The 57671-nt window shown below is 68.1% G+C and carries 45 protein-coding genes and 4 tRNA genes (1 of these 49 running past the window's edge); 39 read left to right on the plus strand and 10 right to left on the minus strand.

From position 1 onward, the window contains the following. The first annotated feature begins 5 nt into the window (after window positions 1-5). The 4 genes from AC07PR_RS13215 (at window position 6) to AC07PR_RS13230 (ending at window position 1715) form a co-directional block, all read left to right on the plus strand. Window positions 6-81, plus strand: a tRNA-Gly gene (locus AC07PR_RS13215). 49 nt (window positions 82-130) lie between these two features. Next, window positions 131-206: transfer RNA gene (locus AC07PR_RS13220), tRNA-Gly, on the plus strand. A 100-nt stretch (window positions 207-306) separates the two neighbouring features. Next, a tRNA-Leu gene (locus AC07PR_RS13225) sits at window positions 307-394 on the plus strand. Window positions 395-422: 28 nt separating this feature from the next. Further along, window positions 423-1715: an MFS transporter gene (locus tag AC07PR_RS13230; RefSeq protein WP_495135559.1), complete on the plus strand. Its 1293-nt coding sequence runs from the start codon at window positions 423-425 to the stop codon at window positions 1713-1715. A 36-nt stretch (window positions 1716-1751) separates the two neighbouring features. Here the strand turns inward: AC07PR_RS13230 and murI are convergent, their stop codons facing one another. After that, window positions 1752-2597, minus strand: coding sequence for a glutamate racemase (gene murI, locus AC07PR_RS13235; protein ID WP_483107316.1), 846 nt, complete (start codon window positions 2595-2597; stop codon window positions 1752-1754). 285 nt (window positions 2598-2882) lie between these two features. On the opposite strand from murI, the gene AC07PR_RS13240 reads away from it, so the two are divergent. The 6 genes from AC07PR_RS13240 to AC07PR_RS13265 all read left to right on the plus strand — a co-directional run bounded on the left by AC07PR_RS13240 (window position 2883) and on the right by AC07PR_RS13265 (window position 12477). Continuing rightward, window positions 2883-3638 (plus strand): electron transfer flavoprotein subunit beta/FixA family protein, encoded by a 756-nt coding sequence (locus AC07PR_RS13240; protein ID WP_377152590.1) that lies wholly within the window; start codon window positions 2883-2885, stop codon window positions 3636-3638. Between the two features lie 28 nt (window positions 3639-3666). Further along, on the plus strand, window positions 3667-4596 hold the full coding sequence (locus tag AC07PR_RS13245) for an electron transfer flavoprotein subunit alpha/FixB family protein (protein ID WP_495135560.1): 930 nt from the start codon (window positions 3667-3669) through the stop codon (window positions 4594-4596). A 102-nt stretch (window positions 4597-4698) separates the two neighbouring features. Continuing rightward, window positions 4699-6492 (plus strand): acyl-CoA dehydrogenase, encoded by a 1794-nt coding sequence (locus AC07PR_RS13250; RefSeq protein ID WP_495135561.1) that lies wholly within the window; start codon window positions 4699-4701, stop codon window positions 6490-6492. Between the two features lie 67 nt (window positions 6493-6559). Beyond that, window positions 6560-7513, plus strand: coding sequence for an NAD(P)H-dependent flavin oxidoreductase (locus tag AC07PR_RS13255; RefSeq protein ID WP_495135562.1), 954 nt, complete (start codon window positions 6560-6562; stop codon window positions 7511-7513). A gap of 370 nt (window positions 7514-7883) precedes the next feature. Beyond that, window positions 7884-9425, plus strand: a complete 1542-nt coding sequence (locus AC07PR_RS13260) for a methyl-accepting chemotaxis protein (protein ID WP_495135563.1) — start codon at window positions 7884-7886, stop codon at window positions 9423-9425. A gap of 277 nt (window positions 9426-9702) precedes the next feature. Further along, on the plus strand, window positions 9703-12477 hold the full coding sequence (locus tag AC07PR_RS13265) for a 2-oxoglutarate dehydrogenase E1 component (RefSeq protein WP_495135564.1): 2775 nt from the start codon (window positions 9703-9705) through the stop codon (window positions 12475-12477). 99 nt (window positions 12478-12576) lie between these two features. Here AC07PR_RS13265 and AC07PR_RS13270 read toward each other — a convergent pair whose 3' ends face one another. From AC07PR_RS13270 to AC07PR_RS13280, 3 genes are all read right to left on the minus strand, one after another. Then, window positions 12577-14175, minus strand: a complete 1599-nt coding sequence (locus tag AC07PR_RS13270) for an ABC transporter substrate-binding protein (RefSeq protein WP_495135565.1) — start codon at window positions 14173-14175, stop codon at window positions 12577-12579. Window positions 14176-14340: 165 nt separating this feature from the next. After that, window positions 14341-15906, minus strand: a complete 1566-nt coding sequence (locus AC07PR_RS13275; protein WP_483107308.1) for an ABC transporter substrate-binding protein — start codon at window positions 15904-15906, stop codon at window positions 14341-14343. Window positions 15907-16033: 127 nt separating this feature from the next. Next, on the minus strand, window positions 16034-16417 hold the full coding sequence (locus tag AC07PR_RS13280; RefSeq protein ID WP_495135566.1) for a hypothetical protein: 384 nt from the start codon (window positions 16415-16417) through the stop codon (window positions 16034-16036). 96 nt (window positions 16418-16513) lie between these two features. On the opposite strand from AC07PR_RS13280, the gene AC07PR_RS13285 reads away from it, so the two are divergent. Beyond that, complete coding sequence (locus tag AC07PR_RS13285; protein ID WP_483107306.1) at window positions 16514-17641, plus strand: branched-chain amino acid ABC transporter substrate-binding protein; 1128 nt, start codon at window positions 16514-16516, stop codon at window positions 17639-17641. A 60-nt stretch (window positions 17642-17701) separates the two neighbouring features. Here the strand turns inward: AC07PR_RS13285 and AC07PR_RS13290 are convergent, their stop codons facing one another. Continuing rightward, window positions 17702-18544, minus strand: a complete 843-nt coding sequence (locus tag AC07PR_RS13290; protein ID WP_495135567.1) for an isopenicillin N synthase family dioxygenase — start codon at window positions 18542-18544, stop codon at window positions 17702-17704. Between the two features lie 343 nt (window positions 18545-18887). Here AC07PR_RS13290 and AC07PR_RS13295 point away from each other — a divergent pair, with 343 nt between their 5' ends. The 5 genes from AC07PR_RS13295 (at window position 18888) to AC07PR_RS13315 (ending at window position 26586) form a co-directional block, all read left to right on the plus strand. Further along, window positions 18888-21740, plus strand: a complete 2853-nt coding sequence (locus AC07PR_RS13295) for a 2-oxoglutarate dehydrogenase E1 component (protein ID WP_431104735.1) — start codon at window positions 18888-18890, stop codon at window positions 21738-21740. 115 nt (window positions 21741-21855) lie between these two features. Further along, window positions 21856-23124 (plus strand): 2-oxoglutarate dehydrogenase complex dihydrolipoyllysine-residue succinyltransferase, encoded by a 1269-nt coding sequence (odhB, locus tag AC07PR_RS13300; protein WP_495135568.1) that lies wholly within the window; start codon window positions 21856-21858, stop codon window positions 23122-23124. Between the two features lie 18 nt (window positions 23125-23142). Beyond that, on the plus strand, window positions 23143-24570 hold the full coding sequence (gene lpdA, locus AC07PR_RS13305; protein ID WP_377152620.1) for a dihydrolipoyl dehydrogenase: 1428 nt from the start codon (window positions 23143-23145) through the stop codon (window positions 24568-24570). Window positions 24571-24697: 127 nt separating this feature from the next. Continuing rightward, window positions 24698-25798 (plus strand): cell division protein ZapE, encoded by a 1101-nt coding sequence (gene zapE, locus AC07PR_RS13310; RefSeq protein ID WP_483107303.1) that lies wholly within the window; start codon window positions 24698-24700, stop codon window positions 25796-25798. Between the two features lie 119 nt (window positions 25799-25917). Next, window positions 25918-26586, plus strand: coding sequence for a hypothetical protein (locus AC07PR_RS13315; RefSeq protein ID WP_377152625.1), 669 nt, complete (start codon window positions 25918-25920; stop codon window positions 26584-26586). 108 nt (window positions 26587-26694) lie between these two features. Here AC07PR_RS13315 and AC07PR_RS13320 read toward each other — a convergent pair whose 3' ends face one another. After that, window positions 26695-27462 (minus strand): PP2C family protein-serine/threonine phosphatase, encoded by a 768-nt coding sequence (locus AC07PR_RS13320; RefSeq protein WP_377152627.1) that lies wholly within the window; start codon window positions 27460-27462, stop codon window positions 26695-26697. A gap of 52 nt (window positions 27463-27514) precedes the next feature. Here AC07PR_RS13320 and AC07PR_RS13325 point away from each other — a divergent pair, with 52 nt between their 5' ends. Both AC07PR_RS13325 and yoaA read left to right on the plus strand, forming a co-directional pair. Continuing rightward, window positions 27515-27799, plus strand: a complete 285-nt coding sequence (locus AC07PR_RS13325; RefSeq protein ID WP_377152629.1) for a YdcH family protein — start codon at window positions 27515-27517, stop codon at window positions 27797-27799. Continuing rightward, window positions 27786-29918: a DNA repair helicase YoaA gene (gene yoaA, locus AC07PR_RS13330; RefSeq protein ID WP_483107302.1), complete on the plus strand. Its 2133-nt coding sequence runs from the start codon at window positions 27786-27788 to the stop codon at window positions 29916-29918. Before AC07PR_RS13325 ends, yoaA begins: the two co-directional genes overlap by 14 nt. 64 nt (window positions 29919-29982) lie before the next feature. Here the strand turns inward: yoaA and AC07PR_RS13335 are convergent, their stop codons facing one another. Next, the gene (locus AC07PR_RS13335; RefSeq protein WP_483109277.1) at window positions 29983-30765 is read right to left on the minus strand and encodes an outer membrane protein assembly factor BamD; all 783 of its coding nucleotides are present in this window, start codon (window positions 30763-30765) and stop codon (window positions 29983-29985) included. A 142-nt stretch (window positions 30766-30907) separates the two neighbouring features. On the opposite strand from AC07PR_RS13335, the gene AC07PR_RS13340 reads away from it, so the two are divergent. The 20 genes from AC07PR_RS13340 to AC07PR_RS13435 all read left to right on the plus strand — a co-directional run bounded on the left by AC07PR_RS13340 (window position 30908) and on the right by AC07PR_RS13435 (window position 52529). Beyond that, a complete protein-coding gene (locus tag AC07PR_RS13340) occupies window positions 30908-31978 on the plus strand; it encodes an RluA family pseudouridine synthase (RefSeq protein ID WP_495135569.1) in 1071 nt (356 codons plus the stop codon). 298 nt (window positions 31979-32276) lie between these two features. Next, entirely contained in the window at window positions 32277-33179 is a 903-nt protein-coding gene (gene scpB, locus AC07PR_RS13345) for an SMC-Scp complex subunit ScpB (protein WP_495135570.1), read from the plus strand. 50 nt (window positions 33180-33229) lie between these two features. Next, window positions 33230-35401 carry a pseudouridine synthase gene (locus tag AC07PR_RS13350; RefSeq protein ID WP_495135571.1) on the plus strand — a complete coding sequence of 724 codons (2172 nt, stop codon included), beginning with the start codon at window positions 33230-33232 and terminating at the stop codon, window positions 35399-35401. Window positions 35402-35579: 178 nt separating this feature from the next. Next, window positions 35580-36005, plus strand: a complete 426-nt coding sequence (gene ndk, locus AC07PR_RS13355) for a nucleoside-diphosphate kinase (protein ID WP_377152641.1) — start codon at window positions 35580-35582, stop codon at window positions 36003-36005. Window positions 36006-36063: 58 nt separating this feature from the next. Continuing rightward, window positions 36064-37251: a dual-specificity RNA methyltransferase RlmN gene (gene rlmN / locus AC07PR_RS13360; RefSeq protein ID WP_377152643.1), complete on the plus strand. Its 1188-nt coding sequence runs from the start codon at window positions 36064-36066 to the stop codon at window positions 37249-37251. Then, a complete protein-coding gene (gene pilW, locus AC07PR_RS13365; protein ID WP_483107298.1) occupies window positions 37248-38069 on the plus strand; it encodes a type IV pilus biogenesis/stability protein PilW in 822 nt (273 codons plus the stop codon). Before rlmN ends, pilW begins: the two co-directional genes overlap by 4 nt. 10 nt (window positions 38070-38079) lie before the next feature. Next, window positions 38080-39135 (plus strand): helix-turn-helix domain-containing protein, encoded by a 1056-nt coding sequence (locus AC07PR_RS13370; RefSeq protein WP_495135572.1) that lies wholly within the window; start codon window positions 38080-38082, stop codon window positions 39133-39135. 60 nt (window positions 39136-39195) lie between these two features. Then, a complete protein-coding gene (gene ispG, locus AC07PR_RS13375) occupies window positions 39196-40524 on the plus strand; it encodes a flavodoxin-dependent (E)-4-hydroxy-3-methylbut-2-enyl-diphosphate synthase (RefSeq protein ID WP_495135573.1) in 1329 nt (442 codons plus the stop codon). Next, a complete protein-coding gene (gene hisS, locus AC07PR_RS13380) occupies window positions 40521-41828 on the plus strand; it encodes a histidine--tRNA ligase (protein ID WP_495135574.1) in 1308 nt (435 codons plus the stop codon). Before ispG ends, hisS begins: the two co-directional genes overlap by 4 nt. 38 nt (window positions 41829-41866) lie before the next feature. Next, window positions 41867-42541: a YfgM family protein gene (locus tag AC07PR_RS13385; RefSeq protein WP_377152651.1), complete on the plus strand. Its 675-nt coding sequence runs from the start codon at window positions 41867-41869 to the stop codon at window positions 42539-42541. Beyond that, window positions 42538-43683, plus strand: coding sequence for an outer membrane protein assembly factor BamB (gene bamB / locus AC07PR_RS13390; protein ID WP_495135575.1), 1146 nt, complete (start codon window positions 42538-42540; stop codon window positions 43681-43683). Before AC07PR_RS13385 ends, bamB begins: the two co-directional genes overlap by 4 nt. A 1-nt stretch (window position 43684) precedes the next feature. Then, window positions 43685-45031, plus strand: coding sequence for a ribosome biogenesis GTPase Der (der, locus tag AC07PR_RS13395; RefSeq protein ID WP_377152656.1), 1347 nt, complete (start codon window positions 43685-43687; stop codon window positions 45029-45031). A gap of 82 nt (window positions 45032-45113) precedes the next feature. Then, a complete protein-coding gene (hfq, locus tag AC07PR_RS13400; RefSeq protein WP_067275532.1) occupies window positions 45114-45356 on the plus strand; it encodes an RNA chaperone Hfq in 243 nt (80 codons plus the stop codon). Window positions 45357-45362: 6 nt separating this feature from the next. Continuing rightward, window positions 45363-46694, plus strand: a complete 1332-nt coding sequence (gene hflX, locus AC07PR_RS13405; protein ID WP_495135576.1) for a GTPase HflX — start codon at window positions 45363-45365, stop codon at window positions 46692-46694. Window positions 46695-46747: 53 nt separating this feature from the next. Continuing rightward, window positions 46748-48013, plus strand: coding sequence for an FtsH protease activity modulator HflK (hflK, locus tag AC07PR_RS13410; protein ID WP_495135577.1), 1266 nt, complete (start codon window positions 46748-46750; stop codon window positions 48011-48013). A gap of 19 nt (window positions 48014-48032) precedes the next feature. After that, entirely contained in the window at window positions 48033-48932 is a 900-nt protein-coding gene (gene hflC, locus AC07PR_RS13415) for a protease modulator HflC (protein ID WP_495135578.1), read from the plus strand. An 89-nt stretch (window positions 48933-49021) separates the two neighbouring features. Next, window positions 49022-49207: a DUF2065 domain-containing protein gene (locus tag AC07PR_RS13420; RefSeq protein WP_377152664.1), complete on the plus strand. Its 186-nt coding sequence runs from the start codon at window positions 49022-49024 to the stop codon at window positions 49205-49207. A 174-nt stretch (window positions 49208-49381) separates the two neighbouring features. After that, window positions 49382-50545 (plus strand): ATP phosphoribosyltransferase regulatory subunit, encoded by a 1164-nt coding sequence (locus AC07PR_RS13425; protein WP_495135579.1) that lies wholly within the window; start codon window positions 49382-49384, stop codon window positions 50543-50545. Between the two features lie 52 nt (window positions 50546-50597). Then, window positions 50598-51935 carry an adenylosuccinate synthase gene (locus tag AC07PR_RS13430; RefSeq protein WP_377152668.1) on the plus strand — a complete coding sequence of 446 codons (1338 nt, stop codon included), beginning with the start codon at window positions 50598-50600 and terminating at the stop codon, window positions 51933-51935. Between the two features lie 72 nt (window positions 51936-52007). Next, on the plus strand, window positions 52008-52529 hold the full coding sequence (locus tag AC07PR_RS13435) for a phosphoribosyltransferase (RefSeq protein WP_067275520.1): 522 nt from the start codon (window positions 52008-52010) through the stop codon (window positions 52527-52529). Between the two features lie 199 nt (window positions 52530-52728). Here AC07PR_RS13435 and AC07PR_RS13440 read toward each other — a convergent pair. Further along, a tRNA-Leu gene (locus AC07PR_RS13440) sits at window positions 52729-52813 on the minus strand. Window positions 52814-52996: 183 nt separating this feature from the next. Between AC07PR_RS13440 and rnr the strand changes: the two genes are divergently transcribed. Beyond that, a complete protein-coding gene (rnr, locus tag AC07PR_RS13445) occupies window positions 52997-55405 on the plus strand; it encodes a ribonuclease R (protein ID WP_495135580.1) in 2409 nt (802 codons plus the stop codon). A gap of 125 nt (window positions 55406-55530) precedes the next feature. Here rnr and AC07PR_RS13450 read toward each other — a convergent pair whose 3' ends face one another. Continuing rightward, entirely contained in the window at window positions 55531-57045 is a 1515-nt protein-coding gene (locus AC07PR_RS13450) for an NAD(P)H-hydrate dehydratase (RefSeq protein ID WP_495135581.1), read from the minus strand. Between the two features lie 26 nt (window positions 57046-57071). Then, window positions 57072-57671: the end of an FAD-dependent oxidoreductase gene (locus AC07PR_RS13455; RefSeq protein ID WP_495135582.1), read on the minus strand. Its footprint extends 606 nt past the window's final position; the window shows 600 of its 1206 coding nt (coding positions 607-1206); its start codon lies off the right edge, out of view; the stop codon is at window positions 57072-57074.

Below are 57671 nucleotides of genomic sequence, written 5' to 3' on the forward strand. Positions count from 1 at the left end.
ACATTGCGGGAATAGCTCAGTTGGTAGAGCGCAACCTTGCCAAGGTTGAGGTCGCGAGTTCGAGCCTCGTTTCCCGCTCCAACGACACCAAAGGTCGGTGGGGTGATTGAACACTCCGCTGTCCTGCGATGCGGGAATAGCTCAGTTGGTAGAGCGCAACCTTGCCAAGGTTGAGGTCGCGAGTTCGAGCCTCGTTTCCCGCTCCAAATCCTGCAAAGGGAAGCCAGTTTGGCTTCCCTTTTTTCTTTGTCGGTCGCCGTGATAATGCGCGCTCACTCCGACATGGAATCGATGCGGAGTCGTCGCGCCTCGATGGTGAAATTGGTAGACACAGCGGACTTAAAATCCGCCGCCCTCAACCGGCGTACGGGTTCGAGTCCCGTTCGAGGCACCACGCGATCGGCTTCCAGAGACTGCAGCACATGGGCATGTTTGTGCAGGAACTGTTGAACCCGGGCGTTCGCAAGCGCGAAGTCTTCGGCTGGTCGATGTACGACTTCGCCAATTCGGGCTACACGACCGTCGTCCTGACGGCCGTCTACAACGCGTACTTCGTCGGCGTCATCGCCAAGGGCCAGCCGTCGGCGACGCTGCTCTGGACCGCGCTGATCGCCGTCTCCAGTTTCCTCGTGATGGTGACGATGCCGGGACTGGGCGCCTGGGCCGATGCCCATGGGGCGAAGAAGAAACTGCTGGGGCTCTGCACGATCGGCTGCGTGTTGTCGACCGCCGCGCTCGCGGTGTTCGGCGCGGACCAGCTGTGGTGGGCGGCCACGGCGGTCGTGCTCTCCAACGTGTTCTTCTCCTACGGCGAATCGCTGATCGCGGCGTTCCTGCCGGAACTCGCGCGGCGTGATGCGCTGGGCCGCGTGTCGGGCTGGGGCTGGGCTTTCGGTTATCTCGGCGGGATGCTCGCGCTCGGTCTGTGCCTGGGCTACGTGCTGAGCGCCCAGGCGCGCGGGGACACGGCCGACCATTTCGTTCCGATCACGATGCTGATCACCGCCGGTCTGTACCTGCTCGCCGCGCTGCCCACCTTCCTGCTGCTGCGCGAGCGCGCCGATCCCTGCGCCACGCGTCGCGCCGCTCGCATGGGGTCAGGTCTTTCCCAGCTATGGACATCCTGGCAGCGTGCACGTGCCTATCCCGATTTTCTGCGGCTGCTGGCCTGCGGCACGAGCTACCAGGCCGGGATCGCCGTCGTCATCGCGCTCGCCGCTGTCTATGCGGAGCAGGCGCTCGGTTTCACACAGGCGCAGACGATGACCTTGGTGTTCCTCGTGAACATCGCCTCCGCGGTCGGTGCGTTCCTGTTCGGCTATTACGAGGACCGCATCGGCCACCAGCCCGCGCTCGCGGTGACGCTGGTGGGTTGGATGGTCATGACGCTGCTGGCCTTCCTGGCGACGAGCGCCTGGCTGTTCTGGATCGCTGCGGTGATCGCGGGCCTGTGCATGGGTTCCAGCCAGTCCTGTGGCCGTGCGCTCGCCGGTGCCCTCGCGCCGCACGACCGCCTGGCCGAGTTCTTCGGCCTGTGGACCTTCGCCACCCGCCTCGCCGCGATCATCGGTCCGCTGACCTACGGCGCCGTCACGGTCTTGACGGCAGGCAATCACCGTCTCGCGATCCTCGCGACCGGCGTCTTCTTCGTTCTCGGCTACTGGTTGCTGAGACGCGTCGACATGACGCGCGGACTGGCGCGGGCGCTGGTCTGAACCTGATCTGAGGCCGGTCAGCTCGCTGGCCGTCGATCAGGCCGCGATGCGCGTGGCCGTCACGTCGCGCCAGCCGAGCGCCTCGCGCGCCAGGTGCTGCAGCGGCGCGGGATCGCCGGTGCTTTCGAGCACGATCGCCGCGGGGCCTGACGCGGCGAAACCGAGTCCCTCCCACACGCGCCTCGCCTGACGTGCGACGGCGTCCTCGATGTTGAGCAACTGAACGCCGTCGCCCAACGCCGCCTGGATGCGCGCCTGCACCAGCGGGTAGTGGGTGCAGCCGAGCAGCACCGTATCGACGCCGCCCCGCCGCAGTGGCTCGCAGAAGCGCTCGATCAGATCGCCGAGCTCGGCGCTGCGCAGATCGCCTTGCTCGATCAGCGTGACCAGGCCGGGGCAGGGCTGGCTGATCAACTCGACATCACTGGCATGTGCCGCGACGAGCTGCTCGAAACGCCGGCTCGCGATCGTCGCCGTCGTCGCCATCACGCCGATGCGGCCGTTGCGCGTCGCGGCCACGGCCGGCTTCACGCCCGGCTCGATGCCCACGACCGGCCAGTCCGGCCAGCGCTCGCGCATGGCCTGCACCGCGTGCGCCGTCGCCGTGTTGCACGCCACCACCGCCATGCGGGCGCCGACCTCGCGCAGGCGTTCGGCCACTCGCACGCTGCGTTCGACGATGTACTCGCTGCTGCGATCCCCATAAGGAGCGTGAGCGGTATCGGCGACGTAGTGCAACGGCACATCGGGCAGCTGCTCGCGCAGCGCCTTCAGCACGGTCAGACCGCCAACGCCGGAATCGAAGACCCCGATGCAGGGGACGCGCGCGTCGGTGTCAAGGGAACTCGCGGGAGCGATCGATGGAGAGGAGGGAGGAGGCACGGAGCTCGCGGTCGTGATCGTTGGGGGCGGTGGTGCTGGCGTATCGGGAGCGCAGTCTAGAGGAATCCCTCATTCCTGCCGTGAACCGCTTGGCAGCCGCGAAGCTATGGCTAGAATAGAACGATCGTTCGTTTTATTTTCGAGCCAGCGCCGAGGAGACGCTCGCGGTTTTCCGGGATGCCCGGGACGGGAGCAGGGGCGCATGACGGCTGGGAGACACGGGAGCGCCCCGGGGCTCCCATAGAATCTGATTAACGTTAACGTCAATCCGCTTGGAGTGCTTCGATGAAGGTATTGGTCCCCGTCAAACGAGTCGTCGATTACAACGTCAAGGTGCGCGTCAAGAGTGACGGAACCGGCGTGGACATCGCCAACGTGAAGATGTCCATGAACCCGTTCGACGAGATCGCCGTCGAAGAAGCCGTCCGCCTGAAGGAGAAGGGCGTGGTCACGGAAGTGATCGCCGTCTCCTGCGGCGTCACGCAGTGCCAGGAAACGCTGCGCACCGCGATGGCCATCGGCGCCGATCGCGCGATCCTGGTCGAGACCGCCGCCGACCTCGAGCTGCAGCCGCTGGCCGTGGCCAAGCTGCTGAAGGCGCTGGTCGACAAGGAACAGCCGCAGCTGGTGATCCTGGGCAAGCAGGCCATCGACGACGATTGCAACCAGACCGGCCAGATGCTGGCCGCGCTGACGGGCCTGCCGCAGGGCACGTTCGCGTCGAAGGTGGAAGTCGCCGACGGCAAGGTCAACGTCACGCGTGAAGTCGACGGCGGCCTGGAGACGGTCAGCCTGACGCTGCCCGCGGTCGTGACGACCGACCTGCGCCTGAACGAGCCGCGTTACGTGACGCTGCCCAACATCATGAAGGCGAAGAAGAAGCAGCTCGACGTGGTCAAGCCCGCCGACCTGGGCGTGGACGTGTCGCCGCGCATCAAGACGCTGTCGGTCGCCGAGCCGCCCAAGCGCAGCGCCGGCATCAAGGTGCCGGACGTCGCGACCCTCGTGACGAAGCTGAAGACCGAAGCGAAGGTCATCTGAGCCGCAGAACAAGATCCGGAGATAAGACATGACCATCCTCGTCATCGCTGAACACGACAACGCCTCGCTGAAGGGCGCCACGCACCACGTCGTCACCGCCGCCGCCGCCATCGGTGGTAACGTGCACGTGCTGGTCGTCGGCTCGAACGCCGGCGCCGCCGCGCAGGCCGCCGCGAAGATCTCGGGCGTCGCCAAGGTCCTGCACGCTGACGGCGCGCAGTTCGCCGACGGCCTGGCCGAGAACGTCGCCGCCCAGGTGATCGCCATCGCCAAGGACTATTCGCACCTGCTGTTCCCGGCCACCGCCTCCGGCAAGAACGTCGCACCGCGCGTCGCCGCGCTGCTGGACGTCGGCCAGATCAGCGACATCACCAAGGTCGTCAGCCCCGACACCTTCGAGCGCCCGATCTACGCCGGCAACGCGATCGCGACCGTGCAGTCGACCGACGCCGTCAAGGTGATCACCGTGCGCACGACCGGTTTCGACTCCGCGGCCGAAGGCGGCAGCGCCGCCGTGGAATCGCTGTCCGGCGTGGCCGACAGCGGCAAGAGCAGCTTCGTCGGCCGCGAGGTCACGAAGAGCGATCGTCCTGAACTGACCGCCGCGAAGATCATCGTGTCGGGCGGCCGCGCGCTGGGCAGCAGCGACAAGTTCAATGAAGTGCTGACCCCGCTGGCCGACAAGCTGAACGCCGCGCTGGGCGCTTCGCGCGCTGCGGTGGACGCGGGCTACGCGCCCAACGACTGGCAGGTCGGCCAGACCGGCAAGATCGTCGCGCCGCAGCTCTACATCGCCGCCGGTATCTCCGGCGCGATCCAGCATCTGGCCGGCATGAAGGACTCCAAGGTGATCGTCGCGATCAACAAGGATCCGGAAGCGCCGATCTTCTCGGTGGCCGACTACGGCCTCGAAGCCGACCTGTTCGTGGCCGTGCCCGAACTGGTCAAGGCGCTGTAAATCGGACGCTGACGAACCGCGACGGCGAAGACCGTCGCCGACAAGACCAAGGGCGCCCGCCGACGACGCGCGGCGCCCTTTTTTCATCCGGAGACAACCCCCATGACCTACCGCGCCCCGATCAAGGACATGCTGTTCGACATGCAGGCCCTGGCCGGCCTGCAGACGCTCGCCGAGCAGATCCCCGCGTTCGCCGACCACGGCCTGGACACCGCGCAGGCGGTGCTCGAGGAATCGGCCAGGCTGAACGAGGACGTGATCGCGCCGCTGAACGTCGAAGGCGACAGGAACCCGTCGTACTGGAAGAACGGCGAGGTCTTCGCGACGCCGGGCTTCAAGGCGGCGTTCAAGCAGTACGTCGAGGGCGGCTGGCAGGGGCTGCAGCATCCGGAGGCTTATGGGGGTCAGGCCTTGCCCAAGACGATCGGCGCGGCCTGCGGCGAGATCGTGCAGGCGGCCAATGTCAGCTTCGCGCTGTGCCCGCTGCTGACCGACGGCGCGATCGAAGCGCTGCTGGTCGCGGGCTCGGAGGAGCAGAAGCAGACCTTCATCCCGAAGCTGATCTCCGGCGAGTGGACCGGCACGATGAACCTGACCGAACCGCAGGCCGGCTCGGACCTGGCGATGGTGCGCACCCGCGCCGAGCCGCAGGGTGACGGCACCTACAAGGTCTTCGGCACGAAGATCTTCATCACCTGGGGCGAGCACGACATGGCGGACAACATCGTCCACCTGGTGCTCGCGCGCGTGCCGGGCGCGCCGGAAGGCGTGAAGGGCATCAGCCTGTTCCTGGTGCCGAAGTTCCTGGTGAACGCCGACGGCTCGCTGGGCGCGCGCAACGACGCGCACTGCGTGTCGATCGAGCACAAGCTCGGCATCAAGGCGAGCCCGACGGCCGTCCTTCAGTTCGGCGATCACGGCGGCGCGATCGGCACCTTGATCGGTGAAGAGAACCGCGGCCTCGAGTACATGTTCATCATGATGAACGCGGCCCGCTTCGGCGTCGGCGTGCAAGGCATCGCGGTGGCCGATCGCGCGTACCAGAAGGCGGTCGAGTACGCGAAGGACCGCGTGCAGTCGCGCCCGGTCGACGGTTCCGCATCCGGTCCGGCCGCGATCATCCAACACCCCGACGTGCGTCGCATGCTGATGACGCAGCGCGCGCTGGTCGAAGGCTGCCGCGCGATGGCGATCGACGCCGCCGCGGCCTACGACATGGCGCATCACCACGAGGATGCCGAGACCCGCAAGCAGGCGCAGGCCTTCTACGAGTTCATGGTGCCGCTGGTGAAGGGCTACAGCACGGAGATGAGCCTGGAGGTCACCTCGCTGGGCGTGCAGGTGCACGGCGGCATGGGCTTCATCGAGGAGACCGGGGCGGCGCAGTACTACCGCGACGCGCGCATCCTGCCGATCTACGAAGGCACGACGGCGATCCAGGCCAACGACCTGGTCGGCCGCAAGACGGTGCGCGACGGCGGCGCGTTCGCGCGCAGCGTGGCGGCGCAGGTCGAGGAGACCGAAGGCGCGCTGGCCGCGAACGGCAGCGCCGACGCGCAGGCGGTGCGCACGCAACTGGCGGCGGCCCGCGCGGCCTTCGTCGAGGTCGTCGACTTCATCGCGGCCAACGGCAAGGCCAGGCCGAATGCGGCCTTCGCCGGCTCGGTGCCTTACCTGATGGTGGGCGGCAACCTGATAGCGGGCTGGCAGCTGGCGCGCTCGCTGCTCGCCGCGCAGGAATTGAAGGCGACCGGCGAGGACGTCGCCTTCATGGACGCCAAGATCGCCACCGCGCGCTTCTACGCCGAGCACATCCTGCCCCGCTGCGCCGCGCAGCGCGACGCGATCGTGAACGGCGCGGACAGCGTGATGGCGCTGCCCGTCGACGCGTTCTGAGACATCGCGGGACGCCGCGAGGCGTCCCGCCCCCGTCGCATCCAGATTCATCGAAGAGGAGACCCAGGTGGCACTTCCCCCGCTGTTCAACACGCTGCGCCTGCCGGTGATCGGCTCGCCGCTGTTCATCATCAGCAACCCCAAGCTGGTGATCGCGCAATGCAAGGCCGGCATCGTCGGCTCGATGCCGTCGCTCAACGCCCGCCCGGCCGAGCTGCTCGACGACTGGCTCGCCGAGATCACCGAGACGCTGGCCGCGCATGACCGCGCGCATCCGGAGTCGCCGGCCGCGCCGTTCGCGATCAACCAGATCGTGCACAAGAGCAACGACCGGCTCGAGCACGACATGGCCCTGTGCGCCAAGTACAAGGTGCCCATCGTGATCACCTCGCTGGGCGCGCGCGAGGACGTCAACGCGGCGGTGCACGGCTGGGGCGGCATCGTGCTGCACGACATCATCAACAACAAGTTCGCGAAGAAGGCGATCGAGAAGGGCGCCGACGGCCTGATCGCCGTGGCGGCCGGCGCCGGCGGCCATGCCGGGGTGAAGAGCCCGTTCGCGCTGATCCAGGAGATCCGCGAGTGGTTCGACGGCCCGCTGGCGCTGTCGGGCTCGATGGCCAGCGGCGACGCGATCCTCGCGGCGCAGGCGATGGGCGCGGACCTGGCGTACGTCGGCTCGGCCTTCATCGCGACCGAGGAAGCGCGCGCTTCCGACGACTACAAGCGGATGATCGTCGAGAGCAACAGCGACGACATCGTCTACAGCAACCTGTTCACCGGCGTGCATGGCAACTACCTGAAGGGCTCGATCGTGAAGGCCGGACTCGATCCGGAGAACCTGCCCGAGAGCGACCCGACGAAGATGAACTTCGGCGGCACGGGCGCGAAGGCCTGGAAGGATGTCTGGGGCAGCGGCCAGGGCATCGGCGCGATCCGCGAGGTGCTGCCGGCCGGCGAGCTGGTGGCGCGCTTCGATCGCGAGTACCAGGCGGCGCGTCGACGCCTGGCGCTGGCCTGACAGCGCGAGACGCTTCCCGCAGCTCACGCCCCGCCTTGCGGGGCGTTTTCATTTCTGCGCTTCTCCACCAATCGACACTTGCATCCCCCTTCGCCCCTCATCGCGTTGTGCTTCCGTTCACGGCTTGCGGGCAATGCCCCCTCATCCGGGGGTGGGCAAGCGCGCTCATCGCCCGAATTGGGCGATTGATGGCTCCATTGATTTGCTAATCGAACGCTCATGAGGTCCGTGGAGGCGCCGATCCGTTGAAAACTTCACGGCCCGATGATTTCATAACGTGAATGCTAATTTCGCATTGCTGAGTCGATAGACCTGAAATGTAAGCAGTGGTGTCATCTCCAGACATTCAGTCGTCAGGGAGAGCAAACAAATGAAATTGGCCGACGTTCGGATCGGGTCACGTCTTGCCGCGGCATTCGCGGTCGTCTTCGTGTTGCTGCTGGTCATCCTCGGGGTGGGGATCCGCGTGATCGACGGGGTCAACGCGACGATGGGGCGGGTGGTCGAGGACCGCTACGCGCTGATCGCGTTGACCACGCAGGTCAAGAGCGTGGGCGACCGCGGCGCGATCACCATCGGACGGCTGCTGCTGGCCGGCACGCCGGATGCGGCGAAGAAGTACATGGACGAGTACGCCGGCATCCGTCAGACCAACTCGGAGAACCTCGCCAAGCTCGAGAAGATGCTGGCGGACGACGAGAGCAAGCAGCTCTTCGCCGAGCAGTCGGCGGCGCGCAAGGACTACGGCGCGGTGGTGCGCAAGATCTTCGACCTGCTGGCCGCGGGCGACCGCGACGGCGCGATGGCGGTCTATCAGGATCAGATGGTGGGGCCGCAGGCGCGCTACTACGCGCTGATCGACAAGATGGTCGACTTCCAGGCCGCCCGCATGGCGGCGGACGTGGCCGAGGCCAACGAGCGCTCCCAGGGCGCCAAGCTCGACATGATCGTCGCGTCGGCCCTGGCGCTGCTGATGGGCGTGGCGACCGCGTTCTTCATCACGCGGTCGATCACGCAGCCGATCGAGGGCGCCATCGAGCTGGCCGAGCGTGTTGCCGCCGGCGACCTGACCTACCGGATCCGCGCCAGCGGCAAGGACGAGGTGGCGCGGCTGATGGCGGCGCTGCAGAACATGGTCGAGAACCTGCATCGCATCGTCACCGAGGTCCGCACGGGCGCGGACACGATCGCGAACGCGGCCCAGGAGGTTGCGCAGGGCAATCAGGATCTGGCGGCGCGTACCGAGCAGCAGGCCGCGGCGCTGGAGGAAACGGCGTCGGCGATGGAGCAGCTGACCGCATCGGTGCGGATGAGCGCCGACAACGCCGGCGAGGCCGACCGCTCGGCCTCGTCCGCGTCCGGCATCGCGACGCAGGGCGGCGAGGTGGTGGGCCAGGTCGTGCAGACGATGAGTTCGATCTCCGCGGCGTCGCGCCGCATCGTCGAGATCATCGGCGTGATCGACGGCATCGCGTTCCAGACCAACATCCTGGCGCTCAACGCGGCGGTCGAGGCGGCGCGCGCGGGCGAGCAGGGCCGCGGCTTCGCGGTCGTGGCGTCGGAGGTGCGCAGCCTGGCGCAGCGCAGCGCGACGGCGGCCAAGGAGATCAAGCGGCTCATCGACGACTCGGTCTCGCAGGTCGAGGCCGGCGGCCGCATGGTCGAACAGGCCGGCCAGACGATGCAGCAGGTCGTGGGCAGCATCCGGCACGTGAGCCACATCGTGACCGAGATCAGCGCCTCCAGCCGCGAGCAGAGCGCCGGCATCGAGCAGGTCAATGCGGCGGTCGTGCAGATGGACGACTCGACGCAGAAGAACGCGTCGATGGTCGAGCAGAGCACCGCTGCCGCGCGCGCGCTGCAGGAGCAGGCGCATCAGCTCAACGACGCCGTGCGCGCCTTCGCGCTATGAGGCCGCCGTGCGCGCGCGACGCATGAACGCGCCGTGATCGCGTCTTGAATCCGTGAGCGGCGGCCGCGCGCCGTCGCGTCAGGTTGGAGGGGACTGGAGACGGGACCGGCCGCAGAGCCGGAGGTCGCGCAGCCCGGGAGGATCCGACCGCCGACTGATCGACGGCCCGCGAGGGCCGCGAGGGATCGGCACAGGTGCCGCAGAGCGCCGGGGTCGCCCGGAGGCGTGACGAGCAGGGCTCATCCGAGCCGCGTCAGTCAACGTCAAGGGAGTCGACATGTCCGTGAACACCTCGTTCGGGCGCCACGCCTGGGCGCTCCGCTGCCGTTTCGATCGCGACACCGATCCGTCGGACGCGAGCGCTTCGCCGGCCGCCTCACCGTCTTCTTCACCGCGTCTGCGGCCCGGCATCGCCGCGCTGATCGACGCATTCCGCCGGCAGGGCCATCGCCATGCGCGGCTCGATCCGCTGGCCGGATCGCCGACCGCATCGGACGCCGGTGCATTCGACCTGTCGCGATTCGACCTCGCGGACGACGACGCTGTCGCCGAGGCGGGCGGCTCGGTGCTCGGCGTCGCGGACGCGCGGGCGCTTCGCCAGCGCTTGAGCGCGCTGTACTGCGGCGCCTTGACGCTCGACCTGAGCGCGGTGCGCGACGAGTCGCGCCGCTCGTGGTGGAGCGCGCGTTTCGAGTCGGACGATGCGCCGTTGTCCGCCGACGCGGCGCGCGCGCTGCTGCGCCGGCTCGCTCGCGTGGAGGGCTGGGAGCGTCATCTGGCGAATCGCTTTCCGCATGGCAAACGCTTCTCGCTCGAGGGCAACGAGGCGCTGCTGCCCTTGCTCGACGCCGTGCTGGAGGCTGGCGCGGCGCTGGGCGTCGACCAGGTGCTGATGGGCATGCCGCATCGCGGCCGTGTGAACGTGCTGGCCAACCTGCTGGGACATCCCGTCGACGCGTTGATCGACTACTTCGAGCCCGCGCCGGCGCATCCCGAACGACAGCGCGACCTCGTCTATCACCTCGGCGGCACGTCGCGCGTGCAGACCGCGCACGGCGCCGTGCGCCTGCGACTGGCAAGCAACCCGTCGCACCTGCAGAGCGTCTATCCGGTCGTCGTCGGCATGGCGCGCGCGGCGCGCTCCGCGGCGGGTGACCGACCGGACCGGTGCATGGCCGTGATGATGCACGGCGACGCGGCCTTCGCCGGGCAGGGCGTGGTGATGGAGACGCTGGCGCTCGGCCTGAAGCCGGGCTACGAGGTGGGCGGCGTGATCCATGTCGTCATCAACAATCAACTGGGCTTCACCGAGCCGAACCCGATGGATGCGGGCGCGGCGCGCTACTGCACCGATGCGACGCGAGGCGTCGACGCGCCGGTGCTGCGCGTCCATGCCGACGATCCCGAGGCGGTGCTGCGCGCCGCGCGCCTGGCGGTCGACTACCGTGCGCGCTTCGGTACCGACGTGGTCATCGACCTGGTCGGGTACCGCCGCCTCGGTCATTCGGAGCACGACGTGCCGCAGCTCACCAGTCCCGCGCTGTACCGGCGCATGCCGGCGAAGCCGGGCGTGACCGCGCTGTATGCGAGGCGCCTGGCGGCGGAGGGCCGTCTCCGCGACGGGGAAGCCGCGGCCATCGCCGCGCAGATCGATGCCTTCGATCCGTCGCGACCGCTGGAAGGTGCCGCGCCGATCGCCGATGACGCGCCGTTGCGGCCGGAGGGGCACGCCCCCGTCGGCGATCTGCACGATGTGCTGGAAGCGCTGGCGCAGGTGCCCGAAGGTTTCGAGCCGCACCCGCTGTTGCGTGATCAGGCCAGCCGCTGGCGCGGCATGGCCGATGACGCCCGCCGTCCCGCCGACTGGTGCACGGCGGAGACGCTCGCCTGGGCGCAGGTCCTGCGCGCGGGGACGGGCGTGCGGATCTCCGGCCTGGACGTACAGCGCGGCACCTTCCTGCATCGGCATGCGGTGTGGCATCACCAGCGGCGGGAGGTCGATGCCGGTGGGAGCCTGCCCATTGCGGCCGCCGGTAGCATGCGCGATCACACGTGCGATGACGTGCACGAGGACAAGCGCCTGAGCGAGCCCTCGACGTGGACGCCGTTGTCCCGCTTCGCCTCGGCGGGCGCGCGACTGGAGGTCGTCAACTCGCTGCTGGCGGAGGAAGCGGTCCTGGGCTTCGAGTATGGGCACAGCGTGCACGCGCGCGATGTGCTGACGGTGTGGGAGGCTCAGTTCGGCGACTTCGTCAATGGCGCGCAGGTCTACCTCGACCAGTACCTCAGCTCCGGCGAAGAGAAGTGGGGCGACACCTCGGCGCTGACCGTGCTGCTGCCGCATGGCTACGAGGGCGTGGGGCCGGAGCACTCGAACGGTTTCCTTGCGCGGATCCTGCAGCTGTGCGGCGCGGACAACCTGCGCGTCGCGATGCCGTCGACATCGGGCCAGTACGCGGCGCTGCTGCAGCGCCAGGCGTTGGATCCGGTGCGCAAGCCGCTGATCGTGATGACGCCCAAGGCGGTGCTGCTGGCGGAGCCGCGCAGCCACACGCCGGTCGGCGTGCTCGCGGCCGGCCGCTTCGAGCCGGTGCTCGATGACGACACCCTCGGCGAGGCACAGGCGGGTCGTGTACGCCGGGTCGTGCTGAGCAGCGGCAAGGTCCACTACGACCTGCTGAGCGCGCGCCAGGCGATGGCCGGATCGCTCGCCGATCCGATGGCGTGCCCGACCGCGCTGGTGCGGGTCGAGCAGCTCTACCCGTTCCCGAGCGAGTCGCTGTCGGCCGTGCTGCGGCGGTACCCGCTCCTCGAGGAACTCGTCTGGACGCAGGAGGAAACGCGCAACCAGGGCGCGTGGCACTTCGTCCGCGACGAGCTCGAGGCGCTCCTGCCCGACGGCGCGTGGCTGTGCGAGGTCTCCCGCGCCGTGACCACGGCGGGCGCCACGGCTTCGCCGGTGATCCATCGTTGGCAGCAGGCCGAGCTGGTCCGCCAGGCGCTTGTGCCGCAGACCGCCGTGCCGGGGCGCTCGCCAGCTCGTTCGTCCTGAACGACGAAGGCGGCATCGCGCATCGCACGGTGCCGCCTTCCAGGCGTGATCAGCGCCGGGGCGGCCGTTGTGGACGGCCGCCCCGCGTTCAAGCGTCCGTCACTTGATCGTCGTGAACCGCGCTTCCGGCCGGTCGTCGGAGCGGTGCGGCGTCGTGACGCTCTTCTTCATCGCCCACGGGCGCACCTGGTGGTGCAGCGGGATGAAGAACACCTCGTCGCGGATGCGCACCAGGCCTTCCTTCAGCAGCGCGTTGCGCTTGGTCACGTCGCCCTCGACCTTCGCGGCGTCGATGATCTGGTCGAGCTTCGCGTCGCTCAGGCGGAAGTAGTTGCCGCTGCCGTCCGCGCCGCCGCTGCGCGTGCGCGCCAGCGACTGCATCGTGTACAGCGCGTCATAGGTCGGCACGCCCCAGCCGTACAGGAACAGCGGGTACTCGAAGGCCTGCAGCTTCGGGCTGAAGGTGCTGAACGACTCGGTCTGCAGCCGCGCCTTGATGCCGACCTTGCTCCACATCGACACCACCGCGAGGCAGATCTCCTCGTCGTTGACGTAGCGGTTGTTGGGGCAGTTCATCGGCACGTCGAAGCCGTTCGGATAACCGGCCTCCGCGAGCAGCTTCTTCGCGCGTTCGGCGTCGACCTTGGTCGGCACGTCGATGTCCGGCGCGTTGCCGTTCACGCCCGGCGCGACCATGATGCCGGCCGGTACCGACAGGCCGCGCATCGTCGCGCGCTTGATGGCCTCGCGGTCGATGGCCAGCGACATCGCCTCGCGCACGCGCTTGTCCTTGAACGGGTTCTTGCCCGTCACGCTGCTGCCCTTGAGCTGTTCGCTGCCCTGGTCCATGCCGATGAAGATCGTGCGGGTCTCGCTGCCCTCGGCGACGTTCAACTTCGGATCGGCCTTCAGCCGGCCGACGTCCTGCGTCGGGATGTCGGACAGCAGGTCCACGTCGCCCGACAGCAGCGCCGCGACGCGCGTCGGATCGGACTTGATCGGCGTGTAGATCACCTCGTCGACGTTGGTGGCGTTCTTCGCGTCCCACCAGTCCTTGTTCTGGACCATCGTGATGCGCTGGTCCGGTTGCCAGCCGGTGATCCGGTACGGCCCGGTGCCATTGGCATTGCGCGTCGCGTAGGTCTCTTCCTTGGCCTTGAAGTCCGGCAGGTTCAGCGCCTTGTTCTTCTCCGCCCAGGTCTTGCTTATGACGCGGAAGTCGACGAACTGGCGCAGCAGGATCGGGTTGGGCGCGGCCAGGATCACGTCGATGGTGTGGCTGTCGACCTTCTTGATTTCGGTGACCCCCGCCACGAACGGGTGCATGGTCCCCACCGGCTGCTTGATTCGCTGGAACGAGAACACCACGTCGTCCGCGGTGAACGGCGAGCCGTCGTGGAACTTCACGCCCTTGCGCAGCTCGAAGCGGACTTGCGTGGGGCTGATCTGCGTCCACTTCGTGGCGAGCGAGGGCTCGACCTGGTACTGGCGGTCGTAGCGCGTCAGGCCCTCATAGGCGTGCTGCGTGATCGCGTTCGTCGTGCTGTGGTTCTGCGAATGCGGATCCAGCGTCAGCACGTCGTTCTGAGCGGCCCAGCGCAGCGGCGCCGCCTGGGCGATGCCGACCATCGCCGCGATGGCGGCGACGCAAAGGGCGGTGCGGGCGGATCGGATCGATCCGGAGTGATTCCTCGACATGAGCGATAGCTCCCTTGGCAACGTCGTTAAGCAAACGTGAAGTCGCCTGGATGCTAGCTGCCGGGACCCTCGGCGGGAGGCCGATCCACCCTGGGGATTGCCCCAGGGGAGGACCGGAAAATTCAGCCGCCGAGCAAGGACATCCGGGATCCGCTCATCAAACCGTCACTTGATCGTCGTGAACCGCGCTTCCGGCCGGTCGTTGGAGCGGTGCAGGGTCTGCAGGTTGGCGCGCATCGCCCACGGGCGCACCTGGTGGTGCAGCGGGATGAACAGGTACTGATCGCGCGTGCGCACCAGCGCATCGCGCAGGATCGCGTCGCGCTTGGCGGTGTCGATCTCGCTCTTGGCGGCATCGATCAGCTTGTCCAGGGCCGGGTCGCTGATCTTGGAGAAGTTGAAGCTGCCATCCGCACCGCCGCTGCGCGTGCGCGCGAGCGCCTGCAGCGCGTAGAGCGCATCGCGCGTGGACACGCCCCAACCCAGCATGTACAGCGGCGCCTCGAAGCGCTGGAACAGCTGGCTGTGCTGCGACATCGGCTGCGCGGTCAGGCGCGCCGTGACGCCGATCTTGCTCCACATCGACACGACGGCCAGGCAGATCTTCTCGTCGTTGACGTAGCGGTTGTTGGGGCAGTTCAGCGGCAGTTCGAAGCCGTTCGGATAGCCGGCGTCGGCGAGCAGCGTCTTCGCACGGGCCAGGTCGGGCTTGGCGGGCTTGTCCAGCGCGGCGTCGTAGCCGTTGACGCCGGGCGAGACCATCAGCGACGCCGGCACCGACAGGCCGCGCATGATGCTGCGCTTGATCGCCTCGCGGTCGATGGCGATGGAGAGCGCCTCCCGGACGCGGATGTCCTTGAACGGGTTCTTGCCCTTGACCGAGGCGCCGCGCAACTCCTCGCTGCCGAGGTCCATCGCGAAGAAGATGGTGCGGGTCTCGGGCCCTTCGATCGACTTGAGCTTCGCATCGGCCTTCACCGCGGCGACGTCCTGGGTCGGCACCTCGGTCAGCAGGTCCACGTCGCCCGAGGTGAGCGCCGCGACACGCGTCGGATCCGACTTGATCGGGATGTAGCTGACCTCGGTGATGTTGCCCTTGTTCTTGTCCCACCAGGCCTTGTTGATCGTCATCGAGACCTTCTGGTCCGGCTGCCAGGAAACGATCTCGTACGGGCCGGTGCCGTCGGTGTGGCGGCTGGCGTAGTTCTCGTCCTTGGCCTTGTAATCGGCCATCTGCGTCGCCCTGTTCTTCTCGGCCCAGACCTTGCTCATGATCCGGAAGTCGACCAGGTTGCGCAGCAGGATGGGCTGCGGCGAGTCGAGGATCAGATCGACGGTGAAGTCGTCGACCTTCTTGATCTCCTTGATGCCGGTGACGTAGATCTGCATCGTGCCCTGCGGCTGGCGGATGCGGTCGAAGCTGAAGATCACGTCGTCCGCGGTGAAGGGCGAACCATCGTGGAACTTCACGCCCTTGCGCAGCTCGAAGCGGACCTGCGTCGGACTGATCTGCGTCCACTTCGTGGCCAGGCAGGGCTCGATCTCCCACTGCTCGTTGTAGCGGGTCAGGCCTTCGTAGGCGTGCTGCAGGATGGCGCTGGTGGTGGTGTGGTCCTGCGAATGCGGATCCAGCGTCAGCACGTCGTTCTGCGCGGCCCAGCGCAGCGGCACGGCCTGCGCGCCGGGCGCGGCGGCGAGCGCGCCGAACGCGATCGTCAGGGACAGACTCATGCGGGCGCGCACGGATCGGGACGCTTTCGGGAAGCGGGATGTCGGGAGGCGGGACATGGGCGGACTCCGATGAAGCCTGGGCAGGCGATGCCCGGCGCATGCTATGCCCGACGGGGGCAGGCGTCGCCTAGCGCTTCTCCGGAGATGAGGGAGAAGACACCGTGGACGAGGGGGCCGTCGTCGGCTCGATGTCGGCGTCGCAGCCGATGCCGGCCGCGATCATGCGTCGCGCATAGCGGCGGATCAGGCGATTGACGAGCCCGTCCGGCCGGAGTGTTCTCCACCCGACATAGCGCGTCGGATGCACCAGCATGCCGCATCGGTACTGCTGGTCTTCCCCGGACCACTGCAGCGCGCGGCAGGCGCCTTCGCGCTTCAGGCTCACGAGCATCCCGAGCGGGCAAGGCTCGGCCAGGCAGCACACGCCGCAGCCGTTGCACGGTTGGCCGAGGGCGGGTTTGGGTGGCGCTTCCGGATGGATCCAGATGACGCTGCCTGATCGGGAGGACATGCACCACTGTAGACGGGGTTGATCCGTGTCCTTCACGGCCGCATTACGTAGACTCGACGTCCCCCTTGCCGGGGAAGACCTTACCGAGGAAGACATATGAAGAAGTTCTCTCTGAAACTGCTGGTGCTCGTCGCCGGTTTCGCGGCGCTGGGCAGCCAGGCGCAGGAGCGCGTGCGCATCGGCTTCATGAGCCCGGTCACCGGGCCGCAGGCCGGCTACGGTATCGACAACCGCGACGGCGCCGCGCTCGCCATCAAGGAACTGAACGCGAAGGGCGTGAAGGTGGGGGGCAAGCCGGTCGTGTTCGAACTCGACGTCAACGACGACGGGGCCGATCCGCGCCAGGGCGTGCAGGTGGCGCAGGCGCTGGTCGACAAGAAGATCAGGTTCGTGCTCGGCCCGTACAACTCGGGCGTGACGATGCCGGCCTCGCGCGTGTTCTCCGACGGCGGCGTGATCGTGCTGACGGTGGCGTCCAACCCCCGCATCACGCAGCAGCCCAACCAGTCCAACCTGTTCCGCATCGGCGCCACCGACAACCAGCTCGGCGCGAAGATGGCCGTCTACGCGGCGCAGGACCTGAAGGTGAAGACGGTCGCCGTCATCGACGACCGCACGGCCTACGGCCAGGGCGTCGCGCAGGAGTTCACCGCCCAGGCGACCAAGCTCGGCATCAAGGTCGTGTCCAAGGAGTTCACCAACGACAAAGCGACGGACTTCAGCAGCATCCTGACCGCCGTCAAGGCCGCCAAGCCCGACGCCGTGTTCTACGGCGGCTACTCGGCGCAGGGCGGCCCGATGCTGCGTCAGATGCGAGGCCTCGGCATCACGGTGCCGCTGCTGGGCGGCGACGGCATCTGCTCGTCGGAGACCGCCACGCTGTCGCAGATCGCGAACGACCTGAACACCTACTGCACGCAGGGTGGCGCGCTGATCGACCGCAGTGCCAAGGGCAAGCAGTTCCTGGACAAGTACAAGGCCGAGTTCAAGCGCGATCCGTTGACCTACGCCGCGTCGTTCTACGACGGCGCCTACCTGCTGGCGGGCGCCATGGAAGCGGCGCAGTCCACCGATCCGAAGAAGGTCGGCGAACATCTGGCGAAGTCGACCTACGTTGGCGTGGCCGGCGAGTACGCCTACGACGACAAGCACGACCTGAAGTCGTCCGCCGTCACGGTGTTCACGCTCAAGGGCAAGGACGTGGTGCCGCTGAAGAGCCTCTGAAAACGCCTCTTGCTCCCTCTCCCGCTTGCGGGAGAGGGCAGGGGTGAGGGATCCCTGGGGTCAGGTCTTGACGCCCAGCTCCCGCAGCCGCTCTTCCAGGTACTCATGCGCCGTGTAGCGGTCCGACAGGACCACGTCCTCGCGCGGATGCAGGAACAGCGGCAGCGAGACGCGGCTCTTCTTGGCGCCTTCGCCGGTCGGGTTGACCACGCGGTGCTGCGTCGACGGGTAGTAGCCCTGCGAGGCTTCCTGCAGCATGTCGCCGATGTTGATGATCAGCATGCCGAAGTCGCCGGGCACGTCGACCCACTCGCCATCCTTGCCCTGGACCTGCAGGCCAGGCTCGTTGGCGGCCGGCAGGATGGTCAGCAGGTTGATGTCGCCGTGCGCCGCGGCGCGCAGCGAACCCGCCGGCTCGTTGCCGGTCAGCGGCGGGTAGCGCAGCACGCGCAGCAGCGTCAGCCGGCTGTCCTGGATCATGTTGGACAAGGGCTCGCGATAGTTCTTCGCGATGTCGGCCGGGGTGTGCCGCTCCACCCACGACAGCAGCTCCGCCGCCAGATCGTTGGCGATGCGGTAGTAGCGCATCGCGTCGTCCTTCAGCGCCGCCGGGATCCTTCCCCACGGGTAGATGTGGAAGTACTCCTTGATGTCCTTCTGCGCGTGGCCCTTGGCGGTCTCCGAGATCTCGGTGGAGAAGTAGCCGTCCTGGGTCTCCTTGGAGAACGCCAGCGCGTGCTTCTCGGTCCCGTTGAAGTAGCCGAGCCAGTCGGCGTAGATCTTCTCGACCAGTTCCTGGGGCAGGGGGTGATTCACCAGGACGCCGAAGCCTGTCTCGTGCAGGGAGCGGGTGAATTGCTCGGCCGCATCCGCGGCGCGGTAGTCGACGACTCGAACTTGCATGTGGGATCTCCTGTGTCCCGGGCAGTCCGCCATTCAATCTCGGGGCGGTACGCCAACCGGCAGTCTACTGCGTTGAGTTGGCTGTTCGCAAACGTTTGTAGGCCGTGAGGATCCGTTCGCTTGATCCATGTCATGGACGGGGTGCACAGGAAGTGGGCGATCCCGCAACAGCACGGGTTCCAGCGTGGTGCTACAGTCCTGCGCTTGTGACTTCAGGTCCTTCCCGTACCCCTTTTCTGGCAACAGCAAAGGCGGGTCGCAATCCGCCAACCGGTCAAGCCGTGTCGCGGAAGGTTCATAACCAGCCGATAGCTCCGGAAGCCGGGGCAGAGGTGAGCGAAAGATGATGCAGCAATACAGCTCGAACTCCTATCTGTTCGGGGGCAATGCTCCCTACGTCGAGGAGATGTACGAGCAGTACCTCGACAACCCGGGCGCCGTGCCCGACAACTGGCGCGCCTACTTCGACGCCCTGCAGCACGTCCCCGCCGTGGACGGCAGCGACAAGCGCGACGTCCCGCACGCCCCCGTCGTCGAGTCCTTCGCGCAGCGCGCCAAGGCCAACGCGCTCAACAACAAGGTGTCCTCCGCCGAGCTCGAAGTGGCCGGCAAGCAGGTGCACGTCCAGTCGCTGATCGCCGCGTATCGCACGCTCGGCTCGCGCTGGGCCGACCTGGACCCGCTCAAGCGCACCGAACGCGCCAAGATCGCGGAACTGGAACCCTCGTCCTACGGCCTCACCGAAGCCGACATGGACCGGACCTTCAGCGCCACGAACACCTATTTCACCAAGGCCGAGCGCATGACCCTGCGCGAGATCGTGCAGGCCCTGCGTGACACCTACTGCGGCTCCGTCGGCGCCGAGTTCATGCACGTCACCGAGCCGACCGAGAAGCGCTGGTGGCAGGAGCGCCTGGAGGCGATCCGCAGCAAGCCGACCTACACGGCCGAGAAGAAGCAGCAGATCCTGGAGCGCCTGACGGCCGCCGAAGGCCTGGAGCGCTACCTGCACACGAAGTACGTCGGCCAGAAGCGTTTCTCGCTGGAAGGCGGCGAGAGCTTCATCGTCTCGATGGACGAGCTGGTGAAGTGCGCCGGCGTCCGCGGCGTGCAGGAGATCGTGATCGGCATGGCCCACCGCGGCCGCCTGAACGTGCTGGTGAACACCCTGGGCAAGATGCCCAAGGACCTGTTCGCCGAGTTCGACCACACCGCCCCGGAAGACCTGCCCTCGGGTGACGTGAAGTACCACCAGGGCTTCTCCAGCGACGTGACCACCCCCGGCGGCCCCGTCCACCTGAGCCTGGCCTTCAACCCGTCGCACCTGGAGATCGTGAACCCGGTCGTCGAGGGCTCGGTCAAGGCGCGCATGGACCGCCGCGGCGACAAGACCGGCGAGCAGGTGCTGCCCGTGCTGGTGCACGGCGACGCGGCCTTCGCCGGCCAGGGCGTCGTGATGGAGACGCTGGCGCTGGCGCAGACGCGCGGCTACTACACCGGCGGCACCGTCCACATCGTCATCAACAACCAGATCGGCTTCACCACCAGCGACCCGCGCGACACGCGCTCGACGCTGTACTGCTCCGACGTCGTCAAGATGATCGAGGCCCCGGTGCTGCACGTGAACGGCGACGATCCGGAAGCGGTCGTGCTGTGCACGCAGCTGGCGCTGGACTATCGCCAGCAGTTCAAGAAGGACGTCGTCGTCGACATCGTCTGCTTCCGCAAGCTGGGCCACAACGAGCAGGACACGCCGGCGCTGACGCAGCCGCTGATGTACAAGACCATCGCCAAGCATCCGGGCACCCGCAAGCTGTACGGCGAGAAGCTGGTGGCCCAGGGCGTGCTGGACGCCGACGGCCCGGACGGCATGGTCAAGGCCTTCCGCGCCGCGATGGACGAAGGCCGTCACACCGTCGACCCGGTGCTGACCAACTTCAAGAGCAAGTACGCGACCGACTGGACCCCGTTCCTCGGCAAGAAGTGGACCGACAGTTGCGACACCGCGCTGCCGGTGGCCGAGTGGAAGCGCCTGGCCGAGAAGGTCACCACGCTGCCCGGCAACTTCAAGGCCCACACGCTGGTGGAGAAGGTCATCGCCGACCGCGCGGCCATGGGTCGCGGCGACATCAACGTCGACTGGGGCATGGGCGAGCACATGGCCTTCGCCTCGCTGGTGGCCTCGGGTTACCCGATCCGCCTGTCCGGCGAAGACTGCGGCCGCGGCACGTTCACGCACCGCCATGCGGTGCTGCACGACCAGAACCGCGAGCGTTTCGACGAAGGCATCTACATCCCGCTGCAGAACGTCGCGGAAGGCCAGGCCCCGTTCGTCGTGATCGACTCGATCCTGTCGGAAGAGGCCGTGCTGGGCTTCGAATACGGCTACGCCGCCGCCGACCCGCACACGCTGACCATCTGGGAAGCGCAGTTCGGCGACTTCGTGAACGGCGCGCAGGTCGTCATCGACCAGTTCATCGCCTCGGGCGAAGTGAAGTGGGGCCGCTCCAACGGCCTGACGATGATGCTGCCGCACGGCTACGAAGGCCAGGGCCCCGAGCACAGCTCGGCCCGCCTGGAGCGCTTCATGCAGCTGGCCGCCGACAACAACATGCAGATCGTCCAGCCGACGACGGCGTCGCAGATCTTCCATCTGCTGCGTCGCCAGATGCTGCGCATGTTCCGCAAGCCGCTGGTCATCCTGACGCCCAAGTCGCTGCTGCGCGCCAAGGACGCCACGTCCCCGGTCAGCGAGTTCACCAAGGGTGAGTTCCGCACCGTCATCGGCGAGACGAGCGCCGAGATCGACGCGAGCAAGGTCAAGCGCGTGATCGCCTGCTCCGGCAAGGTGGCCTACGACCTGATCAAGGCCCGTGGCGACAAGAAGGATGTCGCGATCATCCGCGTCGAACAGCTGTATCCGTTCCCGCACAAGGCGTTCGCGGCCGAACTCAAGAAGTACCCGAACCTCGCCGAGATCGTGTGGTGCCAGGACGAGCCGCAGAACCAGGGCGCCTGGTTCTTCGTGCAGCACTACATCCACGAGAACATGGCCGACGGCCAGAAGCTCGGATACGCGGGCCGTCCCGCCTCGGCCTCGCCGGCCGTCGGCTACGCCCACCTGCACCAGGAACAGCAGAAGGCGCTGCTGGAGCAGGCCTTCGGGAAACTGAAGGGTTTCGTGCTGACCAAGTGAGTCATTGCGGACGCCGCGCGCCGCAATGACACCGGCGCCGGGGACGGGCACAAGCTCCCCGGCGACCGGCAGGCGCAAGGCTCCGGTTTACTGAAAAACCGAGAGAAAAAACATCATGGCAATCGTTGAAGTCAAAGTCCCCCAGCTGTCCGAATCGGTCGCCGAAGCGACCCTGCTCCAGTGGAAGAAGAAGCCCGGCGACGCCGTGGCCATCGATGAGATCCTGATCGAGATCGAGACCGACAAGGTCGTGCTCGAAGTGCCGGCGCCGTCCGCCGGCGTGCTGGCCGAACTGGTCGTCGGCGACGGCGGTACCGTCACGTCGGACCAGGTCATCGCCAAGATCGACTCCGAAGGCAAGGCCGGCGCCGCTGCTCCGGCCGCCGCCGCCGCTCCGGCACCCGCTGCTGCCGCCGCCGCTCCGGCCGCCGCTGCCGCCTCGTCGGACAGCAAGGCCGGCGTCGCGATGCCCGCCGCCGCGAAGATCATGGCCGACAACAACCTGCCCGCCGGCTCGGTGTCCGGCACCGGCAAGGATGGCCGCGTGACCAAGGGCGACGTGCTGGGCGCGATCGAAGGCGGCGCCAAGCCGGCCGCGATCCCCGCGCCGGTGCAGGCCCCGGCCGCTCCCGCCAAGGCGCCGCTGCAGGCGGTCGCCGCGCCCGTGTCCGCCAACCTGGGCGACCGTCCGGAACAGCGCGTGCCGATGAGCCGCCTGCGCGCCCGCATCGCCGAGCGCCTGCTGCAATCGCAATCGACCAACGCCATCCTGACCACGTTCAACGAAGTGAACATGGCCCCGGTGATGGAGCTGCGCAAGAAGTTCCAGGACAGCTTCACCAAGGAACACGGCACGAAGCTCGGCTTCATGAGCTTCTTCGTGAAGGCCGCCGTGCACGCGCTGAAGAAGTACCCGGTGCTGAACGCCTCGGTCGACGGCAACGACATCGTCTATCACGGCTACTTCGACATCGGCATCGCCGTCGGCTCGCCGCGCGGCCTGGTCGTGCCCATCCTGCGCAACGCGGACCAGATGAGCTTCGCCGACATCGAGAAGAAGATCGCCGAGTTCGGCAAGAAGGCCCAGGAAGGCAAGCTCGGCATCGAAGAGATGACCGGCGGCACCTTCTCGATCTCCAACGGCGGCACCTTCGGCTCCATGCTGTCGACCCCGATCATCAACCCGCCGCAGTCGGCCATCCTGGGCGTGCACGCGACCAAGGACCGTGCCGTCGTCGAGAACGGCCAGATCGTGATCCGTCCGATCAACTACCTGGCGATGTCCTACGACCACCGCATCATCGACGGCCGTGAAGCCGTGCTGGGTCTCGTGGCCATGAAGGACGCGCTGGAAGATCCGGCTCGCCTCCTGTTCGACATCTAAGCCAAGGACGATCGACACATGAGCAAGCAATTCGACGTCGTCGTCATCGGCGGCGGCCCCGGCGGCTACATCGCGGCGATCCGCGCGGCGCAACTGGGCTTCAACACGGCCTGCATCGACGAGTGGAAGAACGACAAGGGCGGTCCCGCCCTGGGCGGCACCTGCACCAACGTCGGCTGCATCCCGTCCAAGGCCCTGCTGCAGTCGAGCGAGCACTTCGAACACGCCGGCCACGGCTTTGCCGACCACGGCATCTCGATGAACGACCTGAAGATCGACATCGCCAAGATGATCGGTCGCAAGGACGCCGTCGTGAAGCAGAACAACGACGGCGTGCAGTACCTGTTCAAGAAGAACAAGGTCACGTTCTTCCACGGCCGCGGCTCGTTCGTGGCGGCGAAGGACGGCGCTTACGAGCTGAAGGTCGCCGGCGCCGCCGAGGAGACCATCACGACCAAGCACGTGATCGTCGCCACCGGCTCCAACGCCCGCCAGCTGCCGGGTGCCCCGTTCGACGAGACCAACATCCTGTCCAACGACGGCGCGCTGCGCATCCCGGCCGTGCCGAAGAAGCTGGGCGTGGTCGGTTCCGGCGTCATCGGGCTGGAAATGGGCTCGGTGTGGCGCCGCCTGGGCGCCGAGGTGACGATCCTGGAAGCGCTGCCCGCCTTCCTGGGCGCCGCCGACGAGTCCGTCGCCAAGGAAGCCGCCAAGGTCTTCAAGAAGCAGGGCCTGAACATCGAGCTGGGCGTGAAGATCACCAGCGTCGAGAACGGCAAGGACGGCGTGGCCGTGAAGTACACGGATGCCAAGGGCGGCGAGCAGACGCTGGCGGTCGACAAGCTGATCGTCTCGATCGGCCGCACGGCCAACACCATCGGCCTGAACCCCGAAGCCGTGGGCCTGAAGCTCGATGAGCGCGGCGCCGTGATCGTCGACGACGAGTGCAAGACCAACCTGCCCAACGTGTGGGCCATCGGCGACGTCGTGCGCGGACCGATGCTGGCGCACAAGGCCGAGGAAGAAGGCGTTGCCGTGGCCGAGCGCATCGCCGGCCAGCACGGTCACGTCAACTTCAACACGATCCCGTGGGTCATCTACACGAGCCCCGAGATCGCGTGGGTCGGCAAGACCGAACAGCAGCTGAAGGCGGACGGCGTGGCCTACAAGGCGGGCCAGTTCCCGTTCCTGGCCAACGGCCGCGCGCGCGCGCTGGGCGACACGACCGGCTTCGTCAAGTTCCTGGCCGACGCCAAGACCGACGAGATCCTGGGCGTGCACATCATCGGCCCGATGGCCTCGGAGCTGATCGCCGAGTCCGTGGTCGCGATGGAGTTCAAGGCCTCGGCCGAGGACATCGCCCGCATCTGCCACGCGCACCCGTCGCTGAGCGAAGCGACCAAGGAAGCGGCCCTGGCCATCGACAAGCGCACGCTGAACTTCTGAGCTCCGGCTCGAAGCGCATCGGACGCATGAACGGAAGGGGCGGCGCGAGTCGCCCCTTTTTCCATCTTGTCCGCGCTGCGCAGGTTCCCTGATCTGAACGTCTCGAACGCCGCCGCTTGACCACCGCATGACTACCGTTACCGAGCTCTACCACCAGACCCTTGCCGAACGCGGCTACACCGCCGACGCGGCCCAGTTGCGCGCCGTCGCCTCGCTGCAGCGCTGTCAGGACGAATGGGCCGACTACAAGGCGCGGCGCTCCAATGCGGTGACCAAGTTCCTGGTGCGGCCGCCGCTGCCGCGCGGCGTGTACATGTTCGGCGGCGTCGGCCGCGGCAAGAGCTTCCTGATGGACTGCTTCTTCCAGGCCGTGCCGCTGACGCGCAAGACCCGGCTGCACTTTCACGAGTTCATGCGCGAGGTCCATCGCGAGCTGCAGGAGCTCAAGGGCATCCAGGACCCGCTGGACGAGCTCGGCAAGCGCATCGCGCGGCGCTTCCGGCTGATCTGCTTCGACGAGTTCCACGTCGCCGACGTCACCGACGCGATGATCCTGTACCGGCTGCTCGACGCGCTGTTCAAGAACCGCGTGTCGATCGTGACGACGTCCAACTTCCATCCGGACGGGCTCTACCCGAACGGGCTGCACCGCGACCGCATCCTGCCGGCGATCGAGTTGCTGAAGCAGAACCTGGAAGTCATCAACGTCGACAACGGCACCGATTACCGGCAGCGCTCGCTCGAGCATGTCGAGCTCTATCACACGCCGCTGAACGCGCAGACCGAGGCGGCGCTGACGACGGCCTTCGAATCGCTGGCCGAGGCGCGTGACGAGGACCCGATCCTGCACATCGAGCACCGCGAGATCCGCTCCCGGCGCCGCGCAGGCGGCGTGGTGTGGTTCGACTTCTCGGAGCTCTGCGGCGGGCCACGCTCGCAGAACGACTACCTGGAACTGGCGACGCAGTTCCACACGATCATCCTGTCCAACGTGCCGGCGATGCCGCCACGGCTGGCCAGCGAGGCGCGCCGCTTCACGCTGCTGGTCGACGTGCTGTACGACCGGCGCGTGAAGCTGATCATCTCCGCGGCCGTTCCGGCGGAGCAGCTGTACACCGAGGGCCCGTTGGCGCACGAGTTCCCGCGCACCGTGTCGCGGCTGCAGGAGATGCAGTCGAAGGAATACCTGGAGCTCGAGCGTCGCGACGTCGATACCCGGTTGACCTGACCCCTGTTCCTGCGCGTCCACGCCCATCCCCACTCGCGGTTCCCTCCGATTGGGGTGTAGGGAAGTCACCGGCGGGCGTGTCACTGGAACGAGCGTCGCCGGATGCGATGATCACGTCCATGACTTTCCGCCCAGTCCTTGTTCTCCTGCCGATGGCGCTGTCGGGCATGGCTGCCTCGACGGCCGTCTGCGCGGCGGAGATGACCCGCGCCGAGATCGGTGCCGCCCGCGCGCGCATCGAGCAGACCTACCAGGCCAAGGTCCGCGAGTGCAACCAGCGTTTCGTCGTCACCGGCTGCCTGGAAGACGCCCGCGACGAACGCATCCGCCAGCTGCGACCGCTGGACCACGCCGAACACCAGGTCAATGCCGAGGAGCGCCAGCGTCGCAGCGCCGCCGCGCGCGAGCGCGTCCAGCAGAACGAGCGCGAGGCGGCCAAGGACGAAGCCCGGCGCAAGACCGAATCGGTGCGGGAAGCGGCTCAGCCGGCATCGGCGCCGACGGTGCCGGGGGCGCGTACACCGCGCGCCAATCCGGAACTGCATCAACGCCGCGAGGCCAAACTGGATGCCGAGGCGAAGGCCGAGGCGGCCAAGCGCCGCGAGGCCGCCGCGGAGCGCCGTCAGAAGGCGTTGGACCGCCAGCGCAAGGCCGGTGAGCAGCAACTGCGCTCGGCGGGGAAGGCGGCCTCCGCGGCGTCCGCGCCGGTCGGCAAGAACACGAAGCCGCCCGCGGCCCATCTGCCGACGCCGTCAGCCTCCGACATCCGCGCGTTGCCCAAGCCCTGAAGCGTCGAAGCGGGGGGCGCGTCATCCGATCCTGCGCCGCTCAATGCAAAACGCCGGTCGCGAGACCGGCGTTCTTCATGGCGAGGCGGGGAGGGCACCCGCCCGGCGTCACTCGAGCGGATCCACCCGCACGATCGCCAGCGACAGGTTGTCGCCGGTGCCTTTGGCGCGCTGGCGTGCCTTGTTGACCAGCAGCTCGGCGCCGTCGCGCGGCGGCAGGCTGTGCATCACCGTGCCGAGCTCGGCCGGCGAGAAGTAGTGCCACAGCCCGTCGCTGCAGCACATCAGCGTGTCGCCGTGCTCCAGGTGCTCGATGTAGGACTCGACCGGCGTCGGTTCCTGCACGGTGCCCAGGCAGGCGGTCAGCAGGTTTGACTGCGGATGGACCAGCGCCTCGTCCTCGGTGATCTGGCCTTCGTCGACCAGGCGCTGCACGTAGGACTGGTCCAGCGACCGCGTCACCATGTTGGGACCGCGGAAGTGGTAGATCCGCGAGTCGCCGGTATGGATCCAGAAGCAGCGCCGGTCCGACGTCAGCAGGTAGGCGGCCAGCGTGCTGTGCGGCTCCTCCTCGGCCGAGATCGCCGTCAGGCGGATCATCAGGTGGGCTTCGGACACGATCTGGCGCAGCAGCTCGGATTCGTCCTCCTCCCCGGGGACGAAACGTTCGAACAGTTGCTGGGCGGTGAGGATGACCTGGTCGGCGGCCTTGCGGCCGCCGCTCTTGCCGCCCATGCCGTCGGCGACGATGCCGAGCACGCAACCGCTCTGTCTGGGATGGGCGATGACCTGGACCTGATCCTGCTGGTACAGACGATCGCCGCGATGGATGCCGGTGGCGGCGCTGAGGCGATAGCCTGGGGTGTTGCGACTCATCCCAAAACTATAATCGTCCGGCTCGGCTTCCCGGTCGGGTGGTTCCCCGTTTATGGATGAACAACTTCACTCTCCAGCGCGCCGTCTGATTGAACTTCGCATCGCCCATGCGGAGTTGGACGGCCGTATCGACGCATTGATGGGCGCCGTGCGCGCCGACGTCGTCGCGGACATCAGTCCGGTTCCGGCCATCGGGGCCATCGCGGCGATCGCTGGCGAGCTGGCCCTGCCGCCCGTCGACGAACTGACGCTGCGGCGGTTGAAGAAGCAACGCCTGGCGCTGCGCGACGAGATCGCGCGGCTCGAACGGGCCAGCGATCCCGATGAGCCGGCCTGACCGTCACGATCCCGCCATCAACGACTCGACCGACCACTCCTCCGAGGATTCGACCGACGATCTGATGGCTGACGCTCCCTGGGGCGCGGCCGAGGCGTCGCCGGCGCTGGCGGCGTCTCGCGCCCGCGCGGCGGCCGAAGAGCTCCGCCCGGGTGAGCTGGAACAGTCGGTGATCGCCGCGTTCGACACGGGCGGTCCGCTGTCACGACATGGCCCCGGCTATGCGCCCCGAGCGCCTCAGCAGCGCATGGCGCTGGCCGTCGCGCAGGCGATCGCCGGGCGCGACACGCTGGTCGTCGAGGCCGGCACCGGCGTCGGCAAGACCTTCGCGTACCTGGTGCCGGCGCTGCTCAGCGGCGGCCGCACGCTGATCAGCACCGCGACGAAGAGCCTGCAGGATCAGCTCTTCATGCGCGACCTGCCGCGGCTGCTGGACACCTTCGCGCTGCCGCTGCGCGCCGCGTTGCTGAAGGGGCGAGGGAGTTACCTCTGCTTGCACCGGCTGCAGCAGGCGCGCCACAGTGCGGAGCTGCCTGATCGACGCGCCGTCGCGCAACTCGCGCGCATCGAGCGCTGGGCGATGACGACGCACACCGGCGACTTCGCGGAGATCGACGGCATGGACGAGCGCTCGCCGGTGATCCCGATCGTCAGCTCGACGCGCGACAACTGTCTGGGCACCGACTGCCCGTCCTACCGCGACTGCCACGTCGTGAAGGCACGGCGCGAGGCGATGGAGGCGGATCTGGTCGTCGTGAACCACCACCTGTTCTTCGCCGACCTGGTGCTGCGCGACAGCGGCGTCGCGGAGCTGCTGCCCAGCGTCGAAGTCGCGATATTCGACGAGGCGCATCAACTCCCCGAAGCCGGTCTGAACTTTCTGGGCCGTCTGCTGGGCAGCGCCCAGCTGTTCGACTTCGGACGCGACATGCTCGCGCAAGGCCTGGCACATGCGCGCGGGCTGCAGGAGTGGCAGGCCATCTCCGGCGGCGTCGAGCGCGCGGCCCGTGCGCTGCGGCTGGCCTGTGCCGGCGGACGCGAACTGCGTGGCGTGCTCAAGCTGCGCTGGAGCGAGTGTTCGGGCCGCGCCGATTTCGAAGAGGCGCTGGTGCAGGTCACGCAGGCGATCGAGCTCAGCGTGGACGCTCTTGCGACGGTGATGGAAGTCGGGCCGGACCTCGTGCGCCTGCACGAGCGCGCGGTCGAGCTCTACAAGACAGCGCAACTGTTCGCGCGGGCGCCGGATCCGGGCGCGGTGCGCTGGGTCGATGTCGGCACGCACCAGGTCCGCCTGATGGAATCGCCGCTGGACATCCGCGAGGCGATGCAGGAAGCGCTCGCCAGCACGCCCAAGGCCTGGGTGTTCACGTCGGCCACGCTGGGCGAGGACGACGCGCTCACCTGGTTCACCGAGCCCGCCGGTCTGGGGCAGGCGCGCACGCTGCGTGTCGGCAGCCCGTTCGACTACGCGTCACACGCGCGGCTCTACGTGCCCAAGCATTTCCCGAAGCCCTCGGAGCCCGACCATGGCGAATCGGTGGGCTGGCTCGGCGCGCGCCTGGCGGCGCGACTCGGCGGTCGCACCTTCATCCTGACGACGACGCTGCGTCAGCTGCAGACGGTGGCCGACGTGCTGCGCCAACGCTTCGAGGAAGGCGGCCATCGCATCGAGGTGCTGGTGCAAGGCACGATGCCGAAGCGACAGCTGCTGCAGCAGTTCGTCGATCAGCCAGCGTCGGTGCTGGTCGGCTCGGCGAGTTTCTGGGAAGGCATCGACGTGCCCGGCGACGCGTTGCAATGCGTGCTCATCGACAAGCTGCCATTCCCGCCGCCGAACGATCCGCTGGTCGAAGCCCGCGTCGCGCGTCTGGAGTCCGAGGGCCGCAACCCCTTCATGGAGTACTTCGTCGCCGAGGCCGCGATCGCGCTGAAGCAGGGCGCCGGCCGCCTGATCCGCACCGAGACCGACCGCGGCCTGCTCGTCGTCTGCGATCCGCGCCTGGCCGGCTCGCACTACGGCAAGCGCCTGCGCGAGGCGCTCCCTCCAATGACGCAGGTACCCGACGAGACGACGGCGCAGGCCTGGCTTGCCGAGCTGAAGGCCGCTCACGACGCCTGAACGAAACAGCCCGCTCGAGAGCGGGCTGTTTCCTTCCGATGGCGAGCTTCAGCCCACCACAGCATCACCAGATGACCCACCAAGCCCTGTCTTTAGGTTTGGCCTTTCCAGTCGTCAGGTAATAACTGTCCGGGAAGCTTGCCTGCAGCACGCGGCGGCTGTCATCGCGCAGCTGTTCCAGGCCGAGCTTGTCATAGCTCTGCACCATCAGGAACAGCGCCTCTTCCAGCGCGGGTGCGTTCTGGAATTCCATCAACGCGGCCTGCCCACGGTTCGCCGCCGCGAGATACGCGCCGCGGTTGTAGTAGTAGCGCGCCACATGCACCTCGTAGGCCGCGAGGCTGTTGGTGATGTAGTCGATGCGGATGCGGCCGTCCTCGGAGTACTTCGATTCCGGGAACTGCTCCACCAGCTGCTTGAACGCCTGCATCGAATCGCGCGCGGCCTGCTGGTCGCGTTCGCTGATGTCCTGGCGCGCGATGCGGCCGAACAGGCCGAGGTCGTCGTTGAAGTTGACCAGGCCCTTCATGTACAGCGCGTAGTCCAGCGCCGGGCTCGACGGGTTGAGCTTGATGAAGCGGTCCAGCACCGTCACGGCCTGCACGCGCTCGCCGCTCTTGTAGTTCGCCCAGGCCAGGTCCAGCTGCGCCTGCTGGCCCAGCGTCGTGCCCGCGGCGCGGCCTTCGATGCGTTCCAGCGTCTTGATCGCCCGGTCGTAGGAGCCGGAGAGCATGTCCTCCTTGGCCTCTGCGTACAATTTCTCCAGGTTGGCCTGGGAATTCGGGTCCTCCTTGGGGGCCGACGAACAGGCCGCCAGCCCCAGCACGGCAGCGGCCGCGGCGGTCATCGCCACGCAGCGCCACGCGGCGCGCCAGGAGCCGGACGCTTCAGAAGAATCCGCGGTCCGGCGGCGCAACACCCGAGTCTCGATCATGGTCCACAGGGCGCGCGCCACGGCGGCCCTCATCTGAAATTGGAGCGGCGATTATATGGTTCAGGTCGGTCACGACCCGGCGGCGCAGGGCGGGCTTTACCCTGGTGAGAAACCGGGGGAGGCGCCGGCGCAGGCAGCCCTCTCCGAGGGCGTCGATGACGCCCAGGACGTCGGGGTCGACGTCCCCGAACGCCGCAGCGCCGAGGCCGGGCGCGACGAGATCGCGCTGCGCCTCGACAAATGGCTGGTGCAGCTGGCGCCGGAGTTCTCGCGCAGTCACCTGCAGGGCCTGATCGAGCGCGGTTGCGTCACGCTCGACGGACAGCTCGTCACCCACGCGTCGCGCAAGCCCCGGCTTGGGCAGACGCTGGTCGTCGACCTGGTCCCGACCGAGGAAGCGCTGGCCTTCCGCCCGGAACCCCTCGCGCTCGACATCGTCTTCGAGGACGAGCACCTGCTCGCGGTGAACAAGCCGGCCGGGCTGGTCGTCCATCCGGCCGCGGGCAACTGGTCCGGCACGCTGATGAACGGGCTGCTGGCCCATCACGCCAAGGCGGCGACGCTGCCGCGCGCGGGCATCGTGCATCGGCTGGACAAGGACACGTCGGGCTTGATGGTCGTCGGCAAGACGCTGCCGGCGGTCACCGCGCTCATGCGGATGATCGCGGCCCGGGAGGTCCATCGCGAGTACCTGGCCCTGGTCCACGGCCGCACGCCCGACGAGTGGATCGTCGACGCACCGATCGGCCGCGATCCGCAGTCGCGCACGCGGATGGCCGTCGTGGGTGGCGGCAAGCCGGCGCGCACCGATTTCTTCAAGCTGGCCGAGGGCGAGTGGCAGGACGCGCGCGGCCTGAACCGAACCGTCTCCGCGCTGCACTGTGTGCTGCATTCGGGGCGCACGCACCAGATCCGCGTGCACGCCGCGCACCGCGGACACGCGCTGGTGTCGGACGCCCTCTACGGCGGGGCCGAGGCGCTGGGCGTGCCGCGCCAGGCGCTGCATGCCGCGCGGCTCGGTTTCGCCCATCCGATCACCGGCGAACCGCTGCGCTTCGAGGCCCCGTTGCCGGCCGATCTGGCGTCCGGGTGGCGCGTCTCGGGTTTGCCCGATCCGGTGTTCTGAGAGCGGTGCGCCCGCTCGCGCTACAATGCGTCCCAGTACTTGCGCTGAGACCAACGTGAAGAGCGTGCGCAAGACGGCGGCGGGCTGGCAGTCGACCCCGTTCGCAGCGCAGGCCGCACACCGACGCGGCGCCCCACTGACCGGCCGGATCCACCACTGAGCGGCGGCCGTTGGAGCACAGAGCTCCCAAGCAAGCAGATCGAATCCGTCCGGCGCGGCCCGTTGCCGTCGCCGGCGCCCAAGATGGCGACACACACCGATTTGACCGGCCTCCAGGCCGGCCTGACGAACTGAGTTCATGGATACGCAGGAGGCGAAGCGGGTCCTGGAAACGGCGTTGCTGTGCGCGCAGGCGCCGCTGACGCTGCGTGACATGCGCTCGCTGTTCGCGGACGAGCTCAACGGCGACAGCGTGCGGACGCTGCTCGACGAGTTGCTGCGCGAGTGGGAAGGGCGCGGCGTCGAGCTGGTGGCGCTGTCCTCCGGCTGGCGCTTCCAGAGCCGGCCCGAGATGCGCGAGCATCTGGACCGGCTGCACCCGGAGAAGCCGCCGAAGTATTCGCGGGCGGTGCTGGAGACGCTGGCGATCATCGCCTACCGTCAACCGGTGACCCGCGGGGACATCGAGGACATCCGCGGCGTGGTGGTGGCTACGCCCATCATCAAGCAGCTCGAGGACCGCGACTGGATCGAGGTCATCGGGCATCGCGAGGCGCCGGGCCGGCCGGCGCTGTATGCGACGACGAAGCATTTCCTGGACGACCTGGGGCTGCATTCGCTGGAGCAATTGCCGGCCTTGATCCAGGGCGGCGACCCGACGCCGATCGCCGGGGCGCTGCAGGCCTCGCTGCTCGAGGAACCGCCCGGCGACGTGGTCGTCGAGCTCGATCCGCCGGCGCCGGAGATCCAGCCGGGCGAGCCGGTGGCGGAGGTCGAGGCCGCTGAAACGGTGGGAAGCGCCCAAACCGGCGAGCCCGCCGAAACCGTCGACGCGGCAGAAGTTGCCGAGACGGCGGAAGTCGCGGAGACGACGGAAGTCGCGGAGACGGCAGAGGCTGCCGAGACCGTCGAGACCGCTGAAACGAACCTGGCGGCGCCCGAATCTTCGGACGCCGCCACTGAAGACGAATCCAAGCCGGCCGCCTCGCGTGATCCGGGTGAAGAACCACAGGCCGGGGCCGTCAACCCCGAGCCCACTTGAGCGCCCCGGGAAGGGGCCGTGTCCACCGCTGACAAGGTGCAAGCCGACACATGAATTCCAACGATATCGACGATTCCAAGCCCGAGACGCTGACGGCCGGTCCGGCCGACACCCCGTCCGACGCGCCCGCGAAACCCAAGCGCACCCGCAAGGTCGCCGCGGCTCCGACTGAGGCGACCGACCCGGGCGCCGCACCCGCGGCCGAGGAGACGCCGAAGCCTCGAGCGCGCCGCAAGACGGCCGCCGCGGCGGAAGTGCCTGCCGAGGCCACGGTCGAGGTCCAGGCCGAAACGCCCGCGGCAGAAGACGCGCCAGCGTCCAAGCCCAAGCGCCGCACGAAGAAGACCGCCGAGGCGGACGCCGCGCCGGTGCAGGCCGACCGCGCCGTGATCCACGTGCCGGTCGCGACCGTCGAGGCTTCGCCCGCGCCGGTGTCGCCGGTGGCCGGGGCGGTTGTCGAGCTGGTGTCGCAGGAGTCTCCTGAGTCGCGAGAAGCGGGTCCGGTGGCGAGTGAAGGCGCCGACGGCGACGCAGGCAGCGACGGCGAAGGCCGTGGCCGCAATCGTCGCCGCCGCGGGCGCGACCGTGATCGCGAACCGCGTGAAGGTCAGCCGGTCCAGGCGCAGGGCGATGCTTCCGAGCCCGGCGAAGGCGCCGGGTCCGCGCCGACGCAGGTCGACAGCGCCCAGCTCCAGGCCGAGGCGCAGGCGCGCTTCGACGCGCTGGTGTCCGGTGCCTTCGATGCTGACGCCGAGGACGACGGCGCCGAGCCCGCCGAGATCGCCGATGTCGAGGCGTCGTCCGACGACGGCGAGTCCGATGCCACCGACCAGCCCGCCAAGCGTGTGCTCGCTCCCGATGCCGACGCGCCCAAGCTGCAGAAGGTGCTGGCGCAGGCCGGCGTCGGCTCGCGCCGCGACATCGAGGACATGATCGCCAAGGGCCAGATCACGGTGAACGGCGAAGTTGCCCACGTCGGTCAGCGCATCTCCTACGGCGACCGCGTCGCCGTGGCCGGCAAGCCGATCAAGGTCCGCATCGCGCCGGTCGCGCCGCGGATCCTGGCGTACCACAAGCCGGTCGGCGAGGTGGTGACCTTCAACGACCCCGAAGGCCGCCCCACCGTCTTCCGCAGCCTGCCGCGCCTGCCGCAGGGCAAGTGGCAGTCGGTCGGTCGCCTCGACCTGAATACCGAAGGCCTGCTGCTGTTCACCAACTCCGGTGAACTTGCCAACCAGCTGATGCATCCGCGCTTCGGCGTCGAGCGCGAGTACGCGGTCCGCGTGCTGGGTTCGCTGAGCAAGGAACAGAAGGAGAAGCTGCTGACCGGCGTCGACGTCGACGGCCAGCAGGCCAGCTTCAAGAGCATCGAGGACGGCGGCGGCGAAGGCGTGAACCGCTGGTACCGCGTCGTCATCACCGAAGGCCGCAACCGCGAAGTCCGCAAGCTGTTCGAGACCGTCGGCCTGGCCGTCAGTCGCCTGATCCGCATCCGCTACGGCACCGTCGTGTTGCCGCGTGGCCTGCGTCGTGGCGTCTACATCGAACTCGGCGATGCCGACGTGCGGATCATCCGGCAACTGGCCGGGAACGAGCCGCGTCCGCCGCGCAACAACGATCGCAATGACCGGGGCGACAAGCGCCGCCGCGGCAACAGCGGCGGTCCGCGTCCGAGCCGTCCGGAGCAGGGCCGCAACGAGCAGCGCGGTGAGTTCCGTGGCGATCGCAACGAGCAGCGGGCAGACCGCGGCGATCAGCGCGGCGACCGCAACGATCAGCGCGGCGACCGTCAGGATCGTCCGCAGCGCAACGACCGGAACGAGCAGCGCCCCCCGCAGAATCAGGCGCAACGCCCGCAGCAGCAACAGCAGCAGCAGGAGCGCGACCGCGATCGCCGCCCCCGCGACGAGGACGATGACGACTTCATCCCGAAGCACATCAACCCGCTGGAGCAGACCTTCGACCGGCGCTTCGCGACCGGCAGCAAGCGCATCCCGCAGGGCTTCGGCAAGGGCGGCAGCGATTCCGGCCACAACCCCCATCAGGGCAACAAGCGTGGCCCGGGTGGCGAGCACCAGCCGGATCCGATGAAGACCTCGATGGGCTACATCGGTGCCGACGCCTTCATCAATCGCGGCAACAACCGGGGCGGTGGTCGCCGTGGCGGCGGCGGCGGTGGTGGTGGAGGTGGTGGCGGCGGCGGAGGCCGCGGCCGCCGCTGATCAGGTTTGAACGCCCGGCGCCCGCCATCCGGCGGGGCAGGGCGGAACGGGCCGGGTTCCATCCCGGCTTTTTGCCTTCCGGCGACACCCGGCTGAAAACGGGATGTCACTTGGGGGCTTGACTTCACGCATTACAATGCCGGGCTTTGCCAAGCCCAAGATTTTCAAGGAAAAAGACATGGCCATCGAACGCACCCTCTCCATCATCAAGCCCGATGCCGTGGCCAAGAACGTCATCGGCCAGATCTACACCCGCTTCGAAGGCGCCGGCCTGAAGGTCATCGCCTCCAAGCAGAAGCAGCTGTCGCGCGCCGAAGCCGAAGCGTTCTACGCCGTGCACAAGGCCCGCCCGTTCTTCAACGACCTGGTGACCTTCATGATCTCCGGCCCGGTGCAGATCCAGGTGCTGGAAGGCGAAGGCGCCATCCTGAAGAATCGCGACCTGATGGGCGCGACCGACCCGAAGAAGGCTGAGAAGGGCACCATCCGCGCCGACTTCGCCGACAGCATCGACGCGAACGCCGTGCACGGCTCGGACGCCGCCGAGACCGCGGCCGTCGAGATCGCGTTCTTCTTCTCCGGTCTGGAAATCAACGGCCGCTGAGCCGTCACCGCCTCTGGACCCCGGGCCAGCAGGCCCTAGCGAAAGAGGAGTACACACGATGGACGCGGTCAACCTGCTCGGATTCGATCTGCAAGGCCTGGCCGCGTACTGCGAGCAGCTGGGGGAGAAGCGCTTTCGCGCGACCCAGCTGTTCCGCTGGATCCATCAGAAGGGCGCGTCGGACTTCGCCCAGATGTCCGACCTGGCCAAGTCGCTGCGCGACAAGCTGGCCGGGCGCGCCCACATCACCGCACTGCCGGTGATCTCCGAACATGTCTCGGCCGACGGCACCATCAAGTGGTTGTTCGACGTCGGCCAGGGCAACGCCGTCGAGGCGGTCTACATCCCCGAGGACGATCGGGCCACGCTGTGCATCTCCAGCCAGGCCGGTTGCGCCGTGGGTTGCCGCTTCTGCTCGACCGGCCATCAAGGCTTCAGCCGCAACCTCGAGACCTGGGAGATCGTCGCCCAGCTCTGGTATGCCGAGCACTCGCTGCGGCAGCGTCTGGGCAAGGACGAACGCATCATCTCCAACGTCGTGATGATGGGCATGGGCGAGCCGCTGCAGAACTACGGCGCGCTGATCCCCGCGCTGAAGATGATGCTGGACGACCATGGCTACGGTCTGTCGCGGCGCCGCGTGACGGTGTCGACCTCGGGCGTGGTCCCGATGATCGACCGCCTGCGCGACGATGCGCCGGTGGCGCTGGCCGTGTCGCTGCACGCGCCCAACGACCCGCTGCGCGACCAGCTGGTGCCGCTCAATCGCAAGTACCCGATCGCGGAACTGCTGGCGAGCTGCAACGCCTACCTGGACAAGGCACCCCGCGACTTCATCACCTTCGAGTACTGCATGCTGCAGGAGGTGAACGATGCGCCGGAGCAGGCCCGCGAGCTGATCGCGCTGCTCAAGGGCAAGGTGCCCTGCAAGATCAACCTGATCCCGTTCAATCCGTTCCCCGCGTCGGGCCTGAAGCGCAGCACCAACGAGCGCGTCAAGGCCTTCGCCGATCTGCTGATCCAGGCCGGCATCGTGACGACCGTGCGCAAGACGCGCGGCGACGACATCGACGCCGCCTGCGGCCAACTGGCCGGCGAGGTGCAGGACCGGACCCGGGTTCATCTGCGCATGGTGCGCGCGCCCGTGGTGGTACAGCGCGGCGCGGCATCCGGCGGCACTTCGGGCGCGGCGCCCGCGGCCGCCACGCCTTCGACTCCCGTCACTCCCACAGGCCCACGTCCATGACCCTTTCGTCGCCCGGCTCCCTCCTTCCGCGTCGTTCCGCCCGGACCCTGTCCGTCGTGCTGCTGATCGCCGCGGCCCTGGCCGGGTGCGCGGGCGGTGCGCAGCAGCAACAGCAGCCGCGCACGGAGAGCGACAAGACCGACAACGACCGCCGGGCGCAGGTGCGGCTCGAGCTCGCCAGCGGCTACTTCGCCCGCGGCCAGTACGAGACGGCGCTGGACGAGGTCAAGCTCGCGATGGCCGCCAAGCCGGATCTGCCCGAGGCGATCAACCTGCGCAACCTGATCTACGCCGCGATGGGCGAGTACGGTCTGGCCGAGGACGGCTTCAAGCAGTTGATCGCCCGTGACCGCAACAACGGCGATTCGCTGCACAACTACGGCTGGTTCCTGTGCCAGCGCCAGCGCTATGCCGAGGCCTACCAGCAGTTCGAGGCGGCCGTGGCGCTGCCGGCCTACCGCACGCCGTCGCGCACGCTGCTGGCCTGGGGCGCCTGCGAGGCGCGCGAGGGCCGTCTGGTGCCGGCACAGGCCCACCTGACCAAGGCCTTCGAGGTCGAACCCGGGAATCCGACGATCGCGATGAACCTGGGCGAAGTGCTGTACCGCCAGGGCGAATACGAACGCGCGCGCTTCTACGCGCGCCGCGTCAACAGCAACGTGGAACAGGCGAACGCCGCCAGCCTCTGGCTGGAGCTGCGCATCGAGCGCCGCCTGGGCAACACGTCCAACATGGACGATCTCGGCCAGCAGATGCGGCGCAAGTACCCGCAGGCGGCCGAGACGCAGGCATTGAACAACGGTCGATTCGATGAATGAGGGACATCGCATGACTCCGACGGCCGCCGACGAGGCGACGAACGGGGAAGCGCCTGGCGCTTCCGCACCGGCATCCACGCACGCTCCCGCTCCCGCCTTGGCGCCGGTCACCGCGGGTGAGGCCCTGCGTCGCGCGCGCGAAGCTCGCGGCTTGCACATCGCCGCGCTGGCCGCGACGCTGAAGGTGCCGCAATCGAAGCTGGAAGCGCTGGAAGCCGATCGCTACAAGGATCTGCCCGATGCGACCTTCGTGCGGGCGCTGGCGCGCTCGATGTGCCGCGTGCTGAAAGTCGAGGCCGAACCGGTGCTGAAGATGCTGCCGAGCGGCGGCGCCGAGGCCTCGCTCGACCGCGTGACGCCGGGCCTGAACCAGCCGTTCCGCGAGCGTTCGGTGAGCCAGGAGCCCGCGCTGTCGGCGGAGCTGCTCAAGCGCCCGGCCGTGCTCGGAATCGGCGTGCTGTTGATCGCCGCCGTGGCCGTCTATGCCATCCCGTCGAGCTGGATCGATCAGGTCACGCAGCGCCTGCGGCCGGCCGAATCCGCCGCCACGGCGCCCGGGCCGGACAACGTCGCCGGCACGCCGCCGGCAGTGATGGAGACGCCGCCGACCAACGTGGAAGCGCCCGTGGTGAGCGCCTCCGAGACCGCGCCCGCCGGCCAGGTCGCCGCCGGAACGTCGACGCTGCCGTCGCAAGGCTCCACCGCGACGACGGCACCGGTCACCACCGCACCGGCGACCACGGCACCTGCGCCGAATGTCGCCGCCCAGGCCCCGACCGCATCCGCGTCCGCCGGCCAACCGGTCCAGGCTGGCGCCCCCGCGCCCGGCACCTCGCCGCTGAAGGTCCGCGCCAGCGCGGAGTCCTGGGTCGAGGTCGTCGACGCCAAGGGCCAGGTGCTGTTGTCCAGACTGTTGCGTCCGGGCGATCTCGTCGACGTCAATGGCGTCGCGCCGCTGAAGCTGCGCGTGGGCAATGTGTCCGGCACGGAACTGGTGTTCCGCGGCCAGACGGTGGACCTCGCCGCCCGGTCGCGCGACAACGTCGCCCGCCTCGAACTGAACTGAACACCCCCGAGCCAACGGGCGCCGCACCAGCCGTACCCCCTTTCGCAAGAGCGCCGCAAGATGGACAAGCCAGCCACTCCCGATTTCGTCGAAGCCAACGCCGAAGCCAACGCTGAAGCCAACGATCTGTCCGATCTGATCGCCGCCGCCGCGCCCTCCGCGCGCCGCTCGCGACAGGCGCAGGTGCGCTGGGGCAACCGCGTGGTGACCATCGGCGGCGACGCGCCGGTGCGCGTGCAGTCGATGACCAACACCGACACCGTCGACGTCATCGAGACGGCGATCCAGGTCAAGGAGCTGGCGCAGGCCGGCTCGGAGCTGGTCCGCATCACCGTCAACAACGCCGAGGCCGCCGACGCCGTCCCGCACATCCGCGAGCAGCTCGATCGCATGGGCATCGACGTCCCGCTGGTCGGCGACTTCCACTACAACGGCCACCGGCTGCTGACCGAGCATCCGGCCATGGCGCGGGCGCTGTCGAAGTACCGGATCAATCCGGGCAACGTCGGCAAGGGCGACAAGAAGGACCGCCAGTTCGCCCAGATGATCGAGGCCGCGATGCAGTACGACAAGGTCGTGCGCATCGGCGTCAACTGGGGCAGCCTGGACCAGGAACTGCTCGCCCAGATGATGGACGAGAACGCGAAGCGCGCCGCCCCCTGGGACGGCAAGCAGGTCATGTACCAGGCGCTGATCCAGTCGGCGCTGTCGTCGGCGTCGTATGCCCGCGAACTGGGCATGAATCCCGACAACATCATCATCAGCTGCAAGGTCAGCGGCGTGCAGGACCTGATCTCGGTCTACCGCGCGCTGAGCAGGCGCTGCGACTACGCGCTGCACCTGGGCCTGACCGAGGCCGGCATGGGCACCAAGGGCACGGTGGCCTCGGCCGCGGCGCTGTCGGTGCTGCTGCAGGAAGGCATCGGCGACACGATCCGCGTCTCGCTGACGCCGCAACCCGGCGAGTCCCGCACGCAGGAGGTGGTCGTCGCGCTGGAGATCCTGCAGTCGCTGGGCCTGCGCGCGTTCAACCCGAGCGTGACCGCCTGCCCGGGCTGCGGCCGCACGACCAGCACCACCTTCCAGGAACTGGCCAAGCAGATCGACGATTTCCTGCGCGCGCAGATGCCGGTCTGGCGCGAGAAGTACCCCGGCGTCGAGACCATGAAGGTCGCGGTGATGGGCTGCATCGTCAACGGCCCCGGCGAGAGCAAGCATGCCGACATCGGCATCAGCCTGCCGGGCAACGGCGAGGCGCCGGCCGCGCCCGTCTTCATCGACGGCGAGAAGGCGCTGACCCTGCGCGGCGACAACATCGCCGGCGAGTTCCACGCCCTGGTCGAGACCTACATTGAAAAGCGCTTCGGCGCGCCTACCACCACCGCATGAGCAAGAACATCCAGGCCGTCAAGGGGATGAACGACATCCTCCCGGCCAGCGTCGACCGCAAGGACAAGCTGCCGAGCAGCCAGCTGTGGAGCTGGTTCGAGACCACGCTGCGCGGCGTGCTGCAGCGCTACGGCTACCAGTACATGCTGACCCCGATCGTCGAGCCGACCGCGCTGTTCGTGCGCGGCCTGGGCGAGGTGACCGACATTGTCGAGAAGGAGATGTACTCCTTCACCGACAGCATGAACGGCGACAAGCTGACGCTGCGTCCGGAAGCCACCGCCGGCATCGTCCGCGCGATGGTCGAGCACAACGCGCTGTACAACGGCCCGCTGCGCCTGTGGACGCTGGGCCCGATGTTCCGCCACGAGAAGCCGCAGAAGGGCCGCTACCGCCAGTTCAACCAGCTGGACGTCGAGGCGCTGGGCTTCGCCGGCCCGGACGTGGACGCCGAGATCATCCTGATGGTCCGCCGCCTGTGGCAGGAGCTGGGTCTGGTCGTCGGCGAGCACGTGCGGCTGGAGCTCAACTCACTGGGCCAGCCGGAGGAGCGCGCCGCGCACCGCGCCGCGCTGATCGCCCACTTCGAGGCGCACGCCGACAAGCTCGATGAAGACGGCAAGCGCCGCCTGCACACCAATCCGCTGCGCATCCTCGACACGAAGAATCCGGCCATGCAGCCGGTGGTCGAATCCGCGCCCAAGCTGATGGACTTCCTCGGCGAAGAGACGCTGGCGCACTTCAACGCCGTGCGCGCGATCCTCGACGCCGCCGGTCTGGAGTACCGCATCAACACGCGCCTGGTGCGCGGCATGGACTACTACAACCTGACCGTCTTCGAGTGGGTGACCGACCAGCTCGGTTCCCAGGGCACGGTCTGCGGCGGCGGTCGCTACGACGGCCTGTTCGAGCAGCTTGGCGGCAAGCCGACGCCGGCGGTGGGCTTCGGCCTGGGCATCGAGCGTCTGCTGCTGCTGATCGACGAGCTGGGCCTGCCGGTGCCGTCGTCGGCCCCGGACGTCTACGCCATCCTGCCGGACGCGGCCGTGCTGCCGCAGGCCATCCCCGTGCTGGAGGCGCTGCGCGCCGAAGGCGTCGCGGTGCAGATGCACGCCGGCGGCGGCTCGTTCAAGTCGCAGTTCAAGAAGGCCGACGCCTCGGGCGCGCGCTTTGCGCTGGTGTTCGGTCCCGACGAACTCGCCCGCGGCGAAGTCGCCGTCAAGCCGCTGCGCGGCGACGGCGAACAGGTGACACGCCCGCTTAACACGGTCGCTGCATGGGCGGCCGACCTGCGCACCGCATAATCGCGACCTCGAATTTCAACCCGGACCCTCACTCGCACATGGCGTCTCATCTCGATCTCGAAGAACAGGAACAGCTGGAGCAGCTCAAGGCGTTCTGGAAGCGCTGGGGCAATCCGATCACCTGGCTGTTGACGCTGGCGCTGGTGGCTTACGCCGGCTGGACCGGCTGGAACTACTGGCAGCGCACGGAAGCCGCCAAGGCCGCCGCGATGTTCGGTGAGCTGCAGCGTGCGACGCAGGCCGCCGACCTGGGCAAGAGCGTCGCCGTCTTCGGCAACCTGAAGCAGGACTATGCCGGCACCGGGTACGCCGCGCAGGCCGCACTGCTGACCGCCAAGCTGCAGCTGGACAAGGAAAAGGCCGACGACGCGCGCGCCACCCTGACCTGGGCCGCCGCCAACGCCAAGGGCGATGCCTACCGCGATCTGGCGCGCCTGCGCCTGGCCGCGCTGCAGATGGACGCCAAGCAGTTCGACGAAGCCGGCAAGACGCTGGACAGCGTCAAGAGCGCGGACTTCGCCGCCCTGGTGGCCGACCGCCGCGGCGATCTGGCGCTGCTGCAGAACAAGCCGGACGTCGCCAAGACCGAGTTCAAGAAGGCTTACGACGGGCTGGACAAGCAGCTCGACTATCGCCGCCTGCTCGAAGTGAAGCTGGCCAGCCTGGGCGTGGCCGTCGGCGGTGACGAGCCCGCTGCGGGAGCCACTCAATGAACGCCGGCCTGACCTTCGGTCGGCTGACCCGGGCGCTGCTGCTGGGCGGGGTCGCGGCGACGCTGGGCGCCTGCTCGCTGTTCAGCAGCTCCACCGCGCCCAAGCCGGCGGCGCTGGAGAACATCACGCCGTCGCTCCAGGCCCGCGTGGCTTGGGAAGCGCGCGTGGACAGCGTCAAGTTCCCGCTGACGATCACGGCGGTCAACGACCGCTTCGTCGTCGGCGGATCGGATGGCGTCATCAGCGCGATCTCCGCGAATGACGGCACCACGCTGTGGCGCGCCGACATCGGCAAGGGCCTGACGGCGGGCGTCGGCAGCGATGGCCGCTTCGCCGCGGCCGTGACGCGCGACAACGAACTGGTCGTGACCGAAGGCGACAAGATCCTGTGGCGCAAGACGATGACGACCCCGGTCGTGACGTCGCCGTTCGTCGCCGGCGAGCGCGTGTTCGTGCTGACGCTGGACCGCGCGGTGCTGGCCTTCGACGCCGTCGACGGCCGCCGCCTGTGGGAACTGCGCCGTCCGGGCGAGCCGCTCACGCTGCAGCAGGCCGGCGTGCTCGGTGCCTACCAGAACACGCTGCTGGTCGGGCAGGGCTCGCGCCTGGCGGGCATCGACCCCACCCGTGGCCTGCTGATGTGGGAAGCGACCGTCGCCAACCCGCGCGGCACCAACGAAGTCGAACGCCTGGCCGATCTGGTCGGTCCGCTGGCCCGGGACAACGACGTCTTCTGCGCCCGTGCGTTCCAGTCGGCGGTCGCCTGCGTCAACGGTGAACGCGGCAACACGATCTGGACCCGCAACAACGCCGGCCTGCGCGGCGTGGGCGCCGACTCGACGATCGTCGTCGGCGGCGACGCCTCCGACCGCCTGACGGCCTGGGGCACCCGCACCGGCGACGTCGTCTGGACCGCCGACCAGTTCCAGAACCGCAAGCTCAGCGCGCCGCTGGTGACCGACAAGTCGGTCATCGTCGGCGACAGCGAGGGCTACGTGCATTTCCTGTCCAAGGACAAGGGTCTGACCGTGCAGCGCCTGCAGACCGACAGCTCCGGCATCGCCGCGGCGCCGGTGCAGCTCGGCGGCACGGTGCTGATCGCCACCCGCAGCGGACGCCTGTTCGCGCTGCGCCAAGACTGATATGAAACCTGTGATCGCCCTGGTGGGCCGCCCCAACGTGGGCAAGTCCACGCTGTTCAACCGGATGACGAAGAGCCGCGACGCCATCGTCGCGGACTTCGCCGGCCTCACGCGCGACCGCCATTACGGCGACGGTCGTCTGGGCGATCGCGAGTTCATCGTCATCGACACCGGTGGCTTCGAGCCGGACAGCACCACCGGCATCGTCAAGGAGATGGCCAAGCAGACCCGCCAAGCCGTGGCCGAGGCGGATGCCGTCATCTTCGTGCTGGACGTCCGCACCGGCCTCGCCGGCCAGGACCTGGACATCGGCCGTTATCTGCGCCAGTGCAACAAGCGCGTCTTCATCGCCGTCAACAAGGCCGAAGGCATGAGCGACAGCCCGCTGCTGGCCGAGTTCCATGAGCTCGGCATGGGCGAGCCGCATCCGGTTTCCGCCGCGCACGGGCAGGGCATCCGCTCGCTGCTCGAGGCGGTGCTGGACAGCTTCGAGGCGCCGGTCGAGGACGAGGAACCCGCGGAGGGTGCCGGTCCCGACGACGAGCGGGCGATCCGCCTCGCGGTCGCCGGCCGTCCCAACGTCGGCAAGAGCACGCTGATCAACACCTGGCTGGGCGAGGAGCGCCTGGTCGCCTTCGACATGCCCGGCACGACGCGCGACGCCATCAGCGTCGACTTCGAGCACAACGGCCAGAAGTTCAAGCTGATCGACACCGCCGGCCTGCGCCGCAAGGGCAAGGTCTTCGAGGCGATCGAGAAGTTCTCGGTGGTCAAGACGCTGCAGGCGATCGCCGACGCCAACGTCGTGCTGTTGCTGATCGACGCGACCCAGGGCGTCACCGACCAGGACGCGCACATCGCCGGCTATGCGCTGGACAGCGGCCGGGCGGTCGTCATCGCAATCAACAAGTGGGACGCGATCGACAGCTACCAGCGCGAGACCATCGAGCGCCAGATCCAGACACGCCTGGGCTTCCTGCGTTTCGCGCCGATCCTGAAGATCTCCGCGCTGAAGCGGCAGGGCCTGGGCCCGCTGTGGAAGGCGCTGGCGGACGCCTATTCGTCCGCCTACCGCAAGATGACGACGCCGGTGCTGACGCGCCTGATCCAGGAAGCGGTGCAGCATCAGCAGCCGCAGCGCTCGGGCATCTCGCGTCCGAAGCTGCGCTACGCCCACCAGGGCGGGATGAATCCGCCGATCGTCGTCATCCACGGCAATGCGCTCGAAGGCGTCAGCGACGTCTACAAGCGTTATCTGGAAGGGCGCATCCGCGACCACTACAAGCTGGTGGGCACGCCGATGAAGATCGAGCTGCGTTCCTCGAAAAACCCGTTCGCCGAAACCTGAGGACGGGCCGGCCCGGGGAAACCCGGTGCTGTGATAAGGTGCGAGGTTCCAACACCTCTCCCTCTCTAACACGGAGCATATCGTGAGCAACAAAGGACAACTCTTGCAAGATCCCTTCCTGAACCTGCTGCGCAAGGAGCATGTTCCTGTGAGCATCTACCTCGTGAACGGCATCAAGCTGCAGGGCCACATCGAGTCCTTTGACCAGTACGTGGTGCTGCTGCGCAATACGGTCACGCAGATGGTCTACAAGCACGCCATCTCGACGGTGGTGCCGGGCCGTGCGGTGAACTTCCACACCGGCGAGAGCAACGACGCCAGCTGAAGCTGATTGACCACACAAGACCCCACCCATTCGACGCCGCCCCCCGAGGCGGCGCGTGCCATTCTGGTGGGGGTCGATCTGGGCCGCGGCGAGGCCTTCGACCCCACCCTCGACGAACTCGCGCTGCTGGCCGAGTCCGCCGGTGACACCCCGGTCGCGCGGGTCGTCGCGCGGCGCAAGGCGCCCGACGCGGCGCTGTTCATCGGTTCCGGCAAGGCCGACGAGATCAAGCTGATGGTGCAGGCGCTCGGCGCCCACACCGTGCTGTTCGACCAGGCGATCTCCCCCGCGCAGCAACGCAATCTGGAACGCCACCTCGGCGTGCCCGTGGCCGACCGCACCGCGCTGATCCTGGAGATCTTCGCGGCCCGCGCGCAGAGCTTCGAGGGCAAGCTGCAGGTAGAGCTCGCGCGGCTGCAGTACCTCGCCACACGCCTCGTGCGTCGTTGGAGCCATCTGGAACGTCAGAGCGGCGGCATCGGCATGCGCGGCGGCCCCGGCGAGCGCCAGATCGAGCTGGACCGCCGGATGATCGACGACCGCATCAAGTCGATCAAGGAGCGGCTCAAGAAGGTCCAGAAGCAGCGCGCCACGCAGCGTCGCGCCCGTGCGCGCAACGGCGTGTTCCGTGTCTCGCTGGTGGGTTACACCAACGCCGGCAAGAGCACGCTGTTCAATGCGCTGACCAAGGCGCGGGCCTACGCGGCCAATCAGCTCTTCGCGACGCTCGACACGACGACCCGCTCGCTGTACCTCGAAGAGGCCGGCACCAGCGTCTCGTTGTCCGACACCGTCGGCTTCATCCGCGATCTGCCGCACAAGCTGGTCGAGGCGTTCAAGGCCACGCTGCAGGAGGCGGCCGACGCCGACCTGCTGCTGCATGTCGTCGACGCCGCCAGTCCGGTGCTGACCGAGCAGATGGAGGAGGTGGAGCGGGTGCTCGCCGAGATCGGCGCGCAGCACATCCCGCAGATCCTCGTCTACAACAAGCTCGATCTGCTGGAGGACAACCAGCGTCCGCGCCAGCTGCAGGACTGGCTGACGCGCGTCGGCGGCGAGCACGGCGGACAACGTCTGCCGCGGATCTTCGTCAGCGCGGCCAAGGGCGAAGGCCTGGACGAACTGCGCACGATGATCGCGTCGCTGATGCAGGCCGCCCCGGTGCCCGAGTACAGCGGCATGACGGATGCCGACGACGAAGCCGGCGACGAAGCCGAAAGGGGCGAAGGGGTCGAAGAGGCGGATGGGAGCGGTGCCGACGATGTCGACTTGAACCCTCAGGACCCGCCCCAAGATCGTTCGGACCCGCAGGATCATCCGCAGGGACGCACAGGCTGAGGCCCTTCGCCAATGCCCGATACTTGCAACAAGACTTCCTCATCAGGATGCGTATGAATCAAGACGATCGCATGTCCGTCGCCGGTGGTGGACGTGACCCGCGGGGTGGAGCCGGCAGCCTGCGCCGCCGGCTGGGGCTCTGGATGAGCAATGGCCGCAACGAAGGCCCGCCAGACCTGGACGAGCTGTGGCGCGACTTCAACCGCAAGCTCTCGCGGCTGTTCGGCGGCCGCGGCGGCAATGACGGCAATGGCCCTTCCGGCGGCGGCAATCCCCAGCCCGACATGCGCGGCGCCGGTATCGGCGCCGGCCTGGTGGTCGGCGTGGTGCTGCTCGGCTGGCTGGCCAGCGGCCTGTTCATCGTGCAGGAAGGTCAGCAGGGCGTGGTCACCTCGTTCGGCAAGTACAGCCGCACGGTGGACGCCGGCATCCAGTACCGCTTCCCGTATCCGTTCCAGGCGCACGAGGTCGTCTCGGTGACGCAACTGCGCTCGGTCGAGATCGGTCGCAACACGGTCGGCCAGGCCACCGGCCTGCGCGATTCGTCGATGCTGACGCAGGACGAGAACATCATCGACGTGCGCTTCACCGTGCAGTACCGGCTGAAGGATTCGCGCGACTACCTGTTCGAGAACGTCAACACCGACGAGGCCGTCACGCTGGCGTCGGAATCGGCCGTGCGCGAGATCGTCGGTCGCAACGAGGCGAATGCCGTGCTCTACGAGAAGCGCGACCAGATCGCCACCGAGCTGCAGACGTCGATCCAGCAGCAGCTGGACCGGCTGAAGACGGGGATCCAGATCTCCGCCGTCAACCTGAACAGCGTGCAACCGCCGGAGCAGGTGCAGGCCTCCTTCGAGGATGCCTTCCGCGCCAACGCCGATCGCGAACGCCTGAAGAACGAGGGCGAGGCCTACGCCAACGACGTGATCCCGCGCGCCCAGGGTCAGGCGGCCCGCCTGCGCGAGGACGCCGAGGCCTACCGCGCCCGGGTCGTCTCGTACGCCGAGGGTGATGCGCAGCGCTTCAAGTCCGTGCTGGCCGAGTACCAGAAGGCGCCGGCCGTCACGCGCGACCGCCTCTACATCGACGCGATGCAGCAGGTCTATTCGCGGGTCACCAAGGTGATGGTGGACAAGAGCGGTTCCAACCTGCTGTACCTGCCGCTGGACAAGCTGATCCAGCAGCAGACGGGAACCGTCACGACCAGCGTGCCGACCCCGGTCGCGCCCGCCGATGCATCGACGGCCAGTCCCTCGCTGAGCACCGATCCGCGCTCGCGCGACAGCATGCGCAGCCGCGACCGCGACGGCCGTTGATCGACAGGAGCCCACAACAATGAATCGCATCGTCTCCGTCGTCGTCGGTCTGCTGATCCTGTTCATGATCGCCAGCTCGACCTTGTTCGTCGTCGACCAGCGTCAGTACGCGGTCGTCTACTCGCTGGGCGAGATCAAGGACGTGATCGCCGAACCCGGCCTGAAATTCAAGCTGCCGCCGCCCCTGCAGAACGTGGTCTTCCTGGACCGCCGCGTCCAGACGCTGGACTCGTCCGAGCCCCGCGCCATCTTCACCGCCGAAAAGAAGAGCCTGGTCGTCGACTGGCTGGTCAAGTGGCGCATCGTCGATCCCAAGCAGTTCATCCGCAACAACGGCAGCCAGCTGCGCAATCTCGAATCGAGACTGAGCCCGGTGGTCAATTCCGCGATGAACGAGGAGGTGACCAAGCGCACCGTGGCCGCCGTGCTGGCCACCGAGCGCGAGAAGGTCATGCTGGACGTCCGCAAGCGCCTGGAGGGCACCGCCAAGGAGCTGGGCATCGAGATCGTGGACGTGCGCGTCAAGCGCGTGGACTTCGCGGCCAACATCACCGAGGCCGTCTACAACCGGATGAAGACGGAACGCGCCCGCGCCGCCAACGAGCAGCGCTCCACCGGCGCGGCCGAAGGCGAAAAGATCAAGGCCGATGCCGACAAGCAGCGCGACGTGATCACCGCCGAGGCCTACAGCGACGCGCAGAAAATCAAGGGCGAGGGTGACGCCAAGGCGGCGGCGCTGTATTCGGAGGCCTTCAGTCGCGATCCTCAATTCGCGCAGTTCTATCGCTCGCTCGATGCCTACCAGGCGTCGTTCAAGGGCAAGAGCGATGTGATGGTGCTCGACCCGTCGAGCCCCTTCTTCAACGCGATGCGCAACGGTGGCCCCGGCGCCCTCGCAGCGCCTGCGCCGAAGAAGTGAGTTCTGGAAGGGCCGGCCCTGACGACCTCCGGGTCGACCGGCCCTCGTCAGCAGGCTGACCGGCAGCAGCCGGGGAGGGCGGCCCCATCATGAACGGCGACAAGTGGCTGGCGGCGCTGGCGCTGCTGCTGATCATGGAGGGGCTGTTGCCTTTCCTGAATCCCGACGCGTGGCGCCAGTTGTTCTCGAAGCTGTTGGCCATGAGCGACGGCCAGCTGAGATTCCTCGGCCTGGCCAGTCTGTTGTGCGGCGGCCTGCTGCTGCTCTTGCTCTGAGCATTGCGGGTCAGCAGCACGGCGCACAAGACGGTGAGCGGGCTGCGCGGCCCGTCACGAAGCCTTGCTGGATCGTTGACGAACCCGCGCCGGACCCTCGCCTGAGGGTTCTGGCGGTCGAGGCGCGTCGCGACCCCGGTACAATGCCGTTTTTAACCCCCTCCCTGAACGTCCATGGCCTCTGCTTGGCTGCTGCCCGAGCACATTGCTGACGTCCTGCCCTCCCAGGCTCGCCGCATCGAAGAACTGCGGCGCGAATTGCTGGACATGGCGCGGACCTACGGTTGCGAGCTGGTGATGCCTCCCATGCTGGAGCATCTCGACTCGCTGCTTTCCGGCACCGGCCAGGCGCTGGATCTCAAGACCTTCAAGCTCGTCGACCAGCTCTCCGGTCGCAGCCTGGGCCTGCGCGCGGACACGACCCCGCAGGTCGCCCGCATCGATGCCCACCTGCTGAACCGCGCCGGCGTGACGCGCCTGTGCTACTGCGGCCCGGTGCTGCACACGCGCGCCGAAGGCCTGACCGCGACGCGGGAGCCGCTCCAGTTCGGCGTCGAGATCTACGGCCATGCCGGTCTCGAAGCCGATCTCGAAGCGCAGGAACTGGCCATCGATGCGATGCAACGCGCCGGCGTCACGCGCCTGGTGCTGGACCTGGGCGACGCGCGCCTGGTGCGCGGCGTGCTCGGCGAGCATGCGCTGGGCGAGGACCGTCTGAGCGCACTGGTGGCGGCGATGGCCGCCAAGGACGCTGCCGGCGTGGCGGCGTTCTCCAATGAATTGCCCGACGACGTCGTCGCCGCGCTGCAGACACTGCTGCGCCTGTATGGCGGTGTCGAGGTGCTGGCGGACGCGCGTCGCGCGCTGCCGGTCAATGCGCTGGTCACGGCCGCGCTGGACGACCTGGAGTGGCTGGTCCGTCACCTGCGCGCGGCGTATCCCGACGTTCGCATCGGTGTCGATCTGGCGGATCTGCCGGGCTTCGGCTACTACAGCGGCGTCCGCTTCGCGCTGTATGCGGAAGGCGGCAGCGATGCGGTGCTGCGCGGCGGCCGCTACGACGAGGTCGGCGCGGTCTTCGGCCGGCGTCGTCCCGCTGTCGGTTTCAGCCTGGACCTGAAGACGCTGGTGGGACTGATCCCCGCCACGTCGCTGCGGGCCGCGGTGCGCGCCCCGTGGGGCGAGGATCCCGACCTGCGCGCGGCGGTCCGCCGTCTGCGCGAGCAGGGCGAGACGGTGGTCTGCGTCCTGCCGGGCCACGAGCAAGAGAACGACGAATTCGAATGCGACCGCGAGCTGGTGCAGTCCGGCGGTCAATGGGTGCTGCGATCGCTGTGAGCGACGCGATTCGCCCCTCCACCCTCAACCTCCAAATCATCGGATGAACGACATGCAAAGCAGTGAGATCGCGCGCGGGCGCAATGTGGTGGTCGTCGGCACCCAATGGGGTGACGAAGGCAAGGGCAAGGTCGTCGACTGGCTGACCGACCACGCGCAAGGCGTGGTGCGTTTCCAGGGCGGCCACAACGCCGGCCACACGCTGGTCATCAAGGGCGTGAAGACGGCGCTGCAGCTGATCCCGTCGGGCATCATGCGCGACGGCGTCGCCTGCTACATCGGCAACGGCGTGGTGCTGGACCCGACCCATCTGCTGTCGGAGATCGAGCGCCTGGAGAAGGCCGGCGTCGAGGTGCGTTCGCGCCTGTACATCAGCGAGTCCTGCCCGCTGATCATGCCGTTCCACGTCGAGGTCGACCGCGCCCGCGAGGCGCTGCGCGAGAGCAGCGGCAGCGGCAAGATCGGCACGACCGGCAAGGGCATCGGCCCGGCGTATGAGGACAAGGTCGCCCGTCGCGCGCTGCGCGTGCAGGACCTGAAGCATCCGGACCGTTTCGCGAAGAAGCTCAAGGAACTGATCGACCTGCACAACGTCGCGCTGACCGGTTACCTGAACGGCAAGGCGCTGGAGTTCCAGCCGATCTTCGACCATGCGATGTCGCTGGCCGACCAGATCCGGCCGATGATGGCCGACGTCGGCTACATGCTGCACAAGGCGCATCAGGCCGGCCAGAACATCCTGTTCGAAGGCGCGCAAGGCACGCTGCTGGACATCGACCACGGCACCTATCCGTACGTGACCTCGAGCAACTGCGTGGCCGGCAACGCCGCCGCGGGCGCCGGCGTGGGTCCGCAGATGCTGCATTACATGCTGGGCATCACGAAGGCCTACGCCACGCGCGTGGGCTCGGGTCCGTTCCCGACCGAGCTGGACTGGGAGACGCCGGGCACCGTCGGTCACCACCTCTCGACGGTCGGCCAGGAGCGCGGCACCGTCACCGGTCGCGCCCGCCGCTGCGGCTGGCTGGATGCGGCTGCGCTGAAGCGCTCGATCATCATCAACGGCATCACCGGCCTGTGCCTGACCAAGCTGGACGTGCTGGACGGCCTGGCCGAGATCAACATGTGCGTGGGCTATGAGCTCGACGGCAAGCAGATCGACATCCTGCCGCTGGACGCCGACGAGATCGTCGCGTGCAAGCCGGTCTATGAAGTCTTCCCCGGCTGGACCGAGTCGACCTTCGGCATCACGAAGTGGGATCAGCTGCCGGCCAACGCGATCGCCTACCTGAAGCGCGTGGAAGAGGTGATCGGCGCGCCGATCGCCATGGTGTCCACCGGCCCCGATCGCGAACACACCATCCTGCTGCAGCATCCGTTCAAGGACTGAGCGATCGCTCGGCCCCTGTCGTTTTCCGTCTTATCCAGACCTGACCCCATCCATCGCTGAGGAGCCTCCCCCATGTTGACCGACGACGGCAAACATCTGTACGTGTCGTGGGATGAATACCACCTGTTGATCGAACGCCTGGCGCTGAAGGTGCATGCCTCCGGCTGGGAGTTCGACCAGATCCTGTGTCTGGCGCGCGGCGGGATGCGTCCCGGCGACGTGCTGTCGCGCGTGTTCGACAAGCCGCTGGGCATCATGTCCACCAGCTCGTATCGCGCGGAAGCGGGCACGATCCAGGGGCGTCTGGACATCGCCAAGTACATCACCATGCCCAAGGGCGAACTGGCTGGCCGCGTGCTGCTGGTGGACGACCTGGCGGACTCTGGCGTGACGCTGAAGGCCGTGGTGGAACGGCTGCGCGGCATGCCGTCGATCAGCGAGCTGCGTTCGGCAGTGATCTGGACGAAGAGCGTTTCGGAGTACACCCCGGACTATTACGTCGAGATGCTGGAAACCAGCCCGTGGATTCATCAGCCGTTCGAAGATTACGACGCGCTGCGCCCCGATGCGCTGGCGAAGAAATTCGCGATCTGATGAACGAAGGGCTGACAACTGTCAGCCCTTTTCGCTTGCGCCGCTCGCTGTGATCGCAGGAGAGGACTCGGTCACGCAAGCGCGACCCCGGTTTGGACCTCACGGTCCAAACCATTCGAGTCCTTCCGTGATGTCCGCCGGACATCACTTCCTGGGCGTCAGAATGAGAAAAGCCGGCTGGAAGCCGGCTTTTCGAATATGGTGCCCAGGAGAGGACTCGAACCTCCACGGAGTTACCCGCTAGTACCTGAAACTAGTGCGTCTACCAATTCCGCCACCTGGGCAAGGTCAGAAGCCAGCTTCTCGGGAAACCAGCTCAAGCCACTTCATGAAGAACTTCTTGAAGTATTCTTGAGTCCTCGGTTTCTCGAAACGCAAAAGAGCTTCTGCGTTTCAGGAAAGACAAGGATTCTACTATCAAAAACTTCAAGAATGCAAGCCCCCAGGGCGCCCAAGGCGCTCAGCTGATGGGGGAGATCGAAGGCACGGTGCAGGGTCACCGCGACGGGCACGGTTTCCTGATGCCCGACGATGGTCAACCGGACGTTTATCTGTCCTCGCAGGAGATGCACGCCGTCATGCACGGCGATCGCCTGCGGGTGCGCATCGTGCGCCACGACAAGCGCAATCGTCCCGAAGGCCGTGTGCTGGAGATCCTCGAACGCCGCAAGAAGCCGATCATCGGCCGGCTGCTGCTCGAGTCCGGCATCTGGCTCGTCGCCCCTGAAGACAAGCGCTACGGTCAGGACATCCTGGTCCCGAAGAACGCGATCGCGAACGCGACCGCGGGACAGATCGTCGCCGTCGAACTGACTGAGCCGCCGTCGCTGTATTCGCAGCCGGTGGGTCGCGTGACCGAAGTGCTGGGCGAGATCGACGACCCCGGCATGGAGATCGAGATCGCCGTGCGCAAGTACGAGGTCCCGCACGCCTTCAGCGCCGACACGCTCGCGCAGGCGGCGAAGCTGCCCGACAAGGTCCGCGCGGTCGACATGAAGCATCGCATCGACCTGCGCGACGTGGCGCTGGTGACGATCGACGGCGAGGACGCCCGCGACTTCGACGACGCGGTCTACTGCGAGCCTCACAAGCAGGGCCGGGGCAAGACGGCGTTCCAGGGCTGGCGACTGCTGGTCGCGATCGCCGACGTCAGCCACTACGTGAAGCCCGGCGAACCGCTGGATCGCGATGCCTACGAGCGCGCGACCTCGGTCTACTTCCCCAGACGCGTCATCCCGATGCTGCCGGAGAAGCTGTCGAACGGTCTGTGCTCGCTGAATCCGGAGCAGGACCGCCTGTCCATGGTCTGCGACATGCTGGTCAGCGAGACCGGCGAACTGCACGCCTACCAGTTCTATCCGGCGGTGATCAACTCGCATGCGCGCTTCACCTATACCGAGGTGGCGGCGATCCTCGGCAACACGCACGGCCCCGAGGCCCACAAGCGCAAGGCACTGGTGCCGCACCTGCTGCACCTGCACGAGGTCTACCGCGCGCTGCTGTCGCAACGCGCGAAACGCGGCGCGATCGACTTCGAGACCACCGAGACCCAGATCGTCTGCGACGACAACGGCCGCATCGAGAAGATCGTGCCTCGCACGCGCAACGAGGCCCACCGCCTGATCGAGGAGGCGATGCTCGCCGCCAACGTCTGCGCGGCGGATTTCATCGCCGGCGGCAAGCATGCGTCGCTGTACCGCGTCCACGAGGGCCCGACGCCCGAGAAGCGCGGCACGCTGCAGGCCTACCTGCGGGCGCTGGGCATCGGCATGGGGATCAGCGACGACCCGTCGCCGGGTGAATTCCAGGCGATCGCGCAGGCGACCAAGGACCGGCCCGACGCCCAGCAGATCCACACGATGCTGCTGCGCTCGATGCAGCAGGCGATCTACACGCCGGCCAACGCGGGCCACTTCGGCCTCGCGTACCAGGCCTACACGCACTTCACCAGCCCGATCCGTCGCTATCCGGACCTGCTGGTGCATCGCGTGATCAAGGCGCTGCTCGGATCGAAGAAGTACGCGCTCGACGCGCACAAGATGGAAGCCGCGAACCCGATGCCCAAGCGGCCGGGCAAGCCGGCCTCGAAGGCGCCGAGCCCGGCCTCCGCGTCGACCGAGTCGGAGCGCTGGGAAGTCGTCGGCGCGCACTGCAGCGCGAACGAGCGTCGCGCCGACGAGGCCTCGCGCGATGTCGAGGCCTGGCTGAAGTGCCGCTTCATGCGCGACCACCTCGGCGAGGAATTCGCCGGCACGGTGAGCGCGGTGACGAGCTTCGGCCTGTTCGTGCAGCTCGACGCGCTGTATGTCGAAGGCTTGATCCACATCACCGAACTCGGCGGCGAGTACTTCCGTTTCGACGAGGTCCGCCAGGAGCTCCGCGGCGAACGCACCGGCATCCGCTACGCCACCGGCGCGCGCGTGCAGGTTCAGGTCAGCCGTGTCGACCTGGACGGCCGCAAGATCGATTTCCGGCTGGTGCGCGACGGCGACGAGCAGCGTCTGCTGCGCGGCGCCCATCGCGACAAGTTCGGCGACCGGCGTGGCGGCGATGGCAAGGGTCCCGCGAGGAAGCAGGACAAGCGCGCCGAGCACCGTGCGCGCCGCGAGGCGGCTGCGGCTCCGGCCGCGACGGTGGAGCCGATGCCGCTGCCGCCGCCTGATCCGCCGACGGCGGTCGATGCGCTCGAGCGCATCGAGCAGGCCGATCGCGTGCTGAAGGCCGAGCGCCGCAAGTCGGAGCGCGCGACGAAGGGCTCGTCGACGCATCCGGTCCAGGCGGCCAAACGCACGGCGCGCAGTGCGGCGAAGTCGGTCGCCGCGAAGGGCAGTGGCGCGCCAGCGGCGAAGACGACGCGGCGCAAGCGCGGCGCATGAACGGTGCATGAACGGCGCATGAGCGCAGCCTGACGAGTGTCGGTCCCTCGCGATCGAGCCTCCGATGAAGAAGGGCCTGGTCATGCCAGGCCCTTGGTGTTTCTGACGAACGCGCTCGCCGTCGTTCAGGCGGAAGGGCTGTGCAGCGCGGCCATCGCGTCGATCAGGTCGGCGGCGAGCAGGGGACCCGCATGACCTTCCGCCGCCGCGCCGTGCCAGGTCACGGCGGCACAGGCGAGGTCGTGCGGCGCGATGCCCGGCGACTGCGCCCAGAGTCCGCCGATCCAGCCGGCCAGCACGTCGCCCGTGCCTGCGGTGGCCAGCGCTGATGAGCCGGTGCCATTGATCGACAGGCGCCGCTTGGGCGTGACCACGATGCTGCCCGATCCCTTGAGCACGACGGTCGCCGCGAAGCGCATCGCCAGTTGCGTCGCGGCGTCCAGGCGATCGGCCTGCACATCGGCCGCCGACGGCAGTCCCAGGAGTCGCGCCGCTTCCAGAGGATGCGGCGTCAGGATCGTGGGCCAGCCGTGCGCGGCGCGACGGCGCAGCGCATGCTGCAGTGTCTCGTCGGCGGCCACCAGGTTCAGAGCGTCGGCATCGAGCACGACGCGCGTCGCGCCGTGCAATGCCTTCGACAACGCCGACGCGATCGCTGTCCCGCCGCCACAGCCGCACACGGCGACGATGTCCCGCCAGGTGTCCGGCGAAGCGCTCCAGCGCGCGGCATCCCAATGCATGAGTTCCGGTCGCGCGGGCCACGGCTGGCCGTCGTCGTCAGGCAGTGCCGCGTACACGCGCCCCGCGCCGGCGGCCAGCGCCGAGGTCGCGGCAAGCCACGCGGCGCCGCGCATCGTCGGCGCGCCGCCCAGGACGACGACGTCGCCATGCCGTCCCTTGTGGCTGGCCGCGGAACGCGCGAACGCGCTTTGCCAGCGCGCGATGCGGCTGGCGCCGAAGAGCACGCCGACGCCCTTGTCGTCGACGGGCACGTCGAGATCGTCGAACCAGACACGCCCCGCGAGCGCACGGCCTTCTCCGGTGAACAGGCCGGACTTGAGAGTCAGGAAGGTCAGCGTGTGATGCGCGCGCACGGCATCGGCGCCCAATGGCTGGCCGGTGCGGACATCGATGCCGCTGGGAACGTCGACGGCCAGCACCGTGGCACCGGCATCGCGCATTGTGTCGATGGCCTGGATGGCCGAGGCGATGGGCCCTTCGGGTGCGCGGTTCGCGCCGAGGCCGAGGAGGGCGTCGATGGTGACATCGGCCCACCCGGGCATGTGTGGGAGATCGGCGTGCAGGCGCAGGCCGGCTTGCCGGGCGGTGTGCAGCGCATGCGCGGCGTCACTGCCCGGCGAGGGTTCCGGTCCGACCAGGAGCACGTCCACCGTCCATCCACGTGCGGCCAGGTGACGGGCAGCGATGAGGCCGTCTCCGCCGTTGTTGCCCGGACCGGCGAACACCGCGGCGTGCTGGCCGAAAGGTCGGAGTGCCACGGCCAGACGCGCCACGGCAAGCCCGGCGCGCTCGATCAGTGTATGAGGCGGATGCAGCGACAGCGCCGCCGCCTCGATGCGCCGGCTCGACGGCGCGTCGTGAAGGGATCGGTCGTGGGACGTGGGCAGCACCGGCAGCATGGCGCCGACTCTATCCCCGTCTCAGCTCACTGGAGCCGTGCCGGTTCCAGCAACGCGGCGTCGATGCCCGGATCCTTCTTCGCGAGCCGGGCCGCCAACAGTTGCGCGGCGGCTCCGGCCATGGTCCAGCCGTGCTCGCCATGACCGATGTTCAACCACACGCCGGGCAGGCCGGACTCGCCGATCAGCGGCAGCTCGTCGGGCAGCAGCAGGCGCGAGGTCTTCCACCGCTGCTGACCGCCGGCGAGCAGGGCGCCCGGGAACCAGTCGTGCGCAGCCTGGTGCAGCGCGCCCATCGACTGGCCATCCGGCTGCGACGACGAGCCGCCCAGCTCGTTCGCCCCACCGACGCGCACGCGTTGACCGAGTCGCGTGAGGCTGACGCCCAGCGCCATGTCGATGACGGTCGCGCGCGGCCCCAGGTCCGGGTGCGCCTCCAGCATGCGCAAGGGCGCCGTCAGCGTGTGCGTGTGCACCGTTCCCCACGGCAGCTTCAGCCCTTGGGCGGCGAGCAGCGGCGACGCGCCCTTGCCGGCGCACACCAGCACCGCGTCCACCCGCAGCGGCTCGCCCGCGGCCACGTGCACGGCCGGCTGGCTGCCGGGCTCGATGCGCAGCACATCGGT

Source organism: Roseateles sp. GW821-FHT09H11, assembly GCF_059415845.1.

Excerpts from the sequence above, each read along its gene's own strand:
- AC07PR_RS13230 (WP_495135559.1), top strand. The coding sequence starts at position 423 with ATGGGCATGTTTGTGCAGGAACTGTTGAACCCGGGCGTTCGCAAGCGC.
- AC07PR_RS13240 (WP_377152590.1), top strand. The coding sequence starts at position 2,883 with ATGAAGGTATTGGTCCCCGTCAAACGAGTCGTCGATTACAACGTCAAG.
- AC07PR_RS13245 (WP_495135560.1), top strand. The coding sequence starts at position 3,667 with ATGACCATCCTCGTCATCGCTGAACACGACAACGCCTCGCTGAAGGGC.
- AC07PR_RS13250 (WP_495135561.1), top strand. The coding sequence starts at position 4,699 with ATGACCTACCGCGCCCCGATCAAGGACATGCTGTTCGACATGCAGGCC.
- AC07PR_RS13260 (WP_495135563.1), top strand. The coding sequence starts at position 7,884 with ATGAAATTGGCCGACGTTCGGATCGGGTCACGTCTTGCCGCGGCATTC.
- AC07PR_RS13265 (WP_495135564.1), top strand. The coding sequence starts at position 9,703 with ATGTCCGTGAACACCTCGTTCGGGCGCCACGCCTGGGCGCTCCGCTGC.
- AC07PR_RS13270 (WP_495135565.1), bottom strand. The coding sequence starts at position 14,175 with ATGTCGAGGAATCACTCCGGATCGATCCGATCCGCCCGCACCGCCCTT.
- AC07PR_RS13275 (WP_483107308.1), bottom strand. The coding sequence starts at position 15,906 with ATGAGTCTGTCCCTGACGATCGCGTTCGGCGCGCTCGCCGCCGCGCCC.
- AC07PR_RS13280 (WP_495135566.1), bottom strand. The coding sequence starts at position 16,417 with ATGTCCTCCCGATCAGGCAGCGTCATCTGGATCCATCCGGAAGCGCCA.
- AC07PR_RS13285 (WP_483107306.1), top strand. The coding sequence starts at position 16,514 with ATGAAGAAGTTCTCTCTGAAACTGCTGGTGCTCGTCGCCGGTTTCGCG.
- AC07PR_RS13290 (WP_495135567.1), bottom strand. The coding sequence starts at position 18,544 with ATGCAAGTTCGAGTCGTCGACTACCGCGCCGCGGATGCGGCCGAGCAA.
- AC07PR_RS13295 (WP_431104735.1), top strand. The coding sequence starts at position 18,888 with ATGATGCAGCAATACAGCTCGAACTCCTATCTGTTCGGGGGCAATGCT.
- odhB (WP_495135568.1), top strand. The coding sequence starts at position 21,856 with ATGGCAATCGTTGAAGTCAAAGTCCCCCAGCTGTCCGAATCGGTCGCC.
- lpdA (WP_377152620.1), top strand. The coding sequence starts at position 23,143 with ATGAGCAAGCAATTCGACGTCGTCGTCATCGGCGGCGGCCCCGGCGGC.
- zapE (WP_483107303.1), top strand. The coding sequence starts at position 24,698 with ATGACTACCGTTACCGAGCTCTACCACCAGACCCTTGCCGAACGCGGC.
- AC07PR_RS13315 (WP_377152625.1), top strand. The coding sequence starts at position 25,918 with ATGACTTTCCGCCCAGTCCTTGTTCTCCTGCCGATGGCGCTGTCGGGC.
- AC07PR_RS13320 (WP_377152627.1), bottom strand. The coding sequence starts at position 27,462 with ATGAGTCGCAACACCCCAGGCTATCGCCTCAGCGCCGCCACCGGCATC.
- AC07PR_RS13325 (WP_377152629.1), top strand. The coding sequence starts at position 27,515 with ATGGATGAACAACTTCACTCTCCAGCGCGCCGTCTGATTGAACTTCGC.
- yoaA (WP_483107302.1), top strand. The coding sequence starts at position 27,786 with ATGAGCCGGCCTGACCGTCACGATCCCGCCATCAACGACTCGACCGAC.
- AC07PR_RS13335 (WP_483109277.1), bottom strand. The coding sequence starts at position 30,765 with ATGACCGCCGCGGCCGCTGCCGTGCTGGGGCTGGCGGCCTGTTCGTCG.
- AC07PR_RS13340 (WP_495135569.1), top strand. The coding sequence starts at position 30,908 with ATGGTTCAGGTCGGTCACGACCCGGCGGCGCAGGGCGGGCTTTACCCT.
- scpB (WP_495135570.1), top strand. The coding sequence starts at position 32,277 with ATGGATACGCAGGAGGCGAAGCGGGTCCTGGAAACGGCGTTGCTGTGC.
- AC07PR_RS13350 (WP_495135571.1), top strand. The coding sequence starts at position 33,230 with ATGAATTCCAACGATATCGACGATTCCAAGCCCGAGACGCTGACGGCC.
- ndk (WP_377152641.1), top strand. The coding sequence starts at position 35,580 with ATGGCCATCGAACGCACCCTCTCCATCATCAAGCCCGATGCCGTGGCC.
- rlmN (WP_377152643.1), top strand. The coding sequence starts at position 36,064 with ATGGACGCGGTCAACCTGCTCGGATTCGATCTGCAAGGCCTGGCCGCG.
- pilW (WP_483107298.1), top strand. The coding sequence starts at position 37,248 with ATGACCCTTTCGTCGCCCGGCTCCCTCCTTCCGCGTCGTTCCGCCCGG.
- AC07PR_RS13370 (WP_495135572.1), top strand. The coding sequence starts at position 38,080 with ATGACTCCGACGGCCGCCGACGAGGCGACGAACGGGGAAGCGCCTGGC.
- ispG (WP_495135573.1), top strand. The coding sequence starts at position 39,196 with ATGGACAAGCCAGCCACTCCCGATTTCGTCGAAGCCAACGCCGAAGCC.
- hisS (WP_495135574.1), top strand. The coding sequence starts at position 40,521 with ATGAGCAAGAACATCCAGGCCGTCAAGGGGATGAACGACATCCTCCCG.
- AC07PR_RS13385 (WP_377152651.1), top strand. The coding sequence starts at position 41,867 with ATGGCGTCTCATCTCGATCTCGAAGAACAGGAACAGCTGGAGCAGCTC.
- bamB (WP_495135575.1), top strand. The coding sequence starts at position 42,538 with ATGAACGCCGGCCTGACCTTCGGTCGGCTGACCCGGGCGCTGCTGCTG.
- der (WP_377152656.1), top strand. The coding sequence starts at position 43,685 with ATGAAACCTGTGATCGCCCTGGTGGGCCGCCCCAACGTGGGCAAGTCC.
- hflK (WP_495135577.1), top strand. The coding sequence starts at position 46,748 with ATGAATCAAGACGATCGCATGTCCGTCGCCGGTGGTGGACGTGACCCG.
- hflC (WP_495135578.1), top strand. The coding sequence starts at position 48,033 with ATGAATCGCATCGTCTCCGTCGTCGTCGGTCTGCTGATCCTGTTCATG.
- AC07PR_RS13420 (WP_377152664.1), top strand. The coding sequence starts at position 49,022 with ATGAACGGCGACAAGTGGCTGGCGGCGCTGGCGCTGCTGCTGATCATG.
- AC07PR_RS13425 (WP_495135579.1), top strand. The coding sequence starts at position 49,382 with ATGGCCTCTGCTTGGCTGCTGCCCGAGCACATTGCTGACGTCCTGCCC.
- AC07PR_RS13430 (WP_377152668.1), top strand. The coding sequence starts at position 50,598 with ATGCAAAGCAGTGAGATCGCGCGCGGGCGCAATGTGGTGGTCGTCGGC.
- AC07PR_RS13435 (WP_067275520.1), top strand. The coding sequence starts at position 52,008 with ATGTTGACCGACGACGGCAAACATCTGTACGTGTCGTGGGATGAATAC.
- rnr (WP_495135580.1), top strand. The coding sequence starts at position 52,997 with ATGGGGGAGATCGAAGGCACGGTGCAGGGTCACCGCGACGGGCACGGT.
- AC07PR_RS13450 (WP_495135581.1), bottom strand. The coding sequence starts at position 57,045 with ATGCTGCCGGTGCTGCCCACGTCCCACGACCGATCCCTTCACGACGCG.